Source organism: Xylanibacter brevis P6B11 (genome assembly GCF_000621825.1).
Classification (GTDB): Bacteria; Bacteroidota; Bacteroidia; order Bacteroidales; family Bacteroidaceae; genus Prevotella; species Prevotella brevis.
The window spans coordinates 1-57,671 of sequence record NZ_JHXG01000013.1 but is presented as its reverse complement, the minus strand read 5'-3'; the positions used below and the strand labels follow the sequence as shown (position 1 = coordinate 57,671).

The following is a 57,671-nucleotide window of genomic DNA, read 5'->3' as shown; positions in this document are numbered from 1 at the left end:
CGTTCATAATTTAAGGTTATAAGAAGAGTGAAAAGTGAAAACCTTTTTCCGGAATGCATTCAACCGGGAGTTTTTCCACTTTTCACTCTTTACTATTGTTTAATTACTTGTTGCTTATCATTATTTACTTTGTAAATATGCGTCCATGTTCTGAGCAGCACGACGGCCGTCACCCATAGCAAGAATCACGGTAGCACCACCACGCACGATATCGCCACCCGCAAATATTTCTTTGCGTGAAGACTGCATCTCTTCTGAAACAGCGATAGTGTTCTTTCTTCCCAGTTCAAGTCCTACAATTGATTTCGGTACGAGTGGGTTGGGAGATACACCAACGGCCACAATAACCTGATCGACATCAAGGGTAACCGTCTTGCCCTCAACAGGAACAGGACTACGACGACCTGATGCATCAGGCTCACCCAGTTCCATTACCTGTAGCACAGCCTGCTTAACTGCACCCTGCTCATCGGCAATATATTCGATAGGATTATGCAAAGTAAGGAACTTGATGCCCTCTTCCTTGGCGTGCTTAACCTCCTCAAGGCGGGCAGGCATTTCAACTTCTGAACGGCGATAAACCAATGTGACATCTGCCCCCAGACGCTTGGCTGTACGGCAAGAGTCCATAGCGGTGTTACCACCACCCACTACGAGCACACTCTTGGCAGGATTCAGCGGCGTGTCGGTCTTAGGATTGGCTGCGTCCATCAGGTTTACGCGAGTGAGATACTCGTTGCTTGACATGATGTTGATAGAATTCTCGCCAGGGATATTCATGAAGTTGGGCAGACCAGCACCAGAACCTACAAAGATACCCTTAAAGCCTTGTGTCTCCAGTTGTTCCACGCTGATGGTTTTTCCAACGATGACGTCGGTCTGGAAATGAACACCCATCTTAGCCAGGTTTTCGATTTCCACATCTACAATCTTGTTGGGCAAGCGGAATTCAGGAATACCATATTTCAATACACCACCAATCTCATGAAGCGCTTCAAATACGTAAACATCGTATCCTTTTTTCACCATGTCGCCTGCAAAGCTCAGTCCGGCAGGACCAGAACCTACAACGGCAATCTTTATGCCGTTGGCAGGTGCTATCTCGGGCAAGCTGATGTTGCCGCTTTCGCGTTCGTAGTCGGCAGCAAAGCGCTCCAAATAGCCAATAGCAACAGGCTTTGAGTTCATCTTTAGATGGATACATTTGCTCTCACACTGCTTCTCTTGTGGACAAACGCGTCCGCAGACAGCGGGTAGGGCAGACGTGTTTTTCAGTACTTTGGCGGCTGCTAAGAACTGTCCTCGCTCGATGTTCTTGATAAACGATGGTATGTTGATGTTAACAGGACATCCCTCTACACAACTAGGTTTGGCACAGTCAAGACAGCGTTTAGCCTCCAGCATCGCCATCTCTTTCGTAAGGCCGATGTTCACTTCCTCAGTGCGAGTGGTGGCACGATAAACGGGATCAAGTTCGGGCATCACCACGCGCTCTATCTGTGTGCGTTCTTTTGGTTTCATGCTTTGCTGTAACTCCTTGCGCCAAGAAGCGTTACGATCGGTGAGTACCTCAATGGAATCTGAGCCCCCTAAGTTAGGGGGTTGGGGGTCTGAACCTGCGTCAGACTTTCCCTTGTTCAGACCCCTGTCGTCCCCTAACTTAGGGGACTCAGAGGAATCTAAGTGCTCCTCATAGTGAGCCAGTTCCTCTTGTTCTTCTTTTTTAAAGGTGCCCATACGCTTGAACATCTCGTCCCAATCGACGAGTGCTCCGTCAAACTCGGGACCATCGATGCACACGAACTTAGTCTTGCCACCGATGGTGAGACGGCAGGCACCACACATACCCGTACCGTCAACCATGATGGTGTTGAGCGATACTTCGCAGGGAATGTTATGCTTTTGAGCTGTTAAGTTTGAGAACTTCATCATGATTGGAGGACCAATGGCAAATATCTTGTCCACATGTTCCTGCTCAATGAATTTCTCTATACCAACGGTCACTACGCCTTTCTCGCCATAGCTACCATCGTCGGTCATAATGATGACTTCGTCAGAACTCTCACGTACCTTATCTTCTAATATAATTAAGTCTTTAGAACGTCCGGCCATCACAGAAAGAACGCGATTGCCTGCAGCCTTGAGCGCCTGGATGATTGGGAGCATTGGAGCTACACCGAGACCACCACCAGCACATACCACTGTGCCATAGTTCTCAATCTTGGTAGGATTGCCTAATGGACCAACAACATCCGTTACATAGTCACCCACGTTGAGGGCACAGAGTTTCTTAGATGAAAGACCCACCATCTGAACTACCAGCGTAATGGTACCCTTGTCAATGTTTGCACCTGCGATGGTCAGTGGCATGCGCTCACCATTCTTGCCTACGCGTACGATTACGAAGTTACCGGCTTTGCGGCTCTTCGCAATTAGCGGAGCTTCAATCTCGAAGAGAAAAACTTTCTCTGAGAATTGCTCTTTTCTGACGATTTTGTTCATTGCATTAATTCGTTAGCTTCAATTTGTTTGAATTTTGAATGCAAAGATAACAATTTGTTTTTAATTGGCCACGCTTTTTCGCAAAAAAAGATGCAAACAAATAGTTTTGCTTGCATCTTTCTTTTTGATATGTTGATTATAACTAATCAATTATATCGCATCCCATATAAGGTACGAGTGCAGCAGGAATCTTGATGCCGTTTTCGGTCTGATTGTTCTCAAGCAATGCAGCTACGATGCGTGGCAGAGCCAAGGCCGAGCCGTTCAGCGTGTGACAGAGTTCGGTCTTCTTTGTCTCGCTGTTGCGATAACGGCACTTCAAGCGGTTGGCCTGATAGGTGTCGAAGTTGGAAACAGACGATACCTCGAGCCAGCGGCCCTGAGCCTCAGAGTAAACCTCGAAGTCGTAGCAGATAGACGATGTGAACGACTGGTCGCCACCGCAGAGCAACAAGATACGATAGGGCAGTTCCAATTTCTGGAGCAGACCCTCTACATGAGCCAGCATCTCTTTGTGGCTCTCCTTTGAGTGCTCGGGCTTGTCGATGCGTACAATCTCAATCTTAGAGAACTCGTGCAGACGGTTCAAACCGCGAACGTCCTTACCATAAGAACCTGCCTCGCGACGGAAACACTCGGTGTATGCGCAGTTCTTGATAGGCAGATCTTTCTCGTCGAGAATCACGTCGCGGTAGATGTTTGTGACGGGTACCTCGGCAGTGGGGATGAGATAGAAGTCGTCAACTTCACAGTGGTACATCTGGCCTTCTTTGTCGGGCAGCTGTCCTGTGCCGTAGCCAGAAGCTGCATTTACTACTGTAGGAGGCATAATCTCGGTGTAACCACTCTTGCGAGCCTCATCGAGGAAGAAATTGATGAGTGCACGCTGCAGACGAGCACCTTTGCCGATGTAAACGGGGAAGCCGGCACCTGTAATTTTTACACCCAAATCGAAGTCGATGAGGTTGTATTTCTTAGCCAGTTCCCAGTGGGGCAGGGGATTGGCGATGCCCAGCGATGGGTTGACGTCCCAGTTGCCAACAGTGTCGTTGGCAGTGCACTCCTTGAGGTTGCTCTTTACCACGCGGTTGTCCTCGGCAGCAGCACCCTCAGGTACTTCATCGTAAGGTATGTTAGGAATCTGGCAAAGCAGGCGAGTCATCTCTTCCTGAGCCTGATTCATAGTTTCTTCCAGTTGCTTATTGGTTTCTTTCATCTTAGAAACCTGCTCTTTGATGGTATCAGCTTCAGCTTTCTTGCCTTCCTTCATCAATCCACCAATCTGTGCAGCCATCTTTTTTGCTTCCGACAGATTCTTGTCGAGCTCCTGTTGGGCCTCGCGACGCTGCTTGTCAACAGCCAAAACCTGATCGATAGCTTCTTTGGCTCCCTTGAAATGTTTTTTCTCCAAACCGCGAATCACGCGCTCGGTTTCCTCAGTAATGAGTTTCAGTGTAAGCATAATTATTTTATTTTTGTTTTAGTTCATTGAGACGGGCAATATACTTACCCAAAATATCAAATTCAAGATTGACAACGCTGCCTATCTTAATATCCTGGAAATTGGTATGTTCCAATGTGTAAGGAATGATTGCCACCTGGAATGAATGTGACGTAGGATTGCAAACCGTCAGCGAAACACCGTTGACCGTTACCGAACCCTTATCTACTGTAAAATAGCCATGAAGGGCCATTTCGCGGTTTTCAGGATAGTCGAATGTGAAATAGGTAGAACCATCAGCATCTTCCATGTTGATGCAAGTGGCCGTTTGGTCCACGTGTCCCTGAACGATATGACCGTCAAGTCGGCCATTCATAATCATTGAACGTTCTACGTTTACCTTGTCACCCACCTTCAGTAATCCCAAGTTGGTGCGATCGAGGGTCTCTTTCATGGCAGTAACCACATAGTTGTTGCCATCAATTTTTACTACCGTCAGACATACGCCATTATGAGCTACACTTTGGTCGATGCTCAACTCGTTAGTAAAAGAACAAGTGAGTGTGAAATCAATATTTTCCCTGTCGTGTTCAATGGCTACGACAGTGGCGAATTCTTCGATAATTCCTGAGAACATATTGCTTATTGTCCTTTCTTAAAAATAAAAATGGGGCCGTAAGGGTGATGTGATGAAAACTCCTTTGTTAAAAGATAAGGGCGCTCTCCGTCTTTGTAATCCATCGGCATTTCGAAAAAAGCTTGGTTAATGGCCCGCCATTGACAAGAGAAGACATCCCGAGTTTCAATGTTATTTGATGAGTATCCCGATCGAACCAATACGGCCCCGATGTCTTGTTTCTGGCTGCAAAGTTACTAAATAATTTAGAAATAGTGTACCTTTTCTAAAAAAAATATGTACCTTTGTCTTCGAAATAAATAACTGACTACTTAAAATAAACAATGAGAAAACTTCTTTTCTGCGCAGCAGCTTTATTATTTGCGTTATCATCTGTGGCACAACGTCGTATTTCATCCAGTCTTGATTTCGGTTGGCGCTTTATGGCGGGTGATGTTCCTGGTGCTTCTTCCGCCCAGTTTGATGATAGTCAATGGCGTATTATCAACGTCCCTCATGATTTTCAGATTGAACAGCCTTGGGTGGCACCTTCAGCAGATGAAAAGGCCGATAACGACGATCCTGCAGCCAATATTAAGAGCCGACTGTCGAGTCGCGGCTTCAAGGAGATGGGAACTGCCTGGTATCGCTATCATCTCACGCCTAATGACTCCTTGAAAAATCGCAGGATACTGCTCGATTTTGGCGGTATTATGTATGTTGGTGATGTTTTCTTAAATGGCGAGTATATAGGTGGAACGAACTATGGCTATGTGGGATTTGAAATTGATATCACCAATAAACTGAAGTTTAATCAGGATAATGTGATTGCTGTTAAAGCCGATACACGCGATCCCTTCAGCTCGCGCTGGTACACGGGTGGCGGATTGTTCCGACAAGTGCGCCTGATTAGCACTGCAAAAGAGGCCTTTTTACAACGCAATCCTTTGCGAATCGTAACGCATGACAACCGCTTCTCCACCATCTATGCAGAGGTGGCAATGATGGGTAAGGAGAAGGTACTGCCGATTGATGTTGTTATCAAGGATCCTAAGGGCAACTGCGTATACAGTGGTAAAACGGAAATTAAGCGTAATACACCCACACGTTTTGTAGAACAGAAAATAGCCGAAGTGGAGATTGCCAATGCAGAGTTGTGGGATTGCGAACATCCTAATCTCTATACAGTAGAGGTCGTGTTGCACAATGCCAAGGGAGATGTGCTAGATTCTTATAGCGAACATTTCGGATTTCGTACTATCGAGATTACGCCCGAGCATGGTTTGAAACTAAATGGTAAGAAGGTTCTTCTAAAGGGTTATGCTAACCATCATTCACTAGGCGCTTTGGGCGCTGCCGCCTATCCTCGCGCCATAGAGAAGCGTATTCAACTGATGAAGAAATATGGTATCAATCATATTCGTACTTCTCACAATCCCTATAGTCGCGAGTTTATTGAACTTTGTGACAAGTATGGCATCTTGGTTGTAGATGAGCTCTATGACAAATGGACACGCCAGCATACAGGCGGTCGAGTGGCTTTCGAAGAGCTATGGCAGCATGATGTGCCGGAATGGGTGAAACGTGATCGCAACTCTCCCAGTGTGGTGCTGTGGAGCTTAGGTAATGAGCTTCAGCAAGATCCAAATCAGCCCTTTAATGATTTTGGTGTCACCATGTATCAACTGATGAAGACATTGCTATTGCGCTACGATAGTACTCGTATGGTTACGGTTGCCATGCATCCCCGTTATCGCAATTGGAGTACAGATTCTTTGCCTTGTGAGCTGGCTATGAAAACCGATGTACAGGCATATAATTATAGGTATATGTATTTCCCAGGCGACGGACGTCGCTTTCCTTGGATGAAGTTTTATCAAAGTGAGGCATCTGTCTCTGCTATGGGACAGAACTACTTCGAGATGGATCTTGAGAAAGTTATAGGTTTGGCCTATTGGGGCGCCATTGACTATTTAGGCGAGAGTCAGGGATGGCCTGCAAAAGGTTGGAGTCAGGGTGTCTTTGATTTAGAACTAAACCCCAAACCAAAGGCTTACTACATGAAGAGTTTCTTCTGTCCTGACGAGCCTTTGGTTCATATCGGAGTGATAGAGAAAAAAGGTGATCAGATGTGGAATGGTGTGCAGACGGGTAATGATGGTATGAGCGACCACTGGAACCGTATTGCAGGACAACATCTTTCGCTGGTAACTTATACCAATGCCGATGAGGTAGAACTGCTTTTGAACGGTAAGAGTCTTGGCGTGAAGAAAAATGATGTAAAGAATGCCAAGATGCGTAACCAAATTCGTTGGAACGATATTGTTTATCAGCCTGGTAAGTTGGAAGCCATTGCCCGTACCAAAGGAAAAATTGTTGCTCGACACCAGATAGAAACGACAAAAGTTCTTGTTAGACTAAAGGCTGAATCGGATAATAACAACTGGAAGGCCGATGGCGTAGATCTGCAACATATTCGTATTACTGCTCTTGACGCAAAAGGTCGCCTCGTGCAGACAACAAATGAAGATGTGACTTTTACAGTAGATGGAAATGCGCAGATAGTAGGTGTTGTTAATGGTGACATCAACTCAGATGAACTACATGTTGACAATCATCGTCGTCTGTTCAATGGCTCTTGTACCGTTATACTTCGTTCAACTCGCGAGGCTGGTGTTATTACACTTAAAGCGCAGGCTGCAGGTATGAAACCTGTTGTGCTTAAGCTTTCAACAAAAGAGTGATTGGTCGTTGACCATTGACCATTGGACATTGACTATTGACCATCGGCCATTATCGCGTCCCTTCGGTTGCAAGCGAGCATAGGTGATTGGAATATTCTTGTCATTGCCAAGCGATGAAGTCGATGGGAACATTTAATAGCATTGGTTTTGCATTGCAAAAGCATTGTGATTGATGTTCAATAGTTATTGTTTAATCGCGTAAAACTGGCACTATTGGTTCGCTTCCAGACTCTAGAATTGCGTATTCCAGAGTCTGGAAGTTCTCGTTCTAGAGTCTGGATCTATTTGTTCTAGAGTCTAGAAATATGTTATCTAAAGTCTAGAGCTAAAGCAAGAGTTCTTGTCTTGGTTTCAGAAGGCTCTTCTTTAAGCCTGCAAGACGGCTAGAATTGGGCGACTGTTCAGCTTAAATTGAAGGGGAATACAATCGTTATTTGGGTTCAACGTGCACCGCTATGTGAGTTTCTTGTCCATAGCGATTGCGTAGTAACTCTTCTACTTCCGAAGCTTTATCGTGAGCTTTGCGCAGAGGCATATCTCCATCCATAAGAATATGAAACTCAATGGCATAGTGATTTCCTATGCGTCGCGTTCGCAAATCATGAGGAGAAGATACACCAGGAATAGATTCTGCCAGTTGTATAATTTCGTTTTCTACGGAATCTGGAAGAGAATGCTCCATCAGGTCACCGATGCTATCACGTAACAACTCAATAGATATTTTCAAGATAAACGCGCCAACGATGACAGAAGCCAGAGGATCTAATACCGTCCATTCTTGTCCTAAGTATATAGCTCCCCCGATACCGATGGCTGTTCCAATCGATGATAGAGCATCGCTGCGATGATGCCACGCATTGGCTTCTACTGCTTGTGATTGCAGTTTTCTTGCTTTTATCATGGAATATTGGTAAACGGCTTCCTTCAAAATGATAGAAATGAGTGCTGCCCAAAGCGCTAGCAGGCCAGGCGCTTTCAAGCACGCCCCATTGGTCCACGCTATAATCTTGGTAACACCACTATACATGATGCCAGCTGCCACCATTAGCAAAGCAATTCCTATTATCGTCATTGCCAATGTCTCGTATTTACCGTGCCCATAATCATGCGACTTGTCTTGAGGTAGGCAGCTGATTCTGACGAAAATAAGAACGATGATATCGGTAAGAAAGTCGGATAGAGAATGTACAGCATCGGCTATCATAGCTGCACTATGTCCCAAGATGCCTGCTATAAACTTGAATAGCAGTAGCAGAACATTGACAGCGCTTCCGATGAGTGTGACTCTATAGATTTCCTTACTTCTTTCCATATGTCCTATTGCAACTCTTGTTTCAGGAAAATAGGCGTAAAGCCTTTCTTGCTTTTGGCAACATCCTCGGGCGTACCCTCGCAAAGTAAAGTGCCGCCTTTACGTCCACCTTCTGGTCCCATATCAATAATATAGTCGGCCTGTTTGATAACATCTAGGTTGTGCTCGATGATAACAACCGTATTACCACGATCCACCAATTTATGGATGACCTGCATCAGAATGCGTATGTCTTCAAAATGAAGACCGGTGGTCGGTTCGTCCAGGATGTAAAGCGTCTTTCCAGTGTCTTTCTTCGAAAGCTCTGTAGCCAGTTTTACGCGCTGACTCTCACCGCCAGAGAGGGTAGTGGAGGGCTGTCCAAGTTTGATGTAACCCAGTCCTACGTCCTGAATGGTCTTTATTTTACGAAGGATATCCGGCACATTCTCGAAGAACTCCACGGCTTGATTGATGGTCATATCCAGCACATCGGCAATCGATTTGCCTTTATAGCGAACTTCCAGCGTCTCACGATTATATCGTTTGCCATGACACGCTTCGCATGGTACCTGGATATCAGGCAAGAAGTTCATTTCTATTGTCTTGTATCCATTTCCGCCACAGGTCTCGCATCGTCCGCCCTTGACGTTGAAAGAGAAGCGTCCAGGTTTGTAGCCACGAATCTTTGCTTCAGGCAGATTGACGAACAGAGAGCGAATATCAGAAAAAACGCCCGTATATGTGGCAGGGTTTGAACGAGGAGTACGTCCTAGTGGTGACTGATCAACATTTACCACCTTATCTATATTCTCTACGCCTTCAATTGATTCATATGGCATCGGTTTTTTGACAGAATGGTAGAAGTGCTGTGATAAGATGGGCTGAAGTGTCTCGTTGATAAGTGTTGATTTTCCAGAACCACTGACACCTGTCACTACGATGAGCTTTCCTAATGGGAAACTAACATCTACATGTTTAAGGTTGTTGCCAGTACATCCGCGAATAACAAGACTCTTACCAGAGCCTTTTCGCCTTTCAGTCGTGTCACTACATTGAAGAATACCACTCAGATACTGAGCTGTAATGGTGTTGGTTTTCATCATCTTCTCGGGCGTACCTTGGAAGACCACTTCTCCACCTTTTCTGCCAGCGCGCGGACCGATGTCTATCACATAGTCTGCTGCCAGCATCATGTCTTTATCGTGTTCTACCACAATGACTGTGTTTCCAAGGTCTCGCAGTTCCTTCAAAGAATTAATGAGGCGTTCGTTGTCGCGTTGATGTAAACCGATAGAAGGCTCGTCGAGAATATATAGTACGTTTACAAGCTGTGAGCCAATCTGTGTAGCCAGACGAATACGCTGACTCTCACCTCCCGACAGCGAAGCTGATTGACGATTCAAAGAGAGATAATCAAGACCTACATCCAGCAGGAAATCCAAGCGAGTACGTATCTCTTTTAGTATCTCAGCTGCTATCTGCTTCTGCTGATTGTCCAAGTGCTTTTCAGCCTCATCCAGCCATTGGCGCAGTTCGCTGATGTCCATCGACGATAGTTCGCTGATGTTTTTATCCCATATTTTGTATGATAGTGCTTCGCGGTTCAGACGTTGGCCATGACATTCGGGACATTCACATTCAGCCATAAATTGGTCGGCCCATTTCTGCGCACTCGACGAATCTTCACTTTCCATGATGTCACGAAGATATTTGATGATACCATCGAAACGAACAAAGTAGTCGCTTGATGTTTTGACCACGTCCTTGTCGATGCGTACATCTTCAAGCGAGCCATACAATATCTCGTTCATTGCCTCATCTGGAATATCCTTGATAGGTATTTTGATGTCGCAATCATATTTTTTAAGAATGGCGTCTATCTGCCAGAAAATCAATTGGTTCTTGTATTTTCCTAAAGGAATTATTCCACCGTCATGTATGCTTGCTTTCTTATCGGGAATAATCTTGTTCAGGTCTATCTCGTTAATTTTGCCTAACCCTTTGCATCGCGGACAAGCACCTTGTGGCGAGTTAAACGAGAAGTTGTTGGGAGCAGGGTCACTATATGAGATACCAGTAGTTGGACACATCAATCTTTTAGAGAAGTATTTCACTTCACCAGAATCTTTGTCGAGTATCATGATCAGGCCTTCTCCTTGCTTCATGGCTAAGGCAACCGATTTTCTTAGGCGTTCATCTGCACCACCTTCCGTAGGCGTCTTGGGAAGAGCCATCTTGTCAATGACTACCTCGATGTCGTGGTTCTTGTAACGATCAACCTTCATGCCAAGCTTTATCTCAACGAGTTCTCCATCAATACGCATGTTGAGATATCCCTTACGACGCATAGCCTCGAAGAGTTCGCGATAATGGCCCTTTCTTGAACGGACTAGTGGTGCTAGGATAAAGATGCGTTTGCCAGCGTAATCGTTCAGAATCATCTCTTGCACCTTCTCTTCAGTATATTTCACCATTGGTTCGCCCGTTTCGTAGCTATAGGCTTTGCCAGCACGAGCAAAGAGCAGACGCATATAGTCGTAGATCTCTGTGGTCGTACCTACTGTAGAACGAGGGTTCTTGTTAGTCGTCTTTTGTTCTATGCTTATTACAGGCGATAGGCCAGTAATCTTATCAACGTCAGGACGTTCCATTCCTCCCAAGAAGTTGCGAGCATAAGCAGAGAATGTATCAATGTAACGTCGTTGTCCTTCTGCAAATATCGTGTCAAAGGCCAGTGAGGATTTGCCAGAACCCGATAGACCCGTAATAACGGTCAACGAATTGCGTGGTATCTCCACATCGATATTCTTCAGGTTGTGTACGCGTGCCCCGAATACTTGAATCTTATTGTTTTCTTCCATAAAGTATATTCCTTAGTGTGTCGATGACGAAGCCCCTCCTTCGGTAAATCCTCTCAGCAGGTTAATATCTTTGCGAAACTCATAAATAGCACCATCGGCACCTTTCGCATTGACGTGGAGGAAGTAAACTCCGTCTTTCACAGGTTTTCCTTTGAATGTTCCGTCCCATTCGCCTGAAGGACTGTTCCATTCATATAACTTTTGTCCCCATCGGTTCAGAATGATAGCTTTGAACTTGACAATACTCTTGTATCCTTCTTTTGCTTTAAACGTGTCGTTGATTCCATCTCCATTGGGCGAGAACGCATTGGGGAAATCCAGCTTGCTTTCAACAATCGTAATGACGATCTCTTTCTCTTCAAGTTCTGTCCCCTGATTGTCAAGCTTCGTCTTCAGTATCACACTATATGTTCCCGATTCACGGAAAGTATATTGTGTTTCTTCCTCGTATCTAACAAATAACTCTTCGTAGTTATTATTTGTCTTTTTTCTGAAATGCCATTCGTATGATGGGGTGTAGTTCTCCATTCCTGTAGGGTTAGCCCTGAATGTTACTTCGAGTGGCGCTTGCGCATTGGAAATGTTCGATGATACTTGCGCATTTGTCTCATCATCGACATAATATGCCTGAGGATCAACATCCTGTGCAGTTGCCATCAGGGGTAAAAGCATTAGAGGTAACCAAAGGAAACTTATTAATCTATTTCTCATCGTTTTTATTGTATTAACGTGCAAAGATACTAATTTATTGAAAATAAACCCTCCTTTGTTAGAACATTTTTTGCTTTGCTTGCAATCATTTCATATTTATTTCGTATTTTTGCACTCGAAAAAGCAGTTATAAAGATTATGGCTCGATTGTTACGTAACATTTGCATCGTTCTTTTGTTATGTTGTGTAGGTGTTATCCGTGCACAATATGTGAAGGTGCATAAAGTACAGAAGAAAGAGACCGTTTATGGTATCGCTCGAATGTATGGTATCACTCAGGAACAGTTGAAGCAAGCCAACCCGGTTATGCTCCAGCCAGATTATCAGTTGAAGAAAGGTGACCTGATAAATATTCCTGTGACTACAAATGGTGATAGCCAGAATGACCGCACGATATTTGCCGTTGACGATGTTCGCCAGCGACCTATTCGTATGGGCGTGTTGCTGCCTTTACATCTGCAAAATAACGATGGAAAACGAATGCTAGAGTACTATCGAGGCATTTTGATGGCCTGCGATAGTATGAAACACGAAGGTATTTCTGTAGATATACATGCCTGGAATCTGTCGGAAGACACAAACCTTGGAGCTCTGCTGCCTCAGATTGATGCTGCTAAATGCGATATCTTAATTGGACCTTATTACAACAAGCATGTACCCACTTTGGCAGCTTTTGCCCAGCAGCATCAATGTCTGATGGTTGTTCCATTCTCGCTGGACATCCCAGAGATTGTCAACAATCGGTATATATTCCAAATTTATCAACCCTCTGATGATCTCGATGACATCACGGCTCGTCGTTTCGCTATATGGTTTAAGGATTATCACCCCATTATTATAAATTGCAGCGATGCGAATAGTTCTAAGGGAGGTTTTACCAGTGCCTTAAGAAAGCAGTTTGAGAAAGATGGAAAGATGTATAATCTTACAAGTATCAACTCATCGGATTTACATTTTATGGGCGCATTCTTGAAGGGTATCCCCAATGTGGTTGTACTTAATACGGAAAATACTTCGTATATACCGCAATTGTACAAGAGATTGGATACCATTCTTCAGCAGCATCCTGACGTGCAGATTTCCGTATTCGGTTATACAGAGTGGCTGGGAGGCATCTATGCTCAGCAATCTCATTTCCATCGCTTTGATACATATATTCCTGCACCATTTTACACGAATGTCAATTCTCCCCAGACCATTCGTCTGCTGCAGCGCTATCGTTGGAATTTTCATCAAGACATGATTACTATCATGCCTCGTTTCGCGTTATCAGGATTTGATCATGCGGTCTATTTCCTGCGTGGCCTCCATAAGTACGGAATGCAGTTCGATGGTGCACCTGGTCGATTCAACTATCAGGCAGTTCAAACCCCGCTGAAGTTTGAACGTGTAAGTCATGGAGGATTACAAAACAAAGCATATATGTTTATTCACTATAAGCCAGACTTCACAATCGATGCTCTCAATTATTAATAGAATGGTGAAGCGCTTTTTCTTCTTAACAGTCCTGTTGGCAGTTACTGCTGCTGCTAAGGCTCAAATTGGCGATTATCGTAATGAATTTGCCGTTGGCTTTAATGGCGGCTATGTGTTCAGTAACATTGGTTTCACACCAACTGTGCCGCAAAGTCAGCATACTGGTCTGACTGGAGGACTGACGCTGCGATATACTTCAGAGAAATATTTCAATAGTATCTGTGCTGTTGTTGCTGAGGTCAATTATACTCAGTTGGGATGGAAGGAAGATATCAAGACCCCAGACGATGAGCCAGTGATTAATACGGTAACTGGTTTGGCTGAATCGTATCAGCGAGATATGACATATCTTCAAATTCCTGTTTTTGCCCGTTTAGGGTGGGGACGAGAACGTCGTGGCTTGCAGTTCTTTTTTCAAGCAGGTCCGCAGCTCGGTATATTCCTAAACGAGAAAACAAAGAAGAATTTCGAGTATTCGGATATCAACCTCAGTTCACGTACTTCATCAATAATAGCCCAGGATACGATGTCAGTAGAGCATAAAGTGGACTATGGTATAGCTGCAGGTTTGGGATTAGAGTTCTCTATACCTCATGCAGGCCATTTATTACTTGAAGGTCGCTATTATTATGGTCTTGGCGACATCTATGGCAATTCAAAACAGGACTATTTTGCTCGCTCCAACATTAGTAACATCGTCATCAAAATGACCTATCTCTTTGATTTAGTAAAAAGTAAAAATACCAAAATTAAATAACTATGTTTGAAAACCAACCAAAAGGTCTTTATGCGTTGGCACTTGCCAACACCGGAGAGCGATTCGGCTATTACACTATGTTGGCCGTCTTTGCTTTGTTTTTAAGAGCTAATTACGGCTTGACACCAGGCACAGCCGGTGTTATTTATAGCTCGTTCTTGATGTTTGTTTACTTTTTCCCACTGATTGGCGGCTTTATGGCCGACAAATTCGGATTTGGAAAAATGGTAACCACGGGTATTATCATTATGTTCCTGGGCTATCTGCTGTTGTCTGTTCCTCTTGGTGGCAACACGGTCGCACTTGTTGTGATGCTTGTAGCACTACTGAGCATCGGTTTAGGAACCGGATTGTTCAAGGGTAACCTTCAGGTGATGGTAGGCGACCTCTACAATGATCCCCAATATGTTGATAAGCGCGATGCAGGTTTCTCTATTTTCTATATGGCTATCAATATTGGTGCCTTGTTTGCACCCACGGCGGCCATTCGTATTATGGAGTGGGCTCAGCAGAACCTCGGCGTAAGCGAGAATGACTCTTATCACTTTGCATTTGCAGTAGCTTGTGCTTCACTGATTTTGTCTATCGCCATTTACTATGCTTTCCGTAGTACTTTCCGTCATGTTGAGGGCGGTGTTAAGAAGAATGGTAATCAAGTAGAAGAAGATACACTGTCACCCTCAGAAACTAAAGAGCGTCTCATTGCTCTTCTGTTGGTATTTGGTGTTGTAGCTTTCTTCTGGATGTCTTTCCACCAGAATGGTCTTTCTTTGACATACTTTGCTAACGAATATAATGAGACTTCTGCAGACGGTTTGAAGTCAATGGCTTTCAATGTTTGGAACCTCGTTGCCATCATTATCATGGTTTATTCTGCTTTCTCACTCTTCCAGGGTAAGACTTCAAAGAGTAAGGTCATTGCAGTTGTTGCAGTTGTTGCAGCTTTAGCATTCCTTTACTACAACTATAGTCATATTGATGGTGCTGTAGAGGTGAAAGCTCCTATCTTCCAGCAGTTCAATCCTTTCTATGTAGTAGCGTTGACACCTGTGTCTTTGTCTATCTTTGGTTGGCTGGCATCACGCAATAAGGAACCTAAAGCTCCTCGAAAGATTGCGTATGGTATGATTGTTGCCGCAGTGGCCTTCTGTTTGATGCTTTATGCTTCACTGACATTGCCTTCACCTGTAGAACAGGCAAATCTTGGTGATGCTGCCCCATGTGCTTCTTCATATTGGTTGATCAGCACCTATCTCATCCTTACATTTGGTGAGCTGTTGCTTTCACCAATGGGTATTTCGTTCGTATCAAAAGTAGCACCTCCAAAGTACAAGGGCGCTTGCATGGGTGGTTGGTTCGTATCTACTGCTCTTGGCAACCAGCTTGTAATGGTTGGTGGGCTCCTGTGGGGCGAACTTCCTCTTTGGACGGTATGGGCAGTGTTCGCTGGGCTTTGCCTGTTGGCATCAACCTTCATGTTCTTAATCATGAAACGACTGGAGAAAGTCTGCTAAGATGATCCTATCCCTTCTGCTGTCCTCCTTCCTTACATTCGTTGAGTTAAACTGCGAAAACCTGTTTGACACTTCTCACGACGTAGGGAAGGAGGACAGCGAGTTTCTGCCGGACGGCAAACGTTATTGGACAAGAACCCGTTATTGGGGGAAGTTGAACAGAATTGGGCAGGAGATTTTATCTTGTTCGGATCATCTACCTGATCTCGTTGCATTGGTAGAAGTTGAAAATGATTCTGTCCTTCATCAACTGACGCGACGCTCCTTATTGCGAAATGCTGGGTATGAGTATCTGATGACCACCTCACCCGATGCGAGAGGACTTGACGTGGCCTTACTCTATCAGCCAGCTTCTTTCCGCCCGCTTTGTTATGAGTCGCTCGAAGTACCTGTGTTGCCTGAAATGCGACCCACACGTGATATTCTATATGTGCAAGGGCAGATTATCACGGGTGATACACTACATATCTATGTGGTTCACGCTCCTAGTAGATATGGTGGTGAGAAAGAAACGCGTCCGTACCGCATGAAAGTGGCAGAGATAATTAGTCGCCAGGTAAAGATGTATCATCAGGAGAGGGTGATTGTGACGGGCGACTTTAATGATTATTTCGATGATGCATCGTTGAAATATCTGGAGAAATCCTCGCTTGTCAATGTTACAAAGAATACGGTAGGTATATGTGGAGAGGCAAAAGGTACCTATCGCTTTCAGGGTGAGTGGCGCTCTTTAGATCACTTTTTCTGTTCGAAGCGTGTTGCCGATTGTGTAGAATCAACCTATATCAACGACAACGCTTTCCTCCTTGACGATGATGTTCGTTTCGGAGGAAAGCGTCCTTTACGTTCTTATAATGGCATCAGATTTCAGAAAGGGTTCAGCGACCATCTGCCATTAATTGTAAAATTCAAATTTTAGAGAATGGTCTTGACGGCCTCAAGCATACCCTTGCTCTGGATGAGGTCGAGGAACTCTTTAACCATCTTATTCAGTCCATCCACTTTATTCAGGTCTTCCTGCCAGATGAAATCGGCAGCAAGTACACCGTCTGTCACCTTCTGTGTATCGTTAGTTGCCCACAATTGCTGCAGCAGTTCGATAATCTTTGGATCGTCGTTAGGCGTAATCTCTGCGCCATCCTGACGCTTACCACCTTTATAGTAGGTAATGATAGCCGCCAAACCAAATACCAATCCCTTAGGCAGTTCACCCTTACGCTCCAGGTATGTCTTTACACCGGGCAGGTCGCGAGCCTGGAATTTGGGAAATGAGTTCAGCATGATGCTGGTCACCTGATGATCCACAAATGGGTTGTCAAAGCGTTCCAGTACATCGCTGGCAAATTTCTCCAGTTCCTCCATAGGCAGATCGAGCGTCTGCATCAGCTCTTCAAACTGTACCTTGTGAATGTACTTGCCGATAACTTCATGGTTGCAAGCGTCACGAACGATGTTTACGCCACTGAGATAAGCTACAGGCGAGAGAACAGTGTGAGGACCATTTAGGAGTGTAACCTTACGCTTGTGGTAGGGCTCTTCTGAGGGGACGAACAGAACGTGCAGGCCTGCTTTGTCGGCAGGGAATTCGTTTGCCACCTCTTTTGGCGCTTCGATAACCCACAGGTGGAAGTTCTCGGCCTGAACAACGAGATTGTCGCGATAGCCAATCTTTTCCTGAATCTGTGCAATCTCCTTACGAGGGAAGCCTGGTACGATACGGTCCACCAAAGTTGCATAAACACCGCAAGACTCCTCAAACCACTTGCTGAAGCCCTCGGGCAATTGCCACAGTTCGATATATTTACGGATGCAATCTTTCAGAACGTGACCATTCAGGAAGATAAGTTCGCAGGGGAAGATGATCAGTCCTTTTGTAGGATCACCATTGAACGTCTGATAACGACGATACAACAGCTGAACAAGCTTACCGGGATAGCTGCTGGCGGGTTTGTCATCCAGCTTGCACGATGGGTCGAAAGCAATACCTGCTTCTGTGGTGTTAGAAATCACAAAACGAATCTCGGGCTGGTCGGCTAGTGCCATGAAAGCATCGTTCTGAGAGTAGGGGTTCAGACAGCGGCTAATCACATCAATACGCTCTAGTGTGTTGACAGGTTTGCCGTTTTCGCGTCCCTGCAAATTGACATGATACAGACAGTCCTGTCCGTTCAACCATTCAACCATTCCTTGTGCCAGTGGTTGAACCACCACAACGGATCCATTGAAGTTGGTCTTCTGGTCCATATTCCAGATAATCCAATCTACGAATGCACGAAGGAAGTTTCCTTCGCCAAACTGAATCACCTTCTCGGGCATTACGCTCTTAGGTGCAAAGTGCTTGTTTAATGGTTTCAACATTTTCTTGTTTGTTTTTAGAGATATTTGTTTTTATTGTTTGCAAAATTATATATTATTTTCGATACAACCAAATTTACTTTAGTTTTTCTCTTGAAATGATAATGGTATTTTTGGTGCTATCGGTGACGCAAAAACGATGATCGGGGCGGTGGCCTACCAGCCACACAATCTCACCATTGGCATCGCATATCACCAGTGTTCTGCGCTTATCGAAAATGCTTAGGTGTACATCAGTAAGGAAGTCGCTCACCAGTCGGGTGCCCTTCATTCCAAATGGTTGAAAGCGGTCGCCATTCAATACTGGCCGAATTGTAAGCGGAAAGTGTAGCTTTTCTGCGTCCAAACAGGCACTTTGACAGTCTAAAACAATCTGTTTTCCTTCCTCTTTCTTAATGCGATACTTCTCAGTACCATTATAATGATAGACGCCTGTTTCTGGAATTCGCAGTGATGGCAGTCCTGCATGTAGTGGCTCTAGAACAAGCTGACCGCGATGAACCGTCAATTGATGTGTTGCCGAAGTCCACTCGCGTCCCGCCTGCAATTGGTTCAGCGAGTCACTGATGTTTTCAATTGTTTGTGAAGAGAACCCTTTCCCGCCTAGCCATTCGTAGAGAATGCACTCAACAGAAGGCTCTTGAAGTAATTGTTCTATGGAGATTGCGTCGTTTTTAAGCAGTCGCGCCAGTGCATCCGCCATACTCTTGTCATAGACAGAGGTTGCTTCGGTCATGTAGCGAGCCGTTTTTAAGATGTTTGTCCTGGCACTAGGTGACACCTGATTCAATAATGGTATGACCTGCAAGCGCAATTTGTTGCGCATCACATCAGCCTCCAGATTTGTGCTGTCAGTGACATAAGCTTGTCCCTTGCTTTTAAGCCATGATTCTATGTCACAACGACTGATACATAACAATGGGCGTAGAATATAGCCATTACAAGGTTTGATGCCTGTCAATCCGCGTAATCCAGTACCGCGCAGCAAGTTCATTAAGACGGTTTCTACCGTATCGTCCTCGTGGTGTGCCACACAGATGCCGGCACACCCCAGGTCTTTTCTCAACTGCTCGAAGTAGTTGTAACGCAGTTCGCGCGCAGCCATTTCAATGCTGACCTTATGAAGTGAAGCATAGGTCCTGGTATCGAAATGTATCAAGTGTAGTTCAATGTGTTGCGTGCTGCAAAGCTGTTTCACAAACGCCTCATCTCGATAGCTCTCTTCACCGCGTAGATTGAAGTTGCAATGAACAGCCTCAACTTTGTATCCTAGCTCTTTTAGCATCAGCAGAAGGCAGACGCTGTCTGCGCCACCGCTGAGGGCCACAAGATATTTCTGCGATACGTCGAGCAAATGATGAAGTTCGATAAACTGCCTTACCTTATTCAACATACAGAACAAGTCCTTTCAGATATTCTCCTTCTGGGTGATAAATGTTCACAGGATGGTCTGCTGGCTGATGCAATTGGTGCAGGATGCGCACTTTGCGCTTGGCTTGAGCTGCAGCCGTAAAGACTGCATTGCGGAAATGATCCTTGGTGACCACTTGTGAACAAGAGAACGTGAACAGAATGCCTCCTTTTGCAATCTTTTCGAAAGCCTTGTTGTTCAGACGGGTATAGCCTTTCAAAGCGTTATGTAGTGCACCGCGATGCTTTGCAAAAGCCGGTGGGTCCAGAATAATCAGGTCATACTTACCTGCCATTCCATCCAGATATTTGAATGCATCCTCGCAGAAAGCCTCATGGCGTTTGTCTCCAGGAAAGTTCAGTTCCACGTTGCTACGAGTCAGGTCGATAGCCTTTGCAGAACTGTCAACAGAGTGTACCAGCGCGGCACCGCCGCGCATAGCATAGAAAGAAAAGCCTCCTGTATAGCAGAACATGTTCAGCACCTTCTTGCCTTTTGCATAATGTTCCAGCAGCGAGCGGTTCTCGCGCTGATCTACAAAGAATCCAGTTTTCTGGCCGTGCAGCCAGTCAACATGGAACTTTAGTCCATTTTCAAGGGCCGTATCATCGTTGCATCCACCGTAGATAAAACCATTCTCGGGCTCCATATAGGGTAGGGTGGTCTCACTCTTGTAGTAGATACTCGTGATCTGATCACCCATCACGTTGACCAACTCGCGGGCAATGTCGTGACGACATAAGTGCATGCCGATGCTATGTGCCTGCATTACAGCCGTTGGGCCATAGACATCGATGATAAGTCCTGGCAGATTGTCACCTTCTCCGTGCACCAGTCTGTAGGTGTTGTTACTTGGATTGCCGGCAATACCTATGCTTAGGCGCATCTGATAGGCAGAAGACAGGCGCGACTGCCAGAATTTCTCGTCAATAGCTACGTCGCTAAACGACAGAATACGTACTGCAATAGACCCCTGCTGATAGTGGCCTACGGCAATAAATTCATTGCGCGAAGTCAGCACCTGAACTGTTTCGCCTTCTTCTATACCTTCATCCATTTGTTGGATGGCACCCGAGAAAACCCAAGGGTGAAAACGTAACAAGCTCTCTTCTTTACCTCTTTTGAGATATATCTTCTTATACTTCTGCATATGTATTGTCTTCTTGTTGTATTACGAGTTGATAGTCATTTGTCTCTTTCAGCCTAACCAGTTCCTGGTATATCTTGATGCATGCCCACGCATCGGTTGCTGCATAGGTTTTCTGTTTGTCGCTTAGTATGTCTGCTTCCCAGTTGCTCAATTGTTGGCGCTTGCTGATTTTCTGTCCAAACAGGTTGGCGTATAGCTTCTGCAAACTGAGATCCTCTATGCCAAGCACTTTTGCAAAGTCTTGGATATCAGTAAAACAACCGGCCTTGAAGTCGCTAAGCTTATGTAGCGCATTCAGGTCGTCGTGCCAGGATAATCCAATCTTTTTCACCGTCTTGTCGGTGAGCAGTTGTACTAATGCTGGTGTCAATCCTGTATGGTTCAACCTAAACAGGAAGCAGGTGTCTTCTGTCGATACCTGAAGCAGAGAAACCTTATGATGCTGTCCCTTCTTGAATGAAGGACGTGTCTCTGTGTCAAAACCAAGTATTGGTTGTGACAGCAGGTAGTTGACTGCCTTTTCCGTTTCACCAGCAGTTAGGATGACAATGATTCTGCCCTCAAATGATGCCACTGGCAAAGAGGCGATCCTCTTTTTATCGTATTTGTTGTATATAGTCTTTGACATTATTATCTTCTTTTGCGGTGCAAAAATACAAAAAAAATGCGATTTTTTGACCTAATGTGGATTTTTTCCACTAATTTTGCACTGAATTAACGAATGACCAAATAGAATGGCAAAGAAAACCACAAGAAACAATAGAAACAGCAAGACGCAAGCACCATCATTGATGGAGTCAATAGGGTTAAGTAACTTTAAACAGATATTCCAAAACGAGCGATTACACTTTGTAATTGGTATGTTGCTCTTTGCTGTATCCGTTTTTCTGATTTGGGCCTTTATATCATATTTCACCACCGGACAAGTTGACCAAAGTATTATCGAGGATACCAATCCTGGCGAGATGGCCAATCAAAACGGTGAGTTCCAAAATGCCTGTGGTTCATTGGGAGCCAAGTCGGCATACTATTTCATGAGTCATTGTTTCGGTGTCTCTGCTTTTTGTATTCCTGTATTCCTTTTTCTGGTTTCCTTGAGATTGATGAAGGCTTATCAAGCCAAGCTCATCAAGTGGTTCTTCTGCTTGATGTTACTCATGTTGTGGACATCGGTATCGTTGGCAATGTTTGTATCGCCCATTGTCCCTGACTTGCACTTCAATCTTGGTGGTGGTCATGGTCTGTGGGCAGGTAAGATGATTGAGGGATTTGTAGGTATGCCAGGTTTGGCTGCCATCATGATATGCATAGCCTTGCTTTTCCTGATCTACGTAAGTAGTGAGACTATTATCATTTTAAGAAAGGTGCTCAACCCCCTGAGGTTGATTCCCAAGAATGTGCCTTTTACAATTAGCTCTTCTGCAGAAGCACATGATAACAGCAACGATGAGCCGCTTCATATTGTAGAGGATCCCGAGGTGTTCGACGACCCCATGTCAGAAACTGTGGAGTTCAAAGATGATAGCTTCGTGAGTGTAGAGCCCGACATCCCTGCAACTCCTGTTGTTGCCAACGACGATGAATTTGTTGTTCAGGTTCCTGCTCAGGAAGATGATAATAACAATGATGATATTATTATTGATGTCAATGCAGGCACTGCCGAAGATAAGGCAGAGGGCGCATTGGTGAACATCGAGGAGATGGAGCCTTACGATCCTAAGCGCGACTTGGAAAACTATCATTATCCCACGCTCGACCTGCTGAAAGTTTACGAGTCAGACGGTAAGCCCTACATCGATATGGAAGAGCAAAATCGCAACAAGAACCGTATCGTGGATGTGTTGCGTAGCTTTGGCGTAGAAATCAGCTCTATCAAGGCCACTGTAGGTCCTACCATCACACTCTACGAGATTACCCCAGCTTCGGGCGTGAAGATTTCGCGCATCCGCAACCTTGAGGATGATATCGCGTTGAGCCTGGCAGCTCTTGGCATTCGTATTATTGCGCCTATTCCTGGTAAGGGAACCATCGGTATCGAGGTGCCTAACGCCAAGCAGAATATCGTGTCGATGGAGTCTATCCTGAACTCGAAGAAGTTTCAGGAGTCAACCATGGAGTTGCCCTGCGCTATGGGTAAGACCATCACGAACGAGGTGTTTATGTTCGACCTCGCCAAGGCACCCCACCTGTTGGTGGCAGGTGCTACTGGTCAGGGTAAGTCAGTTGGTTTGAATGCCATCCTTACCTCTCTCCTTTATAAGAAGCATCCTGCCGAGATGAAAATCGTGCTGGTTGACCCCAAGATGGTGGAGTTCAGTATCTACCGCTCCATCTCTAAACATTTCCTGGCTGCATTGCCAGAACAGGCCGACGATCCTATTATTACAGACACCTCAAAGGTGGTTCGTACGCTGCAGTCACTTTGTGTGGAGATGGATGCCCGCTACGAGTTGTTGATGGCTGCTGGCGAGAGAAACATCAAGGACTACAACCGTAAGTTCATTGCTCGCAAGCTTAATCCTGAGAAAGGCCATAAGTTTATGCCCTATATCGTCGTAGTTATCGATGAGTTTGGCGACCTGATCATGACTGCCGGCAAGGAAATTGAGCTGCCTATTGCACGTATCGCACAGAAGGCTCGTGCCGTAGGTATCCACATGATTATTGCCACGCAGCGTCCTACCACAAATATTATTACTGGTACTATCAAGGCAAACTTCCCTGCGCGTATCGCCTTCAAGGTGTCGCAGGGTATCGATTCTAAGACCATTCTCGACCGCATGGGTGCTCAGCAGTTGATTGGTCGTGGTGATATGCTCTATCTGCAGGGCAACGATCCCATCCGCGTGCAGTGTGCTTTTGTGGATACCCCCGAGGTGGATGATATCAACCAGTTCATTGCTAAGCAGCAGGGATATCTTGCTCCTTACGAGCTGCCAGAACCTCCTGTTGGTGATGGTGAAGAGAGTGGGGGAGCCAACGATGCAGATTTGACTCATCTCGATCCGATGTTTGAAGATGCGGCCCGTCTGATTGTAGGCTGCCAGCAAGGCTCTACGAGTCTTATTCAGCGCAAGTTTGCCATCGGCTACAATCGTGCAGGTCGATTGATGGACCAGTTGGAAAAAGCAGGCATTGTAGGTGCAGCTCATGGTTCAAAGCCTCGTGAGGTGCTTATAAAGGATGAAGTAAGTCTCGAGAATTTGCTTAGTCAGATTAGATAACGTATAAAGATAAGGAGAGATATATAATGAAAAGATTGTTTTTTGCGCTGATGCTTTTAGCATTGCAGATGACGTTTACACACACCGCAGCACAGACGGCCAAGCAAGTGCTCGACAAATGTGCCGCTGTGGTTAGTAGCAAGAATGGTGTGTCAGCTCACTTCACGATGACGAGTGCGCAGTATGGCAATACCAGTGGCGATATTGCTGTGAAGGGACGCATGTTTCGTGCCTCAACCAATGTAGCCAAGATGTGGTTCGACGGCAAGACACTGTGGACTTATATGAATAAGAATGACGAGGTCAATGTCACCACTCCTAGCGAGTCGCAGTTGCAGGTGCTGAATCCTTATAATTTTATAAATATGTATAAGACAGGATTCAGTTACACTATGACCAAGTCTTCGGGTAGCTATCGCGTTCATCTCACTGCCAAAGATGCAAAGCGCAGGGTGCAGGAGATGTTTATCACCATAGATCAAAAGAGCTATCATCCCACCGAGGTGAAATTGCTGCAGAAATCAAAGTGGACCACCTTTACCATCAGTCGTCTGAAGAAAGATAAGCTCGCTGATGCACAGTTCCGTTTTAATTCTAAAGATTTCCCCTCTGCCGAGGTTATTGATTTACGCTGATGAATCGCTTATCACTTTTCCTGCTTCTTAGAAAAAATAATCGCCTGAGTTATCGTCGCAGTCCTGCATTTGAGCAAAGCGTCGTAGCTCAGGTGATGCTTTATATTGGTGCTGGCTTCATGATGATCTATCTCATCTTGTTGGGCACTATGCTTGCCATGCCAGCCAATGAGAGCAGCAAACCAGGTCTTCTCATTTCCGTTTTGCCAATCTTTCTGTTGATAGACTTCGGCATGCGTTTCATGATTCAACAGACGCCAGCGATGCTGGTCACCCCTTATCTGTTGCTGCCTTTGCCTCGCCTGTCAGTGATTGAGCATTTTCTTGTCAACTCACTGCTAAGTGGCTACAACATGATGTGGCTTTGTCTCTTCTTGCCCTATTGTGTTGTCATTCTCTTTGGTGGTGCAGGCTTTCTGACTTCGCTCGGCATACTCATGAGCGGAATGCTCTTTGTTCTTTTCAATAGTCAGTGGTATCTTCTAGTACGTACACTCATCCAGCGCTCGCTGTTTTGGTGGGCACTCCCCATCGTGGTTTATGCGAGCTATCTGGTTCCATTGATCTTTAGTGATGACAATGCTGTCTGCGATGCCTTGTTTGATTTCTTTGTAAAAGCAGGCTGTTCTGGTTGGATGGTAGTTGTTTCGTTATCGCTATTGGTTCTGTTGTTTTCTGTCAACAGGAAACTTCAGTTCCGCTACGCTTATGAGGAGGTAGCCAACATGCAAAAGAAAGAGAGCGACTTGAAGCGTGTTTTCAAGTTTTCCTTCCTCGAGCGTTTCGGGCAGATAGGCGAGTACCTGAAACTTGAGATTAAGTCTATCATGCGAAACAAGGCCATACGTTCTCGTTTCATGGGGAGCCTCACTACAATTGTATTGTTTTCGGGAATAGTGGCCTATACCAATGTGTATGATAGCTTTATGATGCGCAACTTCTGGTGCTACTATTGCTTTGCCCTTTATGGAATGACCACATTGGTTAAGATTATGGCGCCCGAGGGCAACTATATGGATCTCCTGTTGGTACATCGGGAAAATATCATTGCTTTACTACGCGCCAAGTACTACTTTCATGTAGCAATCCTCATAGTCCCTCTGCTTATCTTGACTCCAGCCGTCATTGAAGGTAAGTTCACCTGGCTCATGATGCTGGCATATATAACAACCACCAGCGGACTGCTTTATTGCATGCTGTTCCAGTTGGCAGTATATAATAAGCAGACGATTCCTCTGAATCAGAAAATCACGGGTAAGGGAAATGTGGAGAATGGACTTCAGATGATTATTGAGCTGGTGGCTATGTTTCTTCCCATGGTTTTAGTTACAGTGCTGCTACTGTTGTTCGACGAGACCACTGCATATCTCATTATGATAGCCATTGGCACCCTCTGCACGTTGTCTCATCCATGGTGGTTGCGCAACATCTATTTACGCATGATGAAGCGCAAATATGATAATCTGGAGGGTTTTCGTGCCACCAGATAGGGTAAAATTGCAGAAAATAGCATTTTCTCAAAGAAAAAGTCCTAAAAAGTTTGGTCGTATCAGAAAAAGTATGTACCTTTGCACCCGCAAAACGACAAACGATGCACCCGTAGCTCAGTTGGTAGAGCACCTGACTCTTAATCAGGGTGTCCAGGGTTCGAACCCCTGCGGGTGTACTTTTAAAAGGAAAAAAGATTCGTTTTTAGTGATGCACCCGTAGCTCAGTTGGTAGAGCACCTGACTCTTAATCAGGGTGTCCAGGGTTCGAACCCCTGCGGGTGTACAAAGTAAGAAAAGGCGATAGACTCATTCAGTCTGTCGCCTTTTTGTTTTATAGTGCTAAGTAAGAAACTGCTTACTATTCTACCTAGTCGAAGTGTCATGATGCTATCCTCGAAGATTGGACAGTGTCATGCCACCCCATACGGCCAGGATGCCTAAAACAACGCTGACGCCAACATATAGGGCAGTCAGCAGAATGTCGCCCGCCTTCATCATACCAAAGGATTCGTTGGCAAAAGTGCTGAAGGTAGTGAAGCCACCACAAAAACCTGTTACCAGCAGCAGTTTCATCTCTGGAGCCAGAACGCCTTTGCCGACCAAGCCCACCAACAAGCCGATGAGCAAAGAACCAAGAATGTTGACGACAATCGTGCCCCAAGGAAACGAGGCGTTGATGTTTGAGAGCAGATAGCGTAATACAGAGCCTGCTGCTCCACCCAATGCTACCAATAGCAGATTTCGCATCATTTTTTTCTTATTTTGATGCAAAGGTACGAAAAAACAACGAGAATTGTGGATTGGGATGAGGCCTTTTTCAAACTAAAACTAACGTCTTACCAACAAAAAAGCGTTACTCTTCTAATTCACGGCTTAAGTCGAAAGACCTCACGACTTAAGTCAACAGGTCTCACGACTTAAGTCAACAGGTCTCACGACTTAAGTCAATAGGTCTCACGACTTAAGTCAACAGATCTCACGACTTAAGTCAACAGATCTCACGACTTAAGTCGAAAGGTCCGAAAGTGGCACTATTAACACGTTAAAGTGGCACTATTAGCAAACAAAAGTGCCACTATTATGAGGGAATAGTGGCACTTTTGAATGGGTGTTATTTCAGGATCTCTGTCATCTCCTTACGAATCTTTGCCGATGGCTCGTCGGCTGGGTAGCCTAGCGGAATCAGTACTGCAGGCTCTTCGTTTTCGTCCAACTCAAACGATTGCTTGCATTTCTCTGCATCAAAGTTGCAAACCCAGCAGGTGCCCAGCCCTTGTTCTGTGGCTGCCAAGCAAAGATGCTCTACTGCAATAGCGATGTCGATGTCGCCATGATGCTTGCCGTCTCTGCGCACCCATTCCTGGTCGTGCAGGATACTGCAGATGATGTACATGGGGGCAGTGCCAAACCAGTTGCCTCGGTAGCACTCTCTCAGCTTCGTCTTCTCTTCTTCGTTCTTTACGATACGAAACTTCCAGGGCTGCTTGTTGACTGCAGATGGAGCCATACGAACGCATTCCATCACATAATCGAGCTTTTCCTGTTCCACACTTTTCTCTTCATAGCTTCTGCAGCTATACCTTTGTTTCACTAAGTCTAATAATGCCATAATCTTAATCTGTTATTATTTTTTGCAAATATACTAATAATAAAGCATATGTCACCATGTTTTAACAACTAATTTTGAAATGTTTTCTGTGTGATGCTCCTTAATACCTATTTTTTATTAATCAGTTTTTGTTCTTAGAATCGGCTGTGTGAAAAGTGAAACACTATGATTTAGGTATTGCGCATGTTTATATTCTGTCGTACCTTTGCACCGATGAAAACAAGAACGACAATACCCACAGAGATGAAGGTGCTGATGAACCACATCTACGAGCTGAACAAAGGTGTTCGGCAGATGGTTCTGTTTACATGTCATAAGAAGTTTGGCGAGCAGGCGGTGCAGCGACTCGAGAGTCAGGGCATTCCCTATATCTTACAGCCAGCAGGTCGGCAGAATCTGAATATGTATTTTGGGCGCCGCGAGTGTCTTGAGGCCATTCGCCTCATCGTCACGCGTCCGCTCAATCAGCTTTCCCCCGAAGAGGATTTTATCCTCGGTGCTATGCTGGGCTACGACATTTGTGCGCAGTGCCAAAGGTATTGTAAGCGAAAATGTGAGCATTCGTGTGTCAATCAAAATTAACCATAATAAATAGTATAAATAAAGTATGAACACTACGATCGTAATCTATGGTTCCTCTACCGGAACATGCGAGGCTATCGCTGAGAAGATTGCCTCGAAACTGGGTTGCCAGGCCTTGAACGTGCAGGATCTCACTGCTGACGTCGTCGCAGCCAATAACAATTTGATACTCGGCACTTCAACGTGGGGCGCCGGCGAACTGCAAGACGACTGGTATGATGGATTGAAAACGCTGCAGAGTGCCGACCTCAGCGACAAGACCATCGCCCTTTTTGGATGTGGTGACTGCGCTTCTTATAGCGACACCTTCGTGGGTGGCATTGGTCAGTTGTATCATGGAATCAAGGATTGTGGTGCCAAGTTCATAGGCAGTGTAGATACAGACGGCTACGACTTTGACGATTCTGAAGCCGTTGTTGGTGGAAAGTTCATTGGTCTTCCCCTTGACGATATCAATGAGGATGATAAAACTGATGCACGTATAGAAAACTGGTTATCGGCTATTATCCCTGAATTGTAATTTAATAGCATTAATTCATAAAGTATTTGTTTAGTTTAGTTTTTTGTGGTTGGTCAGTGATGATCAACCACTTTTCTTTTCTTTTTCTCCTCATACAATAATAAATTAGGTTCGTGCGTTCTTATTATATACTACGTTATATATAAAAATGATGAAAAAACTATTAGTTATCTGCCTTTTGGTTTCAGTATGCGCGATGAATACTGTTGCGCAACAAATCTACAATTTCAAAGTGAAAAATGAGTCTGGCACCGATGTTTCGTTGGCTGACTATAAGGGTAGGGTGCTGCTCATTGTCAACGCTGCCACCCGTTGTGGCTTCACACCTCAGTACAAGGAACTGGAAGCCCTCTACGAGAAGTTTCATGCTCAGGGTCTCGAGATTCTCGACTTCCCCTGCAATCAGTTCGGCGAACAGGCACCTGGTTCTATCGAGGAGATACATCAGTTCTGTACCGCCAACTTCGATATTCAGTTTCCACAGTTCGACAAGATTGATGTCAACGGCGCCAATGCCCATCCGCTCTTTAGCTATCTGAAGGAGCAGCAGGGGTTCCGTGGCTTCGACGTCAACGATCCCACAGGCAAGATGATGGACGGCATGCTGCGCAAAAAAGATGCCAACTACGACAAGAACAGCGACATCAAGTGGAACTTCACCAAGTTCCTGGTTGATGCTGAAGGCAATGTCGTTCGTCGTTATGAGCCTACCGAGGATATCAGTCGTGTGGAAGCCGACATCCGTCAGTATCTGAATCCTACCATCAGTTCCATCATGACTCGCACCAGTATTCGTCAGTTCACCTCGCAGCCTGTGTCTAAATCACAGATCGAGATGCTGCTTCGTGCCGGTATGGCAGCTCCTACAGCAGTCAATCGCCAGCCTTGGCATTTCGTCGTGGTGAGCGACAAAGCCAAGCTCATCGCACTGGGTGCCGGTCGCAACCGTATGCTCGAGCAGTGTCCTGTGGCAATTGTTGTATGCGGGGATCTTGATAAGGCCCTCAGTGGCAAGGCACAAGAGTATTGGGTACAAGACTGTTCGGCTGCTACCGAGAACATCCTTTTGGCAGCTCACGCACTCGGCTTGGGTGCCGTTTGGACAGGTGTTTACCCCATCGATGGGCGTGTCTCGGCTGTGACCAGTCTTTTGCAGTTGCCTTCCACTATTGTTCCCCTTTGCGTCATCGCTGTAGGCTATCCTGCCGAGCAGCCCACACCCAAGGATAAGTGGAAAACAGAAAACGTGTCGTACGAAGAATACGGCAAATAGTATAAAATAAAGGTGCAAAGGTACTAAAATTCTTATTTTTTTTAGTACCTTTGCACACATGAATCAACCATTATCCATTTTGCGTTCAGCCTTTCTGGCTGGACTTTGCATTTCAATAGGCTGCGTGGTCAACCTCCGAGTTGGGGGCGTTGCCGGTGCCGTACTTTTCTCTTTCGGTCTTCTTGCTGTGCTTCATTATCAGTTGAAACTTTATACTGGTACCGCTGGATTTGTGCGTGCTAAAGGCGACTGGGGCATGTTGGCGCAAGTGTTGATAGGTAATGTGTTGGCCTGCAGTCTGTGTTCGATGGTTTTTGCTTATGCTCAGCCAGACATATTGCCAGCTGCTGAAACGATTGTACTGTCACGCCTGAGCAAAGGACCTTTGGCCTGCTTCCTGCTAGCCATTGGTTGTGGTTTCATTATGACAACTGCTGTTCAGTTTGGTAGAGGCGGCAAGTTCCTGCCTCTGTTGTTTGGTGTGCCGGTGTTTATCCTTTGTGGTTTCACCCATTCCATAGCAGATGCCTTTTATTTTATGGCTACGCCACAGTTTATTGATGGCAATCTGCTCACCATCTATATAGGCGAAGTATTGGGTAATTTTGTTGGTTGTAACCTTTATCGATGGGTCATTAGCCCCGAAAACCAAGTTTAGGGGGCATAAAAAGAACTTTGGCAGCGAAAAAGTAGCAATTATATTTGTTGGAAAACAAAAAAATGATTACCTTTGCAACTGCAAAATCAAAAGGAGCAGGCCGACATGGCTCAGTTGGTAGAGCAACGCATTCGTAATGCGTAGGTCCCCGGTTCGAGTCCGGGTGTCGGCTCCAATTTATTTTCATACATTTCATAAGCGGGACCTACAAGTCCCCTTTTTCTTTGAAATACGTTGCGGAATTAGCTCAGTTGGTAGAGCATTGGCTTCCCAAGCCGAGGGTCGCGGGTTCGAGTCCCGTATTCCGCTCAAAGTCTTTTATGGCATAATCCTTTTTTATGCCGATATTTCATCACCTGCCAAACTTTCTTAACAATTTATTTGCATTATATATTTTTTTATGTATCTTTGCATCATCTATAATGTGATGATATGAAGCTACGAACCTTATTCTTGTTTCTGATACTAGTATTCCCGTTGTGTTCAAATGCAGCGGAAACAGATAGGCAATTTAAGTTTCTAAATGCTGCCAATGACTTGGCGGATAATAGCGCTCAAATAGTGGTCTGCACGAAAACAGGCCGAATGATCATTTCTACTCTGGGCAATCTGAACTTCTTTGATGGCGTAAGTTTCACGCATATTGACACCCGACCAGAGTTTCAATATTTGTTGCCCGCATATCATGGAAATTGCCACCTATACTTTGACAACCGGCATCATGTCTGGTTGAAAAACAAAGGCGTGGTGACTTGTGTGGATATGATGCTGGAACACTTCATTGTGAATGTGGATAGTGTTATTCGCGAAATGGGATGCAGAGAGGCCGTGAATGACTTGTTCGTAGATACGCTGGGAGCGGTATGGATGGTCACAGCGAAAGGTCTTTATTCTGTAGATGAACAGAAATATCATCGTCTCTACTCCAAGAAAAACCTTCAGGATTTGGATGTTATTGGAAATACGCTTCTGACATTCTTTGAAGATGGCGAGGTGGTAGGTCAAAGTTTAAAAACTGGCCGTTTGATGTTTAGAAAGAGAGCATACGACGGTGCTGATATAGATAAATACACGAGAACGTCAGTACTCTTGAGATATGAGAATGGTTTCTTTCAGATACGTCAAGGAATAAAGGATGCTATCTTGCTCTATTTTGATGTGAAAGCCAGGAAGTGGACCACTTTAACAAAGATTTCTTATCATCTGAATAATTTTGCTCTGAAGGACGATAAACTCTATATCCCAAGTGATTATGGCTATTGGATCTACGATATTGCAACGAAAAAGTTTGAGCAGGTAGAGAAGTTTACGCTGATGGATGGCTCATCGTTAGAAACAGACTGCAATATGCTTGCCTTCGACCGCCAGGGGGGAATGTGGATAGGAACAGAAAAAAGGGGTGTGCTTTATTCTGGTCCTATGGCATCACCTTTTCATATCTACCGTATGGAACAGCCCGAATGCATTCCATTTTTTAAGATTCTGGGACGAATACCGCAGCCAAACATAGAGTATCGTGGCATTGCCTCTAACTGCCTGTTCCGTGACAGTCGTGAGTGGCGTTGGCAGGGAACCATGCGTGGTCTTTATCTATATCGCTCTGAGGATGAAAAACCAATCGTTTTTACCAAGCAAACTGGACTCCCCAATAATGTTGTTCATGCTGTTGTAGAAGACAAAAATCATAATATATGGGTTTCTACATCTGCAGGTATCTCTTGCATATTGATAGAGCATGAAGAACCCGTATTTGTGAACAGTTTCACGGCTCTGGATAATATCCCCATCGAGTCCTTTAAAAATAATCGTGCACTTTCGTTGGACGATGGTACTATTATGATGGAGGGATTAGATCATATCGTGACGTTCCATCCTGACTCGTTTGGTGTCATCAACGACAGAAAGCCTCATAAGCTTTATCCAAAGATGACGCGATTGCAGGTGAATGGAAATATTGTTCTGCCAGGAGAGAAACTCGATGGCAACGTGGTGATAGATCAAGCCTTCACACGTGCTACGGATATCAGCCTGAATAGTGATCAGAACTCGCTATCCTTGACATTTTCGGCACTGAACTATTTCCGTCCTTTGCAGACTTATTATCGTGTAAGGGTGATTGGATTGGATAATCAAGGCGAGTGGCAGACATTCTGCTATAATGACGAACATGAGCAGGTTGACATTCAGGGACGATTGCATCTGTCGTTGCTCGGACTGTTGCCTGGTGATTACACGCTGGAAGTTCAGGCTTCGATGTTTCCTGACCTATGGGAAGGTGAACCTTTTAAATGGCAGATTCATGTCAACCAGCCTTGGTGGCAGACGCAGGCAGTGCACATACTTCTAGGCTTACTTGTTTTGACGTTGGTGATCTTTAATTTCGTTATCTACAATAAGAATACGCGTCTGCGTGTACGTAGGGCTAATGCTGAAGGTGAGATGATTAGAAAGATATGCTCGTTTGTAGAGCGCTGTGATTCTTTCTCCACGGAGGTCCTGATGCCCAATCAAGAGGATTTGGCTGGTAACATGCGAAACGAAAGTGCCAAGTTGTCGCCAGAGTTTATTGCCGTCATGTTGAAGATCATTCCCTTTGTGCGTCAACAGGACAGACGTTCTCTTACGATGCAGAAACTGAGTCAGGCATGTGAGATTAGTGTGGTGAAACTGTATGAGTTGATGTCAAGCGAACTCTATAAGAATCCACGAGAGCTGGCTCGAGTCTTTCGTCTGCAGCGTGCTGCAAATTTGTTGCGCACCACCAATTTCTCAATAGAAAATATTGCCAAGGAGTGTGGGTTCTATACACCAAATTATTTCCTTGGAAATTTCTTCCATGAATTTAAGATGACGCCCAAAGAATATAGAGCTAAGAAGAATTAAAGTCGGAATGTCTTTTGTTGGTATCCGACGAGTCGCCAAACGCGTTCGCCTGTGCCGCGATAATAGACAAAAGCTTGATAGGTGTTTTCTGTTTGAAAGAATGAACCTTCCTCAGGAACAAGATGAGTGGTGCCGTCCATGTCCTTCATCAGAAAGTGGTAGTTGTAGTATCCCAGCTTCTGCATGATAGTGGCATGATAGGCTTTCTGTTGTTCATCGTAATTCATGATATAATAATCCTTGTCTTCTGTTGTCCATCGTCCATCGACGATAATATGAGCATTGTCATAGGGACGTTCAGCTCTTAGGATGTAGTGTACAAAGACATATTCTGATGTTCGTGATGCTTCGTAGTTGTCGCTGTTACGTAGTAAAAAGGCACCGTTGGCATCTTCATCGTAGAGGTAGCTGGATTGCATGGAACAAGGAAAGGGAACAGCATGATAGGCCTCGTCTTCTTCGTCCCAGGTAATGGAGGCCAACCCCATAGTAATATGACTTGGGTCTAGAACCTCAAATTTATGGTATTCGTTGCCTGCTTCAAAAATGAGGTGGCGATTGTGCTCCCAGCGCAGACTTTTAGGTGTGATATAGTTGGGCGCAATATTTTCCTTCAGATTGTCCTCACGTCCGTTTTGGAGAACAAAGGTTTGTAGTTGTTCATCAGGGCGAGTGACATTGATCGTGTTAAAGTTGATTGTCATGTTCACTTGCTGATGACTCTTGTTGAGGTCTATATCGGTATTTGTTGTTATGCCGAGGCCAATATTCATCAACGATTCAGACACTCGAAACTCCACGATGGCAACTGTTTCGCCGTCTTGGTCTTCATCGTTAATGTATAGACGATAGTTTCCGCTCTGCTTGATGTTGCATTGAGAATTTGGGAACCTGTAGTTGTAGTGGGTGTAGAGTGTGCGGGTGTTGATGGAGTTCTCGTAGTCTTCAATCGGAGTGTCGTTGAATCCCACTAGCCAGTCGCTTTCAAAAATACCTTCTGCTGGTGTCCAGTCAGGATTGCATGGCTCCAGGTGGCAAACGTAACGGTGGTAGTTGTGTGAAAGTTCGTCGAAGCCTATCTGCAGATAATCGTTGCTACCTAATTGAAGTACGGGTAGGGATGTGAAGTCATCATTGAGAACCACTTCGAGTGATTTGACATTTGGCGAGATGACTTGATGATGTGCGCTTGTCAAAATGGGAACAAGCATCAGCAGATAGAGTAGTCGCTTCATAACTGTCTTTTTCTTAAAATGAAAAAAGGAAGTCTGCTAAAAGTAAACAGCAGACTTCCTTATCGTAAATGATCGATTTTTTACTTCTTGTTCAGTGCGAGGTCGATCTCAACAGCGATAGATACGGTGGCACCTACCATGGGGTTGTTACCAATACCCAGGAAGCCCATCATCTCTACGTGTGCAGGTACTGATGAAGAACCAGCAAACTGAGCATCAGAGTGCATACGACCCAGTGTGTCGGTCATACCGTATGAAGCGGGACCTGCAGCCATGTTATCGGGGTGCAGAGTACGACCGGTACCACCACCTGAAGCTACTGAGAAGTAGGGCTTACCAGCGAGTACGCGCTCCTTCTTGTAGGTACCAGCTACGGGGTGCTGGAAACGGGTTGGGTTGGTTGAGTTACCAGTGATTGATACATCAACGTTCTCCTTCCACAGGATGGCTACACCCTCACGAACATCGTCAGCACCATAGCACTTAACCTTGGCACGAGGACCGTCAGAGTAAGCAACTTCCTTAACGACCTTAACCTCACCGGTGTAGTAGTCGAACTGAGTCTGTACGTATGTGAAACCGTTGATACGGCTGATGATCATAGCAGCGTCCTTACCAAGACCGTTCAAGATAACGCGAAGAGGCTTCTTACGAACTTTGTTTGCCTTCTCTGCAATCTTGATGGCACCCTCGGCAGCAGCGAATGACTCGTGACCAGCCAAGAATGCGAAGCACTCAGTCTCCTCGCGGAGCAGACGGGCAGCCAGATTACCGTGACCAAGACCAACCTTACGGTCGTCGGCAACAGAACCGGGGATACAGAAGCTCTGCAGACCGATACCGATAGCCTCGGCAGCCTCGGCAGCGCTCTTTACACCCTTCTTGATAGCGATGGCAGCACCGCATACATATGCCCATTTTGCGTTCTCGAAGCAGATACGCTGGGTCTCTTCACACATCTGGTAGGGATCAACGCCAGCCTTCTCGCAAATCTCGTTAGCCTCTTCAATGCTATTGATGCCGTTCTCCTTCAGAGCAGCCAGCACCTGATTGATGCGACGCTCGTAGCTCTCGAATGATACTTTTCTAATCATAATTTCTATCCTCCTTACTCTTTACGTGGGTCAATAGCCTTAACAATTCCCTGCTCAGCAGTGGTACGACCATAAGAACCAGTGAACTTCTTCACAGCCTCGTTGGCGTCCATGCCGTCCTTGATGGCTTCCATCATCTTGCCCAGGTGTACGTACTCGTAGCCACAAACCTGATTGTCCTTGTCCAGGAACTGCTTGGTGATGTAACCCTCGGTCAGCTCCAAGTAGCGTGTGCCCTTAGCAACTGTACCGTAGAGAGTACCTGTCTGTGAACGCAGACCCTTACCCAGGTCTTCCAGACCAGCACCAATAACCAGACCGCCCTCAGAGAAAGCACTCTGTGTGCGTCCGTATACGATCTGCAGGAACAACTCGCGCATAGCGGTGTTGATAGCATCGCAAACGAGGTCGGTATTCAGAGCCTCGAGGATAGTCTTACCAGGCAGAATTTCAGAAGCCATAGCTGCAGAGTGAGTCATACCTGTGCAACCGATGGTCTCAACGAGAGCTTCCTGAATAACACCGTCCTTAACGTTCAGGCTCAGTTTGCAGGCACCCTGCTGAGGAGCGCACCAGCCAATACCATGGGTATAGCCCGAAATGTCCTTGATCTCTTTGGCCTGAATCCACTTACCCTCTTCGGGGATGGGGGCAGGACCGTGGTTGGGGCCTTTTGCCACAACGCACATGTTTTCAACTTCCTTAGAATAAATCATTGTAACCTATTTTATAATAAAATATGTGTATCGTGCTGCAAAGGTACTGATATTTTTTGAGATTACCTACATTTAGGTAGTTTTTTTATTGCCAAATTATCATAAAAACGGATAGCATTTGCTTATTACCAATAAAAAAGTAGTATCTTTGCAAAGCAAAATGAAAAAGTAACATGCTGAAACAGTTATACATAAAAAACTATGCGTTAATTGACCAACTTGACATTAACTTTGAGTCGGGCTTCTCGGTCATAACCGGTGAGACTGGTGCAGGTAAGAGTATTGTCCTGGGCGCCATCGGTCTTCTTCTTGGACAGCGTGCAGACTCAAAGTCTATCAAACAAGGAGCCGAAAAATGTGTGATTGAAGCTCATTTCGATTTGTCTCGTTATCAGATGGAGGCTTTTTTCGAACAGAATGACATAGAATATGATGCTGAAGATACGATAGTTCGACGCGAACTGACAGCTGCCGGAAAAAGTCGTGCTTTCATTAATGACGAACCAGTGGCACTCTCCTTGATGAAGGAGTTGGGTGATCAACTCGTGGATGTACATTCTCAGCATCAGAATTTGCTTTTGGGAAAACAGGATTTCCAACTTGAAGTGATTGATATTGTGGCAGATGATGAGGCACTTATGGCTCATTATCGTGAAAGCTACGAGAAGATGCATGCAACCGAGCGTGAACTTGAAGATATGCGTCAGGAGATTGCGCGTAATCAACAACAGGTGGACTTTCTGCGTTTTCAGTTTAATGAACTTGATGCGGCCGGGCTCGTTGATGGTGAGCAAGATGAGTTGGAGCAGAAACAGGAGCGCATGACGCATGCTGAGGATATTAAACAGGCTCTCTATGAGACGGATACCTTGTTGATGAATGAGGCTACGGGTGCTGTCGGTGCCTTGCGTAAGGCTGCGTCTTCTCTGCATTCCATAGAGCATGTGTTGCCGGAGTTAAAAGATTTGGCAGAGCGCTTAAATTCATGTTATATCGAAGCTAAAGATGTTGCATCGGATGTTAGTGGACAACTGGAGGATGTGGATTTCGATCCTGCAGAACTTGATCATGTAAACGCACGTTTGGACAAAATCTATGATTTGGAGAAGAAATATCGTGTGGAGACTATCGGCGAACTGATCTCTCAGCGCGATAAGCTGAAATGTCAGCTGGATGCCATCGATAATAGTGATGATGCGCTGACTTCATTAGAACGGCGCTTGCAGAAAGAGCGCAATGACGCCACAGAAATTGCAGAGAAGTTGACTAAGAAACGATTGGAGGCTTCTCATCTTATCTACAAAAAGATGATTGCAAGTTTGCAATTGTTGGGGATGCCGCGTGTCACGTTTCAAATCCAAATCGATAAGGCAGATTTGGGGCCAAAGGGTCAGGATCGTGTGGCATTTCTCTTTAGCGCCAACTCTTCAACGCCTTTGTTGCCCATCGCGCAGGTTGCTTCAGGTGGTGAGATTGCTCGTGTGATGCTTTCGTTGAAGGCTATGATTAGTGGTGTGGTGAAGTTGCCAACCATTATCTTTGATGAGGTGGATACGGGTGTTAGTGGAAAAATTGCGGAACAGATGGCACAAATAATGTCGGATATGGGACAGAATGGTCGTCAAGTTATCAGCATTACGCACTTGCCACAGATTGCAGCAAAAGGTTGTGCTCATTATAAGGTCTATAAGGAGGAAACCGACAGCGGCACAAAGAGTCACATGCAGCGTCTCACAAATGATGAGCGTATTAATGAAATTGCTCAAATGCTTAGTGGTAGTGATATCAGTTCGGCAGCCATTGAAAATGCTCGTCAGCTACTGAAGATAAGTTAAACTAAATAATCATATATAAAGCACTTAAAAGATGAAGAAGTTTTCATTTTCAATCATATTAATCTTTTGTTTTAGCTTCACTGTATTGGCAGGTCAACCCTCATGGACTAAGAAAATGTCGAAAGCGGTGTTTACGCTTAAGACATTCTCTGCCGATGGAGAACTGCTGGGCAGTACCAGTGGCTTTTTTGTGGGAGAGCATGGCGAGGCTATCAGTAGCTATGCCCCTTTCAAAAATGCAGCTAAGGCAGTGGCTATTGATGAATCAGGAAAAGAATGGGAGGTGGAGAAGATACTTGGAGCCAACGAGACTTATGATGTGATTAAGTTTCGTGTGGCTATTAAGAAGTCGCAATCCGTAGAGCTGGCTACTGCTAATCCCGCACTGAATAGTCCTTGCTGGATATTGCCTTATAAAGGGGCAAAATCGCTGGTGCAGACGAAGATTCTGAAGACTGAGACGTTTAATACGGATTACACATACTTCACGATGTCGCTTCAGTCGCCTTTAGATCTGGTTGGGTGTCCGTTGGTGGATGAAAGTGGTAAGGTCTTAGGATTGATACAACCCAAGAATAGCGAAAGTGATACGCTGGCCTATGCCGTTGGTGCAGCCTTTGCCGAACAATTGAAGTTGACAGGTCTGGGGCTTAATGATCCTGCCTTGCGTGCAGTACATATCAAGAAAGCTATACCGGATGACTTAAACCAGGCGCAGTTGATGTTGCTCATGGCTGGTGCACAGGACTCGTTGACATTTGCTACTGTTATCTCCGACTTCTTGACTCAGTTTCCTAAGGAACCAGATGGTTATGTGAGCAGAGCCCAGCAGTCCTATTCGTATGGTCATTTTGATGAGGCCCTGCAGGATATCAATAGGGCCTATGAATTATCTCCACAGCCGAATTACTTGTATCAGAAGGGTACCATACTATTTGCTCAAGATAAGTATGCCGAGGCTTATGATTTGTATCAGTCTTTGTTTGATTCGTCTGTTCGTTCTGCCGATTTGTTCTTTATGGCTTCTCAGTGTAAGGCGAAGCTGAATGACAGTATTGCACAGCAAGCATTGCTTGATAGTTGTGTGGCACAATTCAGTCGTCCTTTGCTGAAAGAAGCTGCGCCATATCTTTTGGTTCGTGCGCAGGTAAGACTTCAAGCAAATCGTTTTCGTGACGCTGTTGCTGACCTGAACGACTATGAACAGTTGATGAAGAGCCAGCTGAACGACAATTTCTATTATATCCGTTATCAGGCGGAAGTGGGCGGAAGACTGTTTCAACAGGCCTTGAATGATATTGAAAAAGCTATAGAATTGGCACCTCAAAATGAGTTCTATTATGCTGAAAAAGCGTCACTTTTAGTGCGTGTAGGAATGTATGATGACGCGATAACTACGTCGAAAGCACTTATTCAGTTGCAACCCGACTATAGCGATGGCTATCTGTTTCTTGGTTTGTCTCAATGCTTGAAGGGAGAGAAAGCAGAAGGTATTGCAAACTTGCAGAAAGCAAAGGAACTTGGCGATACGCAGGCAGAGGGCTTAATTCAGAAATATAAATAAAAGCGGAGTTCTTTGGGTATTCCATAAATAAGAACGGAGTTCTTTAGGTGTTACACCTATAAGAATTGACGTTCTTATAGGTGTTAGTAAGGAAGAGGATTTACTCTTCCTTATTTTCTTCATCATAGGGATGCTTGAATACTTTATGGTGAATGAAATCGACAGCCTCCAAACAAACAAGTACCATTGCTGTTGCTGTGGCGGCAACGGCATACATGCCTGTACCTGCTGTCATACCAATGGCTGATGTCACCCAAAGACCAGCAGCTGTGGTGAGTCCTTTTACGACGTTCTTTTGAAAGATGATGGTGCCGGCTCCAATAAAGCCAATGCCGCTGACGACCTGAGCTGCAATACGGCTTGGGTCGCGTTGTATGCCTTGTATGCCTACAAAATCATCGAAACCGTGAAGTGAGAGTACCATGAAAAGTCCGCTGCCAAGTCCTACGAGGAAATGGGTACGGAAGCCGGCTTCCTTTGATCTGTATTCGCGTTCGAAACCGATGGCACCGCCTAATAGTGCTGCAATGAAGATGTTTAAAATATAGCCAGTAGTCATGATGTTTATTGTTTTATTTTAGATAAGGATTCATGCTTAGTTCATCACGGATGATTGTCTTTGGGCCGTGTCCTGTATAGACGATGGTGTCTTCAGGAAGTTTGGCAACGATGCGATGCATGCTGTTCATCAGTTCTGTCCATGAACCGCGCTGTAGGTCGGTACGTCCTACGCTCATCCTGAAGAGTGTGTCGCCAGAGAATGCAACCTTTTCCTCTTCGCAGTAGAACAGCACGCCACCTGGCGAGTGGCCCGGCACGTGAAGAACCCTTAGTTGGTGATTGCCAAAACGGATGATGTCGCCATCATTCAGAAATGCTCCTACAGGTGGTACCTGCAGGTTGATGGAGGCGCCCATCATGGCTGTGGTTTGCTCGTTGGTTGCAAGATACAGGAACTCGTCGTCGTGGTGCATCTCGGGTTTTAAGCCAAAGTGCTGATAGATAGTTCCCGCTCCAAACACATGATCGAAATGTGCATGTGTGCAGAGCAGATGGATGGGCTTCAGTTCTTGATGACGGATGTAGTCGACAATAGCATTGCGCTCTTCTTCGAAAAAAGCGCCACAGTCAATGATGACGCACTCCTTGCTTTCATCACTGACAATGTAGCAGTTCTCCTGTAGAGGATTGACGACGAAGGTCTTGATGTCAAACTGGGACATAGATGCAATGCTTTTCTTTGAACCACTCTTCTTGGAAGTACTGGGTCAGTTCCATCGTTTGAACGATTCTGCGGAACGGACGGCTCTCAGCCTGAAGGTCACCTCCTTTGAGGCAGATGACGCCATTGGGCATGGCGTTCCGCTGATTGGTGGAGATGTTCTTCTTCACGATTTTCATCAAGTCGGGTAGGGGCATCACGGCTCTGCTTACCACGAAGTCGTACTTGCCCTTTTCGTCTTCGCCACGCAGATGTTCAGGATGACAGTTTTCCAAACCAATAGCCTGGCAGACTTCCTGTGCCACACGTATTTTCTTACCAGTTCCATCTATCAGTTTAAACTGACATTCAGGAAACAAGATGGCTAGGGGAACACCAGGAAAACCGCCACCTGTGCCAAAGTCGAGAATCTCTGAACCTGGTTTGAAGCCAATGAACTTCGCGATAGCCAGGGAGTGAAGCACATGGTGCTCGTAGAGATTGTCGATGTCTTTGCGCGAGATGACATTAATCTTCTCGTTCCATTCGTGATAAAGAGCATCAAGGGCAGCTAGTTGTTCTAGCTGCCTTGATGTCAGATTAGGGAAATATTTCTCAATGATATTCATATTTATATTACTTCAATGCCTTGTTGTTTGCAGAGTTCCAAACTCATCTCCTTCAACTTGAACTTCTGGATCTTGCCAGAGCCCGTCAGTGGGAACTTGTCAATGAAGAATACGTACTTTGGAATCTTATAGCGGGCAATCTTGCCGCGACAGAACAGCTGGACATCCTCTGCAGTCATCTTTGCACCCTCTTCAAGGATGATAAAGGCACCAACGGCCTCGCCATACTTCTTCGAGGGAACAGCAGCCACCTGCACATCGCGAATGCCTGGCATGTGGTAGAGGAACTCTTCGATTTCGCGTGGGTAGATGTTCTCACCACCGCGGATAATCATATCCTTGATGCGACCAGTGATCTTGTAGAATCCTTGTTCGTCTTTCACGCCCAGGTCGCCAGAATGCAGGTAGCCGTTTTTGTCGATAACCTCGGCTGTGGCTTGTGGGTTCTTGTAGTAGCCCTTCATCACGTTGAAACCCTTACAGCACATCTCTCCCTGTACACCTACGGGGCACTCTTCGCCAGTTTCTGGGTCAAGCACTTTGACGTCAACGAATGGGAAGTCGCGACCTACGGTGGTGCAGCGCTGTTCGAAGGTGTCGTTCAGGCAGGTCTGCGTCATACCTGGCGAAGACTCTGTCAAACCATAAACGCTGGTGATGGTCATATACATCTTTTCGGATACCTGCTTCATCAGTTCGATGGGGCAGAGAGAGCCTGCCATGATGCCTGTGCGCAGACAAGAGAGGTCGAACATGTCGAACATGGGGTGGTTGAGCTCTGCGATAAACATCGTGGGCACGCCATAAACGGCAGTACAACGCTCTTTGTGAATAGAAGCAAGAACCACCAGTGGGTCAAACTTCTCTACCATCACCTCGGTGCAACCGTGGGTTAAGCAGTTCATCGTAGCCAGCACAACGCCGAAACAGTGGAACAAGGGCACGCATACGCAGAGCTTGTCGTCCTGGGTGAATCCCATGTTCTCGCCAGTGAAGTAGCCATCGTTGGCAATGCCATAGTGGGTCAGCATGACACCCTTAGGGAATCCCGTGGTGCCGCTGGTGTACTGCATGTTGCACACGTCGTGGCAGTTCACGTTCTTCTTCATCTCGTTGAGTGTGTCGTCCTCAACGTTTTGTCCCAGCAACAGCAGTTCGGCAGTGTTGTACATACCGCGATATTTCTCCATACCAATATATACCACATTCTTCAGGTAGGGGAAGCGTTCGCTGTTCAGATGGCCGCGTTCGCAGGTCTTCAACTCGGGAAGCATCGTGTAGGTCATGTCCACGTAGTTACAATCCCATGTGCCATCGGTGATGCAAAGCACCTCCATGTCAGAGTCTTTGCAAAGATATTCCAACTCGTTCTGCTTATAGTTCGTGTTCACGGTTACCAGTACGGCACCAATCTTGGCGGTGGCATAAAGGAACGTGAGCCAATCGGGTACGTTGGTAGCCCAGATACCTACGTTCGAACCTTTCTTGACGCCAATAGAGATGAGGCCTTTGGCCAGATTATCGACGCGCTCGTTGAACTGGCTCCAGGTGAAGCGCAGGTCGCGGTCAGAGTAAACGATATACTCCTTGTCGGGGGTAGTCTCGGCCCAGTGCTCGAGCCACTGTCCCAACGTGCGTTCAGAGAGGGTATAACCAGTGCTGCCTGTTTCGGCAGGATATGTTCTGTCTGGCAGGGGTCTGCCTGCCATGTCTATTTTTACGTTGCTCATCCTTTATCTATGTTTAGAAAGGAATATAAACTATAGCCATGATTTTTGCGGCTTTGCCTTCAGCACCGTGGATATGGTGCTTCACGATGGAGTCGTAGTAGATGCTGTCGCCTTCCTTCAGCGTGTATTTCTCTTTGCCGTAGTCAATCTCTATTTCTCCCTGCATGACGAAGATAAACTCCTCGCCCTCGTGGGCAGATGAAATGAATTCTTTCTCCTCGCTAGGTTGAATATCTACAATAAATGGCTCCATGTGGCGGCCAGCCTTCTGCTTGGCCAATGGGTGATATTCCATATGTTTGCGTGCATCAGTCGTTCCGTTAGAGAAGCTAATGCTCGTCTCCTGTTCGCGGTCTTTGGCACGGCATACTACAGGGCCTATTGCGTCGTTGTCATCCATGAAAGTGCCTAGTCTCACACCTAGTGCACGTGCAATCTTGATTAACGGTCCCAGCGATGGTAGGTTTTCATTGTTTTCGATAGCGATAATCTGGTCGTTGCTCAGACCACTACGTTCTGCAATCTCTTCAAGTGAGAGTTTCTTAGTTTCTCGGATGCTTTTGATTTTCGATCCGACAAGGGAATGCTGATTGGACATAATCTTCTTTTTGATATTAGTGTTATCTGTTTAATTTTGGTGCAAAGATACAAAAAAAGCATGAAACGCAAAAAGAAAACTTGTTTTTCTTTCCTTATCATGCCGTGCGTAGAGCTATCCGAAGAGAGCTCTCAGGGCTTCTTCAACCTTGCGTACGGGGTGAAGTTCTATTTTGTATTTCTTGGGATTGATGCCCTGCATGTTGTATTTTGGTATGATCATATGCGAGAATCCCAACTTCTCGGCTTCTGCTATTCGCTGCTCAATTCGGTTTACAGGGCGCACCTCTCCACTCAGTCCTACTTCGCCCGCCATACACCATCCGCTCTCTATCGGCGTGTCAACATTACTGCTCAGTACGGCGGCAATCACTGAAAGGTCCATGGCGAGGTCTGTGACACGAAGTCCACCGGCTATATTAATGAACACGTCCTTCTGCATCAGTTTGAATCCAACGCGCTTTTCGAGCACCGCTAAGAGCATGTTCAGACGGCGCTGGTCGAAGCCCGTGGCAGAGCGCTGAGGCGTGCCGTAGGCAGCAGAAGATACCAGCGCCTGGGTCTCTACGAGGAAAGGTCTGACGCCTTCGATGGCACTGGAAATGGCAATTCCAGAGAGACCTTCGTGGTCTTGCGTGAGGAGAAGTTCTGAGGGATTACTTACCTGTCTGAGTCCTGTTTGCTGCATTTCATAAATACCTAGTTCCGAGGTACTTCCAAATCGATTCTTAATGCTTCGCAAGATGCGGTACATGTAGTGCTGATCACCCTCGAATTGTACGACCGTGTCCACAATGTGTTCCAATATCTTAGGACCAGCCAGTGTTCCCTCTTTGGTGATGTGTCCAATGAGTATCACAGGCACCCCACTGGTCTTTGCAAAGCGGAGCAAAGAAGAGGCGCACTCCCTTACCTGCGCAATGGAACCCGCACTCGATTCCACCTCGTCAGTGGCTATCGTTTGTATAGAGTCAATGATCACCAACTCGGGTTTTTCTTCCTTGATATGCTCAAAAATATGCTCCAGTGAGTTCTCGCAAAGGATAAGGAAATTGTCAATATCTTTGTGTGGAATACGCTCTGCTCTCATCTTTAACTGATGAGCACTTTCTTCACCGCTGACATATAGGATTCGTTTCTCAGGCATGTTCAGGGCCGTCTGTAGCGAAAGGGTAGATTTGCCGATGCCTGGCTCGCCGCCAAGAAGCACGATAGAGCCAGGAACCAAGCCACCTCCCAGCACGCGGTTCAGCTCTTCGTCGTGCATATCGATGCGCGGGTCATCGTGACTACTGATGTCGCGAAGACGCTGCACACGGTTGTTTCTCAGTGCGTGGCCCGCTTGTGCGGCTATTGAGGTGGCCGTAGAACGACTGCTGTCAGACTCTATTTTGATTTCCTTAAACGTGTTCCATTGCCCACATGCAGGACATTTGCCAATCCATTTAGCCGACTCCTGTCCGCAATTGGAACAGACATAAGCAGTTTTTCCTTTACTCATCTGGTTTTTAAGTTTTTTTTATGCTACAAAGTTACACATTTATTTCGTAGTATCAAAGAAAATATTTACTTTTGCGACAAAATCGAAATAAGTGATGAAATACACCTATATATATATACTAGCAATCATGTTGGTTTATGCTTGTTCGTCTTCTACCGAAGAAAAACAACAAATTGAGCAAGAGGCTTTGCTGCAGAAGATGAAGGAGGATTCGCTGGCTTTGAAGATAGCCGTGATGCCAACTCTCGATTGTATGCCGCTGTTTCTTGCTGAGGCTCATGGCATGTTCCAGCGTGAAGGTGTAGATGTTCGATTACTTAGCTATACGGCTCAGATGGATCAAGACACAGCCTTCCAGCGAGGAAGGGTAGAGGGACTTGTCACCGACTTGGTGCGAGCAGAGCATTTGAAGCTGCAAGGCACACCACTTGACTACGTATCATCCACCAACCTCTATTGGAAGCTCATCACCAATCGTACGGCGCGCATTGCCCGCCTGAAGCAGTTGGAAGACAAGATGGTGTCTATGACGCGCTATTCAGGTACGGATTTCCTGATCGACTACCTGGTGGACAGCCTCAAACTCAAGTCAGATTATGTTTTTCGCGTGCAGGTCAACGACGTGACAGTGCGCATGGATATGCTGCGTAATGGCGTGATGGACGCTCTCTTCTTGCCAGAGCCAATGGCAACAGAGGCACACAATAAGAAGCATCGCCAGCTGTTTGACAGTCGCGACCTTGACATACAACTTGGCGTGATGGCCTTTAATCCCATTGTTCAACAAGACACCATGCGTCAGCGCCAGATGAAAGCCTTTGTAAAGGCCTATAATATGGCGTGCGACTCGCTCAATACTAAAGGACTAAAAAACTACAAAACTATAATCACTCAGTATTGTCTTACAGATGAGACAATCTGCGATTCGCTGCCAGCCAACTTGACCTATCATCACATCACGCCTCCTCGCGATGCCGATGTAAAGAAAGCAAAAGACTGGTTGAATCGAAACCTAAACCAACAAACCAAAAACAATGCAACAAAATGAAACTCTAAATGCGATTATCGGACTTATCGAGAATCGACGATTAGGTAAAGCCATTGACGAACTTGAGAATTATCTGCTATCGCACACCGGCATGCGCGATATGGAGATACTGTCTGGCATCAGGTCTGACTATCAGTTGATGGCAGAATACTGGCAACGAGGGTTTGCCGATACCAAACGTGCAGAACTGTACGACAAGTTGCTACGCCGTCTGTATATGCTCACAGTGAATGTGATGATACACCAGCGCATTCGCAATAGCTCTTTCTTGAATTCCCTGTATAATCGCCCACGCCAGATCAGAAAAGATTGGGCTATGTCTAATCTGAAACACGATCTCGAAACGTTTGTTTCTACGATAACTGTACTGGAACTGGAACCCCCACATACGCGTCAGGCAAAGCTCGACCTAATCTATCAGGAGCATCAGGACCTGATGCACGACCTCTTCGACTATATCCTGACTTCACGCCTGTGGAAAGATTGTCTGGCAGACGCTTTCGAAGATATCCTGCTGTCGCCTACGATAGATATCAACGACCAGCAGTTGATCGTGAGTGCCATCACCATATCTGCTATGAATGCATTCGGACCTAACAAGTTCAAGGTCTTGATGCATGTCTATCAGAAGGCCACCGACGAACGACTGCGCCAGCGTGCCCTCGTGGGATGGGTGCTCTCAATGAATGCCGAGCGTGCGTTACTCTATACAGAGATGAAGGATTTGATTCGCGAGGTGTGCAGCGACGAGAAGTGCTGCAAGGAGATCACCGAGTTGCAGATGCAGATGCTGTACTGCATGGATGTGGAGAGCGACAGCAAGAAGATACAAAACGAGATCATGCCCGACCTGATGGCAGGCAATAATCTGCGCATCACGCGTCATGGGGTAGAGCAGAAAGAAGACGACATCCTGGAAGACATCTTGCATCCTGATGCTGCCGAGCAGAATATGGAGCGCATGGAGATGAGCATGCAGAAGATGATAGACATGCAGAAGCAAGGTTCAGACATCTTCTTCAGTGGTTTCTCTCAGATGAAGCGCTTCCCGTTCTTCAATGATGTACTCAACTGGTTCATGCCTTTCTATCCGCAGCATCCCACGATCAGTCAGATATGGAACAACTCAAAGGCCAAGAGTGTGCTGCACAACCTCATCAAGGTGAGTGCCTTCTGCGACAGCGACCTCTATTCCTTCGTGTTGGCTTTCGACCAGGTGTATCAGCGCCTGCCTGGTGACATGCTGAAGATGATCAACGAAGGCGAGGCTTCTGCTGTGATCCTAGGCGGACAAATCGCTGAGGAGGAGAAGCGCAATCCTGCTTTCATTCGCCGACTCTATCTGCAGAATCTCTATCGTTTCTTCATGCTCTTCCCTTATCGCAACGAATTCCAGAATCCATTCTCGTCAGACGCCAGTCTTATAGAGTATGCTTTCTTTGGCAATAAGTTGTTCAGGGACACGCCGCTGGAGAGCCATTTCGTAGAGGTGGCCGCCTTCATGGTGAAGCATCATTACTATAAGGAGGCTCAGAGCGTGTTGGAAAACTGCAGTGAAACGTTGCGCGACTATCAGTTCTATATGTTGAAGGGCAGCATCTTGCGCCACTTTGATCGCATCAACTCCTACCAGTATCAGATGGCGCTCAGCCTGAAGCCACACGATGAAAGGGCGATGGCAGCTCTGGCCAGAGCCTATTTCTCAGAGGGAGCCTATGAGGGCGCGATGAAGATATACGAGGATCTGCTGGTAGAGCATCCTGACAACAAGGGCTATCAGCTCAACGATGCCGTGTGCCTCATTCACGTGAAGCGCTATGAGGAGGCCATGAAACTGCTTTATAAGTTGTCTTATCTTTATCCTGACGACGTCGAGATACAGCGCGTCTTCGCGTGGGGCCTCACCGTCAATCGCAAGTTTGACCAGGCGGAAAAGATATTCTCGCAGTTGCTCACCACAGAGACGCCCAACGTACAAGACACCTTGAACTATGGCTATTGCCTATGGTTCGAGGGAAAGCCACTGGATGCTTCCAGCATTTTCCGTGCTTTGAATGAAAAGCATGTGGACTTCGAGCGAGAGTTTAAGTACGAAGAAGAGCTCATCGCCGCGATGGGCATCGGCGATGCAGAAGTGCACCTGATGCTAGATACCATCTGCGTGGGACACTGATTGTGATTAAAGGAGTGGGCTGAGCAGATAGGCGAACCATCCACGAAACTTTTGCCAGGGGGTGCGGAATTCGTTCCACACCTCCTTTGTCATATAGACGCTTTCCTGCTTGTCTCTGTCAAACATATGGTCCAGCTCACGGGTGGTCTCCTTGTCGATGATCACGGCATTCTCTTCGTAGTCGAAGCGAAGGCTGCGTGCGTCAAGATTGGTGCTGCCTATGGTGCAGAACTTCCCATCTACCATCATGATCTTAGAGTGGTGGAAGCCTGGTTGGTAGAGCCACACATGGGCCCCTTTCTTCATCATGCGATGCATGTTGTAGAAAGCACAGTCGGGCGTCAGGGGGATGTCGCTCTTGGCCGATATCATCAGTTCCACCTTCACGCCGCGCTTGATGGCCCTTTTCAGCGCTTTGGTGATGCAGGGGCGCAGGGTGAAGTAGGGGTTGATGATGCGTATTGAGTCTTGGGCGTCGTCGATGGCGTTGACGTAGAAATAGCGCATCACGTCGTTGGTGGTGCGAGGCTCACGGTTCACTATTCCAATACATTTGTTGCCAGCATCCTCGCCACGAAAGTATTCCGCCTTCTGGCTGATATCCTCCTGGGTAGTCTTCTTCCAAATCTTGGCAAAGATATGCTGCAGGTCGTTGACGGTGTTGCCCTCTATGCGGCAGTGCATATCGCGCCAGGCCCCCACCTGCTCTGTGCCTTTGATGTAGTAGTCGGCCACGTTCATGCCACCAGTGTATGCTATCTTGCCGTCGATGACTACTATTTTCCTATGATCACGCGGCCAGATGTGGTTCACCCAGGGGAACCTGATGGGGTCAAACTCCCAGATATCTATTGAGTCGCTGCGCAGCGCTTCTACGTGCTTTTTCAGCAGGGGCTGATTGTTGGAGTCGTTGCCAAAGGCATCAAACAGTGCACGCACCTCCACACCCTCGCGTCGTTTCTCTTTCAGGATGTCGAAGAGCAGCATTGCTATCGAGTCGTTTCTGAAGTTGAAATACTCCAGATGGATGCTGTGGCGCGCCTGGCGTATGTCCTGAAACAAGCAGTCGAACTTCTCCTGCCCAGACATAATCACCTTGATGCTGTTGTCGTGAGAGAAGCGGATGCCGTAGTCCTTCAGCTGCTGGTAGATGAGAGAGTCTGAAGACGTGCCGCTCTGCTGTGCTTGTGCTGTAGAAAAGCAAAAGGCGAGTGCCACCATGATGAGGCCTCTCGTCTTTATGCCTGTGAGTCTGTTTGTCATTGTCTGTATTTCATGCGGTACTCTGATGGCGAGATACCGAATCGTTCTTTAAACATATTAATAAAGTGCTCGGCAGTGGGAATACCGATGTTGGATGCCAGCTCACTCATGTTGATATTGGTGCGCTGCAGCAGTACGCAGGCACTCTTCAGTCGCAGGTCGCGCACCACCTCGGCAGGCGTCTTTCCAGTGATGTCGCGCACCTTCTGGAAGAAGGGCTTCATGCCCATTCCCATTGCGGCAGCCATTTCCTCAAGATTGATCGTGCCGCGACTCATGTTCTGTTGCACATACTGCTCGATGCTTCTGATCAGCTGTCGGTCAATGTTGTAGGTCATGCTGTCGTCTTCCTGCTCGTTGCCCATGATGAAGGCATCGTCGCTGCCTTCCACGTGGTGATTGCGCACGGCAATAGACACCGTCTTCAGCTCGTCGTCTATGTCCACATGCTTGCTAGCCGTCTCGTAGTCGGCACTCTCGGTGGCGGTGGTCATACTAGAGTTGCGCCCCTCCAGCATGCGCGTCTCGGCACCCTCGATGAGGTTAGAGTCGAGCTCGATAGGTCCGATGCCCAGCAACTTGTTGATGCGCATCACGGCCTCATTCAGATTGAAGGGCTTAGGCAGATAGTCGTCGGCAGCCATCGTGATGTTTTGGTTCATCATCTCGTTGTACGACAACTTCATGTCTGTCATCAGTATGAACTTGATCTTGTTCATCGTGTGGTGCATCTTGATCTGATTACAGAGTTCGCTGCCGCTCATCTCAGGCATATCCTGCTTGCACACAATCAGGTCTGGTTGCACCACCTCGATGTCGGCCAGAGCCTTCTTCACGTTGTCGTAGGGGTGGAAGTCGTAGATGTAGCGCAGGCGGTTGTTGATGAACTTGATAAACTCAGGATTGTCGTCCACGAAAGAGATGCGGAACTTAGACGTGGGCAGATCCTGCGTGGGTCTGATCTCAGAGGTCAGTTCCTCTTCTACCATTTCAGGCAGCGAAAGCTGATCGGAGATGGTGCCCAGCTCGAAGTTCTTGTTCACCACCTGCTGTGCCTTCTCCTCAGGATGCTCCAGTGCCAGCTGCATGTCGCTGACGCGCGTGATGACGGTCAGCATCTGCGAGTGCAGGGCGTTGAGCTGTTCGCGCTCCTCGGGCGTGCTGTCCAGTTCGGCCAGATTCATGATGATAGAGGTCATGCGCGACATGGGTTGACGCAGGTCGTCGCTGGCAGCCTTAATCTCGTCGCGCTGCACGGCCAGCTCTCTGAGGATGGCGTGCTTCTTCACCCACAAGGCCCTCAGCACGTTCCAGCCCTTGCGCCAGATGAAGACGATGCTCGCCAGCAAGAGTGCGTAGATGATGAGCATCCACCACTGCAGGTACCAGGGGCGCTCGATGGTGATCTTCAGCACGCGTTCCTGGTCGCTGATCTGTCCGTCGGCATTCATGGCCTTCACGTGCAGGATGTATGTCTTGCTGGGCAGGTCGGTGAAGGTGACGCCATGTTTCAGTGCGTCGCCGTTTTTCCAGTCGTGATCCAGTCCTTCCATCCAGTACATGAACTGCAGGCGCTCACTCTGGTTGTAGTTGCCGCCGGCAAACTTGATGGTGAATGTGTTCTGACTGCTTTTCAGTGAGAGTCGGCTTATCTCGTTGAGCGCACTGGTCAGTGGCACGTTGCCGTCGTACTCATGTCCTGTGAGTATCTCCTCGTCGCCGATAAACAGCTGTGTCAGCATGACCTGTGGCAGCGATTCAGTGTCGCCCTTAGTCTTTGGTCGCACCATGTTGATGCCGTAGAGTCCGCCCATCACCACTTCGCCATCGGTGCGCGTCAGTATGGCACCAGGGTTGAACTCGTCGCTCTGCAATCCGTCGTTGTGGTCGTAGTTATAGAGACCGTAGTTGAACGTGCCCTCTTCGTGATCTCGCTGTATGACGATGCGGCAGACGCCATTGCTGGTGGTGATCCAGATGTTGTGGTGCTTGTCTTCGGTGATGCCGCAGATGTTGTTGTTGCAGAGACCTATCTTCTCTGTGATCTGCGTCAGATTGTCGTTTTCCATATCCAGCACGTTCACGCCCTCGCGTGTGCCTATCCACAACAGCTTTCTGGAGTCCTCGAAGATGTCCGTGATATAGTTGTTGGTGAACTTCACGATGCTGCTCTGATTGCCCACCAGGTGGGTCATCTCGCCTGTAGAGATGTTCATGATGAAGACGCCCTCCGAGGAGCCTATCAGCAGGCGGTTTCTCGAGGCGTAGAAGAGCGAGGTGATGGAGTTGGTCTTCAGTTTTCCGTTCTCCTTGGTGTAGTTAGAGAACTGGTTCATGCGTGGGTTGTACATCTGCAAACCGCCGTCGGTGGCTATCCAGAGGTTGGCGCTCTTATCCGTGCACAGGTCGTTGATGTGATCATCAATCAGCGTTTTGCGGATGCTGTCGTTGGCCGTAGAGTAGATGATGGCCGTGTTGTTGAAGATGCGTGTCAGTCCGTTTTGCTTCGAGCCCACCCACAGGCTTCCGTCGTTGGTGTAGGCCATTGCCGACACCTTCATGCTGGCCAGACGTCCGTCGTAGTCAATCAGGCCGTTGTCGCTGGTGCCATACCACACCTTTCCGTTGGCATCCTGCGCCATGGCGGTGACGTCGCCGATGAGCTCCGACTGGAACTTATAGATTTTCTCGCCGATATAGGCCACACCAGCCTTGGCGGTGCCTATCCAGAGCAGTCCTGTGTTGTCTATATAGACGCTCTTCACGCCCATGTTGTCGTTGATGCGTCGCATGGGCGACATGCTCTTCAGCTGTACGGGCTCTATGGTGTGGCTCACGGCGTCGATGTGCACCAAGCCGTGACGATTGGTGCCCACCCACACGTTTTTGTTCTTGTCGCTGTAAACGGAGCTCACGGCATAGTCGGCATTGCCGCCTGTCAGTCCCAGCTGGTCGCCGATGTGCGTGTCCCAGATGTTCAGCTTGCGGTCGTAGCAGAACAGGGTGCCCTGTCCGTAGAGCCAGATGATGTTTTTCTTGTCGGTATATACGCGCAGCGTGTTCGAGTGGCGCAGTCGCTGCAGGGCGATGTCCTGGTTCTTCCACACCACGCGCTGCTTCACCATGACGTCGCAGCACACCAATCGGCCGTCGGTATAGACGAGGATGACGCCCTCGTTGCATTCGCCGATGGAGCAGATGTCGCCCTGGGGGATGCCAGTGGCGTCGTTGGTGTAGCCAAACTCATAGAGCAGCTGCTGCTGCATGTCGTAGCAGAACACGCCCTTGCCAGGCTGATAGCCCCACAGGTTCTTGTGGCGGTCGATGTAGATGATGTTGGGAGTGCTCTTCATGCCCAGCTTGCTGAACACTTGTCGCATGTCGCGCTCGAAGTTCTCCGTCTGGGGGTGATAGATGCAGTAGCCTGCCGAGGTCTTCACCCACAGGTCGCCCGAGAGTGCCGCCTGGATGCTCTCCACGTAGCTGTCGGGCAGCGACGATCCGTCTTGCGAGTCGCTCTGGAAGTGGCGAAACGTGTAGCCGTCGTATCGGTAGAGGCCGGCAGGCGTGCCAAACCACATGTATCCTCTGTCGTCCTTCAGGATGCAGTTGATCTGGCTCGAGGTCAGTCCGTCTCTTGCCTCCAGTTTCTTATAGAGGTATTCTGCAGCTGCGGCCGTCTGCAGGAGTGCAGACAGCAGCAACAGGGTGGTGCAGATTTTTCTTATTCCTTTCATATAGTAGTAATAGAGTTCTAATCGAAATTAGGTGTGTGTGTTATAGCATGCAGGAGTAGTGATCCACGACGCCCAGCAGGTGGCGCTCCTCGCTGACCACCAGCACCGAGTGTATCTTGTAGCGCTGCATGATGCTCTGTATCTCAGAGATCTTCGTCTCTGCCGATACCGTCTTCGGCTCGCGTGTCATGATGTCGCTCACGGTATGGTCTATAAAGCCTGCCTGCCAGCGCTCCATGGCGCGACGTATGTCGCCGTCGGTAATGAGGCCCACGATCTTGTCGTCCACTGTGGCCACACCCAGCCCCAGCTTGCCTTTGCTCACCAGAATGATGGCTTCGCCCAGATGCATATCAGGGCTGATGATGGGCAGGTCGTCCTCGCGCATCACGTCTTGCGCCGTGGTGAGCAGACGCTTACCCAGTTCGCCGCCAGGGTGGAAGTGGGCAAAGTCCTGCGGACGGAAGTTGCGCTTCTGCATCAGTGCGATGGCCAGCGCGTCGCCCATGGCCAGTGTGGCGGTGGTAGAGCTTGTGGGTGCCAGGTTCAGCGGGCACGCCTCTTTCTTCACGCCCACGTTCAGGTGGCACGTAGAGTATTTGGCCAGCAGCGACTGCGGGTTGCCGCTCATGCCGATGATGGGTATCTGCATGTGCAGCACCATGGGGATGAAGCGCAGCAGCTCGTCTGTCTGTCCAGAGTTGGAGATAGCCACCACCACATCTTCATGTGTCATCACGCCCAGGTCGCCATGATAGACGTCGAGCGGGTTGATGAAGAAAGCCGGTGTGCCTGTCGATGACAGCGTGGCGGCAATCTTTGCGCCGATGTGTCCGCTTTTGCCCACACCCGTCACGATCACCTTTCCCTTGCAGTCGTACATCAGGTTCACAGCCTTCTCGAAGTTGATGTCTATCTTCGGTATCAGTTCCAATAGTGCTTCGGCCTCGTCTTTGATGGCCTGTATTCCATATTCTATAGTTGTCATGCCAGTATGTCCTTGATAAGTCCCTCCAATTTGTTCAGCTCAAGCATGTTGGCTGCATCGCTCAGTCCTTGGTCTGGGGTGGGGTGCACCTCGAAGAAATAGCCTGTGGCGCCAAAGGCCTTGGCAGCCAGCGCCATGGCGGGCACGAAGCGGCGGTCGCCACCCGTCTTGCCCCCTGCAGCATCAGGGCGCTGCACACTGTGCGTGCAGTCCATCACCACCGTGGGCACTATCTCTTTCATGTCGGCAATGTTGCGGAAGTCCACCACCAGGTTGCCATAACCCATCATGTTGCCGCGCTCCGTCAGCCACACCTCCTCGGCGCCTGCCTCGCGCGCCTTTTCCACGGGGTAGCGCATGTCGCGCCCGGCCAGAAACTGCGCCTTCTTGATGTTCACCGTCTTGCCCGTCTTTGCCGCTGCCACCAGCAGATCCGTCTGCCTGCACAGAAAGGCGGGTATCTGAATGACGTCGCACACCTCGCCAGCAGGGGCTGCCTGCCACGCCTCGTGTATGTCCGTCAGTATCTTCAGCCCGTATTTCGACTTCACGTCGCTCAGCATCTGCAGCCCCTTGTCTATGCCAGGGCCGCGAAAAGAGCGTATCGAAGTGCGGTTGGCCTTGTCAAACGAGGCCTTGAATATGATGTCCGTGTCCAGACGCTTGTTGATGTCCACCAGTTTCGCTGCCACTACATCCAGCAGCTCGGCCGACTCAATCACGCAGGGACCTGCAATGAATTTTATTTGTTTGCTCATTATTACAATAATGTTTATTAGACGTGCAAAGATACGTATTTCCACCGAAACTGCCAAGAATTCTACAAAGAATTGATAGAAAAAGCGAAAAAAACGATAAAAACTTTGCGGCGTACAAAGTTTTTTTATACTTTTGCAGCCGAAAACATAATCAATCAGCCTTTCTGCCTAGGCAGGGGCCCATTAAGTTTAATTAAAAAATTATCTAACAATGAAAAAGATTGTAATGACACTGGTTGCTATTTTCGCAACTGTAACTATGAATGCACAAGACATGTATGTTGGAGGTACCGCAGGTCTTTCTACCGATGGTAACAACAATCGCGAACTTTACATCGCTCCTGAGTGGGGTATGAAGCTGGACGACAAGCTGGGCTTCGGTCTGCGTCTGAACTACGGCTATGATAAAGAAGAGAATCCCTTAGGCACAACTAGCACAACAGATATCACCGTTAATCCTTATCTGCGCTACGACTTTGCCCAGATCGGCAAGCTCAAGGTCTTCGTAGATGGTGGTGTTTACTTTGGCACTTCTAAGACAGACGACTTTGATGCCAACAACAACTTTGGTTTGAATGTTGTTCCTGGTGTTGCCTACAACATCACCGACAACTGGAGCATCGTGGCTCTGGCCAACAACGTATTCTCTTGGAACATTGCCGCACCTGCTCACAGCCACTGTCGTCACGACATCAGTCTGCTTGAGGACTTCGGCATCAACACCTTCCGTTTCGGTTTCTTCTACAATTTCTAAGCCGCCGTTTCGGAAACAAAAATAATCCCCACCTAAACAACAAGCAGCGCACCTATTCAGGGTGCGCTGCTTTGTTGTTTAAAGTGAGAAGTGAGAGGTGGTGCGCCTATGGCGCAAACCGACCCCCTCTAAATCTCCCCAAGGGGAGACTTTCTTATTTCTGACCCCTCCCCTTGGGAGGGTCGGGGAGGGATCGCTTTTTTTTCTCCCCTCCCATGAAGGGGAGGGGTTGGGGGTGGGGTCAGTGTTGTTCTAACTGCCAATGGAGATACAGACCCCACCCCTTGAAGGGAGGGGAGTGCCTACGTAGAAATCAGCGGAATATTGTTTAGTTACAGACCCCACCCCCCAGCCACTCCCCTTCTTGCGTCCCTTCGGTAGCAAGCGAGCAGAGCTCGAGCGGAAGGGAGGGGCTAATTCATACAACTTGCCACGCCGAGGCTAGTAGCGATTGCCGTGAGCACGGCGATGATGGTCTGCACGATAAACTTCCAAGTTTCAATTTTGTTTTTCATAGTATTATTCGGTTAATTTTGTTGTTTTTAAAGGCCTACGGATTATACGGATTTTACATGCGGTTGTTTTTTTAGCTTGAACCTTGCGCAGCCATTCCCCTCCCATGTAGGGGAGGGGGCGGGGTGGGGTCAGTGTTGTTCTAACTGCCAATGGAGTTACAGACCCCACCCCCAGCCCCTCCCCTTGAAGGGAGGGGAGTGGGTTTGTCGGGGAGGGGTCTGTTAGTCCTCATTCTCCCCCTGACTCGCGGTCTCAATTCCCGCCAACTCCTTCACGTTAAGGAGCGAGGCACGCTTCTTCAGCGACTTCGACGTCAGGTCGTTCAAGTCCATGCGACTGGGCTGGAAACGCAGGTATATTCCGTGTATGTTGGACGCCAGGTTGAACTCCTCCTCAGAGTCGGCACCCGTGGTGTGCGTAGAGAGATAGAACGTACCCAGGTCGCCAAACTGCACCTTCTTGCCCTCCATCAGCTGCTCCAGGATACAGGACTGCAACTTGTTGGCAACGCCCAGGCAGACATCGGTGCCATACACCGAGTTGTGTTCCGCCATGTGCTTGCACAGCTCAGGGTAGGTCATGGTCTTCAGCGATACGATGCGGGCATAGACCTTGCCGAACATCTT

At 47.1% G+C, this 57,671-nt stretch carries 45 protein-coding genes, 4 tRNA genes and 1 pseudogene (1 of these 50 running past the window's edge); 22 read left to right on the top strand and 28 right to left on the bottom strand.

Annotation, left to right across the window (positions count from 1 at the left end):
• The 4 genes from T496_RS0108610 to T496_RS0108595 all read right to left on the bottom strand — a co-directional run.
• Positions 1-7: the 5' portion of a DMT family protein gene (locus T496_RS0108610; RefSeq protein WP_027450401.1), read on the bottom strand. The gene continues 362 nt to the left of window position 1, outside the view; 7 of the gene's 369 nt are visible here — the first part of the coding sequence; its start codon is at positions 5-7; the stop codon falls past the left edge of the window.
• 113 nt (positions 8-120) lie between these two features.
• The gene (locus T496_RS0108605; protein WP_027450400.1) at positions 121-2,502 is read right to left on the bottom strand and encodes a bifunctional dihydroorotate dehydrogenase B NAD binding subunit/NADPH-dependent glutamate synthase; all 2,382 of its coding nucleotides are present in this window, start codon (positions 2,500-2,502) and stop codon (positions 121-123) included.
• 142 nt (positions 2,503-2,644) lie between these two features.
• Positions 2,645-3,964 (bottom strand): serine--tRNA ligase, encoded by a 1,320-nt coding sequence (gene serS, locus T496_RS0108600; RefSeq protein WP_027450399.1) that lies wholly within the window; start codon positions 3,962-3,964, stop codon positions 2,645-2,647.
• A 7-nt stretch (positions 3,965-3,971) separates the two neighbouring features.
• On the bottom strand, positions 3,972-4,580 hold the full coding sequence (locus tag T496_RS0108595) for a riboflavin synthase (protein WP_027450398.1): 609 nt from the start codon (positions 4,578-4,580) through the stop codon (positions 3,972-3,974).
• A gap of 323 nt (positions 4,581-4,903) precedes the next feature.
• On the opposite strand from T496_RS0108595, the gene T496_RS0108590 reads away from it, so the two are divergent.
• Positions 4,904-7,303, top strand: coding sequence for a glycoside hydrolase family 2 TIM barrel-domain containing protein (locus T496_RS0108590; RefSeq protein WP_027450397.1), 2,400 nt, complete (start codon positions 4,904-4,906; stop codon positions 7,301-7,303).
• A 430-nt stretch (positions 7,304-7,733) separates the two neighbouring features.
• Here the strand turns inward: T496_RS0108590 and T496_RS0108585 are convergent, their stop codons facing one another.
• The 3 genes from T496_RS0108585 to T496_RS0108575 are packed head-to-tail and all read right to left on the bottom strand — an operon-like array spanning position 7,734 to position 12,115.
• A complete protein-coding gene (locus T496_RS0108585) occupies positions 7,734-8,615 on the bottom strand; it encodes a cation diffusion facilitator family transporter (protein WP_044109292.1) in 882 nt (293 codons plus the stop codon).
• 5 nt (positions 8,616-8,620) lie between these two features.
• A complete protein-coding gene (gene uvrA / locus T496_RS0108580) occupies positions 8,621-11,458 on the bottom strand; it encodes an excinuclease ABC subunit UvrA (RefSeq protein WP_027450396.1) in 2,838 nt (945 codons plus the stop codon).
• Positions 11,459-11,470: 12 nt separating this feature from the next.
• Positions 11,471-12,115, bottom strand: a complete 645-nt coding sequence (locus tag T496_RS0108575; protein ID WP_231478029.1) for a T9SS type B sorting domain-containing protein — start codon at positions 12,113-12,115, stop codon at positions 11,471-11,473.
• Between the two features lie 192 nt (positions 12,116-12,307).
• On the opposite strand from T496_RS0108575, the gene T496_RS0108570 reads away from it, so the two are divergent.
• The 4 genes from T496_RS0108570 to T496_RS0108555 are packed head-to-tail and all read left to right on the top strand — an operon-like array spanning position 12,308 to position 16,835.
• Complete coding sequence (locus T496_RS0108570) at positions 12,308-13,642, top strand: PBP1 and LysM peptidoglycan-binding domain-containing protein (protein ID WP_027450394.1); 1,335 nt, start codon at positions 12,308-12,310, stop codon at positions 13,640-13,642.
• Positions 13,643-13,646: 4 nt separating this feature from the next.
• Positions 13,647-14,402, top strand: a complete 756-nt coding sequence (locus tag T496_RS0108565) for a porin family protein (protein WP_044110946.1) — start codon at positions 13,647-13,649, stop codon at positions 14,400-14,402.
• Between the two features lie 2 nt (positions 14,403-14,404).
• Positions 14,405-15,916 (top strand): peptide MFS transporter, encoded by a 1,512-nt coding sequence (locus tag T496_RS0108560; RefSeq protein ID WP_027450392.1) that lies wholly within the window; start codon positions 14,405-14,407, stop codon positions 15,914-15,916.
• 1 nt (position 15,917) lies between these two features.
• Complete coding sequence (locus T496_RS0108555; protein WP_027450391.1) at positions 15,918-16,835, top strand: endonuclease/exonuclease/phosphatase family protein; 918 nt, start codon at positions 15,918-15,920, stop codon at positions 16,833-16,835.
• Here T496_RS0108555 and T496_RS0108550 read toward each other — a convergent pair.
• From T496_RS0108550 to T496_RS0108535, 4 genes are all read right to left on the bottom strand, one after another.
• On the bottom strand, positions 16,832-18,271 hold the full coding sequence (locus T496_RS0108550; protein WP_027450390.1) for a tagaturonate reductase: 1,440 nt from the start codon (positions 18,269-18,271) through the stop codon (positions 16,832-16,834). The genes T496_RS0108555 and T496_RS0108550 overlap by 4 nt on opposite strands.
• A 76-nt stretch (positions 18,272-18,347) precedes the next feature.
• Positions 18,348-19,664, bottom strand: a complete 1,317-nt coding sequence (gene tilS, locus T496_RS0108545; RefSeq protein ID WP_027450439.1) for a tRNA lysidine(34) synthetase TilS — start codon at positions 19,662-19,664, stop codon at positions 18,348-18,350.
• Positions 19,654-20,832: a class I SAM-dependent rRNA methyltransferase gene (locus tag T496_RS0108540; protein WP_044110927.1), complete on the bottom strand. Its 1,179-nt coding sequence runs from the start codon at positions 20,830-20,832 to the stop codon at positions 19,654-19,656. The genes tilS and T496_RS0108540 overlap by 11 nt, the downstream gene beginning before the upstream one ends.
• Positions 20,819-21,460, bottom strand: coding sequence for a 3'-5' exonuclease (locus T496_RS0108535; RefSeq protein WP_027450388.1), 642 nt, complete (start codon positions 21,458-21,460; stop codon positions 20,819-20,821). The genes T496_RS0108540 and T496_RS0108535 overlap by 14 nt, the downstream gene beginning before the upstream one ends.
• 106 nt (positions 21,461-21,566) lie before the next feature.
• Here T496_RS0108535 and T496_RS0108530 point away from each other — a divergent pair, with 106 nt between their 5' ends.
• The 5 genes from T496_RS0108530 (at position 21,567) to T496_RS0108510 (ending at position 26,464) form a co-directional block, all read left to right on the top strand.
• Positions 21,567-24,056 carry an FtsK/SpoIIIE family DNA translocase gene (locus T496_RS0108530; RefSeq protein ID WP_027450387.1) on the top strand — a complete coding sequence of 830 codons (2,490 nt, stop codon included), beginning with the start codon at positions 21,567-21,569 and terminating at the stop codon, positions 24,054-24,056.
• 26 nt (positions 24,057-24,082) lie between these two features.
• Entirely contained in the window at positions 24,083-24,691 is a 609-nt protein-coding gene (locus T496_RS0108525; RefSeq protein WP_027450386.1) for a LolA-like putative outer membrane lipoprotein chaperone, read from the top strand.
• Positions 24,691-26,181: a DUF5687 family protein gene (locus T496_RS0108520; protein WP_027450385.1), complete on the top strand. Its 1,491-nt coding sequence runs from the start codon at positions 24,691-24,693 to the stop codon at positions 26,179-26,181. The genes T496_RS0108525 and T496_RS0108520 overlap by 1 nt, the downstream gene beginning before the upstream one ends.
• 103 nt (positions 26,182-26,284) lie before the next feature.
• Positions 26,285-26,357, top strand: a tRNA-Lys gene (locus T496_RS0108515).
• Between the two features lie 34 nt (positions 26,358-26,391).
• Positions 26,392-26,464: transfer RNA gene (locus tag T496_RS0108510), tRNA-Lys, on the top strand.
• Between the two features lie 104 nt (positions 26,465-26,568).
• On the opposite strand, the gene crcB is transcribed toward T496_RS0108510, so the two are convergent.
• Together crcB and T496_RS0108500 are read right to left on the bottom strand one after the other, a co-directional pair.
• Positions 26,569-26,931, bottom strand: coding sequence for a fluoride efflux transporter CrcB (crcB, locus tag T496_RS0108505; RefSeq protein WP_027450384.1), 363 nt, complete (start codon positions 26,929-26,931; stop codon positions 26,569-26,571).
• 361 nt (positions 26,932-27,292) lie between these two features.
• Positions 27,293-27,790, bottom strand: coding sequence for a nitroreductase family protein (locus T496_RS0108500; protein ID WP_027450383.1), 498 nt, complete (start codon positions 27,788-27,790; stop codon positions 27,293-27,295).
• 213 nt (positions 27,791-28,003) lie between these two features.
• On the opposite strand from T496_RS0108500, the gene T496_RS0108495 reads away from it, so the two are divergent.
• The 7 genes from T496_RS0108495 to T496_RS0108465 all read left to right on the top strand — a co-directional run bounded on the left by T496_RS0108495 (position 28,004) and on the right by T496_RS0108465 (position 33,706).
• On the top strand, positions 28,004-28,372 hold the full coding sequence (locus T496_RS0108495; RefSeq protein ID WP_027450382.1) for a DUF2023 family protein: 369 nt from the start codon (positions 28,004-28,006) through the stop codon (positions 28,370-28,372).
• A 25-nt stretch (positions 28,373-28,397) separates the two neighbouring features.
• A complete protein-coding gene (fldA, locus tag T496_RS0108490; protein ID WP_027450381.1) occupies positions 28,398-28,892 on the top strand; it encodes a flavodoxin FldA in 495 nt (164 codons plus the stop codon).
• A 196-nt stretch (positions 28,893-29,088) separates the two neighbouring features.
• The gene (locus T496_RS15345) at positions 29,089-30,165 is read left to right on the top strand and encodes a nitroreductase family protein (protein ID WP_316928898.1); all 1,077 of its coding nucleotides are present in this window, start codon (positions 29,089-29,091) and stop codon (positions 30,163-30,165) included.
• A 58-nt stretch (positions 30,166-30,223) separates the two neighbouring features.
• Positions 30,224-30,823: a formate/nitrite transporter family protein gene (locus tag T496_RS0108480; protein ID WP_081783596.1), complete on the top strand. Its 600-nt coding sequence runs from the start codon at positions 30,224-30,226 to the stop codon at positions 30,821-30,823.
• Positions 30,824-30,922: 99 nt separating this feature from the next.
• Positions 30,923-30,998, top strand: a tRNA-Thr gene (locus tag T496_RS0108475).
• Between the two features lie 61 nt (positions 30,999-31,059).
• Positions 31,060-31,132 (top strand) — tRNA-Gly (locus T496_RS0108470).
• 276 nt (positions 31,133-31,408) lie between these two features.
• Positions 31,409-33,706 (top strand): AraC family transcriptional regulator, encoded by a 2,298-nt coding sequence (locus T496_RS0108465; protein WP_197018943.1) that lies wholly within the window; start codon positions 31,409-31,411, stop codon positions 33,704-33,706.
• Here T496_RS0108465 and T496_RS0108460 read toward each other — a convergent pair.
• The 3 genes from T496_RS0108460 to T496_RS0108450 form a co-directional block, all read right to left on the bottom strand.
• Positions 33,703-34,941, bottom strand: coding sequence for a type IX secretion system plug protein (locus T496_RS0108460; protein WP_027450378.1), 1,239 nt, complete (start codon positions 34,939-34,941; stop codon positions 33,703-33,705). The two genes, T496_RS0108465 and T496_RS0108460, sit on opposite strands and share 4 nt — an antisense overlap.
• Positions 34,942-35,021: 80 nt before the next feature.
• Entirely contained in the window at positions 35,022-36,035 is a 1,014-nt protein-coding gene (locus T496_RS0108455; protein WP_027450377.1) for a GGGtGRT protein, read from the bottom strand.
• 14 nt (positions 36,036-36,049) lie between these two features.
• The gene (locus T496_RS0108450; RefSeq protein ID WP_027450376.1) at positions 36,050-36,751 is read right to left on the bottom strand and encodes an iron-sulfur cluster assembly scaffold protein; all 702 of its coding nucleotides are present in this window, start codon (positions 36,749-36,751) and stop codon (positions 36,050-36,052) included.
• 173 nt (positions 36,752-36,924) lie between these two features.
• Here T496_RS0108450 and recN point away from each other — a divergent pair, with 173 nt between their 5' ends.
• Complete coding sequence (recN, locus tag T496_RS0108445; protein WP_027450375.1) at positions 36,925-38,586, top strand: DNA repair protein RecN; 1,662 nt, start codon at positions 36,925-36,927, stop codon at positions 38,584-38,586.
• Between the two features lie 31 nt (positions 38,587-38,617).
• Complete coding sequence (locus T496_RS0108440; protein WP_155808781.1) at positions 38,618-40,150, top strand: serine protease; 1,533 nt, start codon at positions 38,618-38,620, stop codon at positions 40,148-40,150.
• 151 nt (positions 40,151-40,301) lie between these two features.
• Here T496_RS0108440 and T496_RS13750 read toward each other — a convergent pair.
• The 6 genes and pseudogenes from T496_RS13750 to radA all read right to left on the bottom strand — a co-directional run.
• Positions 40,302-40,718 (bottom strand): annotated as a pseudogene (locus T496_RS13750) (MgtC/SapB family protein); the annotation flags it as partial.
• 4 nt (positions 40,719-40,722) lie between these two features.
• Positions 40,723-41,373, bottom strand: a complete 651-nt coding sequence (locus T496_RS0108430) for an MBL fold metallo-hydrolase (protein ID WP_044110925.1) — start codon at positions 41,371-41,373, stop codon at positions 40,723-40,725.
• A complete protein-coding gene (gene rsmG, locus T496_RS0108425; protein WP_044110924.1) occupies positions 41,360-41,980 on the bottom strand; it encodes a 16S rRNA (guanine(527)-N(7))-methyltransferase RsmG in 621 nt (206 codons plus the stop codon). Before rsmG ends, T496_RS0108430 begins: the two co-directional genes overlap by 14 nt.
• A 2-nt stretch (positions 41,981-41,982) precedes the next feature.
• Positions 41,983-43,710: an AMP-binding protein gene (locus T496_RS0108420; RefSeq protein ID WP_231478028.1), complete on the bottom strand. Its 1,728-nt coding sequence runs from the start codon at positions 43,708-43,710 to the stop codon at positions 41,983-41,985.
• Positions 43,711-43,723: 13 nt separating this feature from the next.
• A complete protein-coding gene (locus T496_RS0108415) occupies positions 43,724-44,308 on the bottom strand; it encodes a helix-turn-helix domain-containing protein (RefSeq protein ID WP_027450370.1) in 585 nt (194 codons plus the stop codon).
• 114 nt (positions 44,309-44,422) lie between these two features.
• The gene (radA, locus tag T496_RS0108410; protein WP_027450369.1) at positions 44,423-45,808 is read right to left on the bottom strand and encodes a DNA repair protein RadA; all 1,386 of its coding nucleotides are present in this window, start codon (positions 45,806-45,808) and stop codon (positions 44,423-44,425) included.
• A 94-nt stretch (positions 45,809-45,902) separates the two neighbouring features.
• Here radA and T496_RS0108405 point away from each other — a divergent pair, with 94 nt between their 5' ends.
• Positions 45,903-46,856: an ABC transporter substrate-binding protein gene (locus T496_RS0108405; protein ID WP_027450368.1), complete on the top strand. Its 954-nt coding sequence runs from the start codon at positions 45,903-45,905 to the stop codon at positions 46,854-46,856.
• Positions 46,843-49,029, top strand: a complete 2,187-nt coding sequence (locus T496_RS13745; protein ID WP_155808779.1) for a tetratricopeptide repeat protein — start codon at positions 46,843-46,845, stop codon at positions 49,027-49,029. Before T496_RS0108405 ends, T496_RS13745 begins: the two co-directional genes overlap by 14 nt.
• A gap of 6 nt (positions 49,030-49,035) precedes the next feature.
• Here T496_RS13745 and cls read toward each other — a convergent pair whose 3' ends face one another.
• The 4 genes from cls to kdsA are packed head-to-tail and all read right to left on the bottom strand — an operon-like array spanning position 49,036 to position 55,787.
• Positions 49,036-50,292, bottom strand: coding sequence for a cardiolipin synthase (gene cls, locus T496_RS0108395; protein WP_052342141.1), 1,257 nt, complete (start codon positions 50,290-50,292; stop codon positions 49,036-49,038).
• Positions 50,289-54,029, bottom strand: a complete 3,741-nt coding sequence (locus T496_RS0108390; RefSeq protein ID WP_027450366.1) for a two-component regulator propeller domain-containing protein — start codon at positions 54,027-54,029, stop codon at positions 50,289-50,291. Before T496_RS0108390 ends, cls begins: the two co-directional genes overlap by 4 nt.
• A gap of 40 nt (positions 54,030-54,069) precedes the next feature.
• Positions 54,070-55,017 (bottom strand): KpsF/GutQ family sugar-phosphate isomerase, encoded by a 948-nt coding sequence (locus T496_RS0108385; protein WP_027450365.1) that lies wholly within the window; start codon positions 55,015-55,017, stop codon positions 54,070-54,072.
• Complete coding sequence (kdsA, locus tag T496_RS0108380; RefSeq protein WP_262499103.1) at positions 55,014-55,787, bottom strand: 3-deoxy-8-phosphooctulonate synthase; 774 nt, start codon at positions 55,785-55,787, stop codon at positions 55,014-55,016. Before kdsA ends, T496_RS0108385 begins: the two co-directional genes overlap by 4 nt.
• Positions 55,788-55,986: 199 nt before the next feature.
• Here kdsA and T496_RS13740 point away from each other — a divergent pair, with 199 nt between their 5' ends.
• On the top strand, positions 55,987-56,529 hold the full coding sequence (locus tag T496_RS13740; RefSeq protein WP_081783594.1) for an outer membrane beta-barrel protein: 543 nt from the start codon (positions 55,987-55,989) through the stop codon (positions 56,527-56,529).
• Positions 56,530-56,942: 413 nt separating this feature from the next.
• Here T496_RS13740 and T496_RS14945 read toward each other — a convergent pair whose 3' ends face one another.
• Positions 56,943-57,044 (bottom strand): smalltalk protein, encoded by a 102-nt coding sequence (locus T496_RS14945; RefSeq protein WP_155808454.1) that lies wholly within the window; start codon positions 57,042-57,044, stop codon positions 56,943-56,945.
• Between the two features lie 222 nt (positions 57,045-57,266).
• Positions 57,267-57,671 (bottom strand): HU family DNA-binding protein (locus T496_RS15140; protein ID WP_449487846.1); only part of this gene is annotated, 405 nt, incomplete at its 5' end.

Excerpts from the sequence above, each read along its gene's own strand:
- T496_RS0108535 (WP_027450388.1), bottom strand. The coding sequence starts at position 21,460 with ATGTCAAAGACTATATACAACAAATACGATAAAAAGAGGATCGCCTCT.
- T496_RS0108520 (WP_027450385.1), top strand. The coding sequence starts at position 24,691 with ATGAATCGCTTATCACTTTTCCTGCTTCTTAGAAAAAATAATCGCCTG.
- T496_RS0108560 (WP_027450392.1), top strand. The coding sequence starts at position 14,405 with ATGTTTGAAAACCAACCAAAAGGTCTTTATGCGTTGGCACTTGCCAAC.
- T496_RS13740 (WP_081783594.1), top strand. The coding sequence starts at position 55,987 with ATGAAAAAGATTGTAATGACACTGGTTGCTATTTTCGCAACTGTAACT.
- T496_RS0108530 (WP_027450387.1), top strand. The coding sequence starts at position 21,567 with ATGGCAAAGAAAACCACAAGAAACAATAGAAACAGCAAGACGCAAGCA.
- cls (WP_052342141.1), bottom strand. The coding sequence starts at position 50,292 with ATGACAAACAGACTCACAGGCATAAAGACGAGAGGCCTCATCATGGTG.
- radA (WP_027450369.1), bottom strand. The coding sequence starts at position 45,808 with ATGAGTAAAGGAAAAACTGCTTATGTCTGTTCCAATTGCGGACAGGAG.
- T496_RS0108450 (WP_027450376.1), bottom strand. The coding sequence starts at position 36,751 with ATGATTTATTCTAAGGAAGTTGAAAACATGTGCGTTGTGGCAAAAGGC.
- T496_RS0108390 (WP_027450366.1), bottom strand. The coding sequence starts at position 54,029 with ATGAAAGGAATAAGAAAAATCTGCACCACCCTGTTGCTGCTGTCTGCA.
- T496_RS0108495 (WP_027450382.1), top strand. The coding sequence starts at position 28,004 with ATGAAAACAAGAACGACAATACCCACAGAGATGAAGGTGCTGATGAAC.
- T496_RS15345 (WP_316928898.1), top strand. The coding sequence starts at position 29,089 with ATGAATACTGTTGCGCAACAAATCTACAATTTCAAAGTGAAAAATGAG.
- T496_RS0108555 (WP_027450391.1), top strand. The coding sequence starts at position 15,918 with ATGATCCTATCCCTTCTGCTGTCCTCCTTCCTTACATTCGTTGAGTTA.
- T496_RS0108440 (WP_155808781.1), top strand. The coding sequence starts at position 38,618 with ATGAAGAAGTTTTCATTTTCAATCATATTAATCTTTTGTTTTAGCTTC.
- uvrA (WP_027450396.1), bottom strand. The coding sequence starts at position 11,458 with ATGGAAGAAAACAATAAGATTCAAGTATTCGGGGCACGCGTACACAAC.
- T496_RS0108430 (WP_044110925.1), bottom strand. The coding sequence starts at position 41,373 with ATGTCCCAGTTTGACATCAAGACCTTCGTCGTCAATCCTCTACAGGAG.
- fldA (WP_027450381.1), top strand. The coding sequence starts at position 28,398 with ATGAACACTACGATCGTAATCTATGGTTCCTCTACCGGAACATGCGAG.
- T496_RS0108480 (WP_081783596.1), top strand. The coding sequence starts at position 30,224 with ATGAATCAACCATTATCCATTTTGCGTTCAGCCTTTCTGGCTGGACTT.
- T496_RS0108540 (WP_044110927.1), bottom strand. The coding sequence starts at position 20,832 with ATGCAGAAGTATAAGAAGATATATCTCAAAAGAGGTAAAGAAGAGAGC.
- T496_RS0108405 (WP_027450368.1), top strand. The coding sequence starts at position 45,903 with ATGAAATACACCTATATATATATACTAGCAATCATGTTGGTTTATGCT.
- T496_RS0108465 (WP_197018943.1), top strand. The coding sequence starts at position 31,409 with ATGATCATTTCTACTCTGGGCAATCTGAACTTCTTTGATGGCGTAAGT.
- rsmG (WP_044110924.1), bottom strand. The coding sequence starts at position 41,980 with ATGAATATCATTGAGAAATATTTCCCTAATCTGACATCAAGGCAGCTA.
- T496_RS0108575 (WP_231478029.1), bottom strand. The coding sequence starts at position 12,115 with ATGGCAACTGCACAGGATGTTGATCCTCAGGCATATTATGTCGATGAT.
- T496_RS0108565 (WP_044110946.1), top strand. The coding sequence starts at position 13,647 with ATGGTGAAGCGCTTTTTCTTCTTAACAGTCCTGTTGGCAGTTACTGCT.
- T496_RS0108420 (WP_231478028.1), bottom strand. The coding sequence starts at position 43,710 with ATGAGCAACGTAAAAATAGACATGGCAGGCAGACCCCTGCCAGACAGA.
- T496_RS0108585 (WP_044109292.1), bottom strand. The coding sequence starts at position 8,615 with ATGGAAAGAAGTAAGGAAATCTATAGAGTCACACTCATCGGAAGCGCT.
- T496_RS0108415 (WP_027450370.1), bottom strand. The coding sequence starts at position 44,308 with ATGTCCAATCAGCATTCCCTTGTCGGATCGAAAATCAAAAGCATCCGA.
- T496_RS0108525 (WP_027450386.1), top strand. The coding sequence starts at position 24,083 with ATGAAAAGATTGTTTTTTGCGCTGATGCTTTTAGCATTGCAGATGACG.
- crcB (WP_027450384.1), bottom strand. The coding sequence starts at position 26,931 with ATGATGCGAAATCTGCTATTGGTAGCATTGGGTGGAGCAGCAGGCTCT.
- T496_RS0108455 (WP_027450377.1), bottom strand. The coding sequence starts at position 36,035 with ATGATTAGAAAAGTATCATTCGAGAGCTACGAGCGTCGCATCAATCAG.
- T496_RS0108590 (WP_027450397.1), top strand. The coding sequence starts at position 4,904 with ATGAGAAAACTTCTTTTCTGCGCAGCAGCTTTATTATTTGCGTTATCA.
- T496_RS0108570 (WP_027450394.1), top strand. The coding sequence starts at position 12,308 with ATGGCTCGATTGTTACGTAACATTTGCATCGTTCTTTTGTTATGTTGT.
- T496_RS0108605 (WP_027450400.1), bottom strand. The coding sequence starts at position 2,502 with ATGAACAAAATCGTCAGAAAAGAGCAATTCTCAGAGAAAGTTTTTCTC.
- tilS (WP_027450439.1), bottom strand. The coding sequence starts at position 19,664 with ATGTTGAATAAGGTAAGGCAGTTTATCGAACTTCATCATTTGCTCGAC.
- T496_RS14945 (WP_155808454.1), bottom strand. The coding sequence starts at position 57,044 with ATGAAAAACAAAATTGAAACTTGGAAGTTTATCGTGCAGACCATCATC.
- T496_RS0108385 (WP_027450365.1), bottom strand. The coding sequence starts at position 55,017 with ATGACAACTATAGAATATGGAATACAGGCCATCAAAGACGAGGCCGAA.
- serS (WP_027450399.1), bottom strand. The coding sequence starts at position 3,964 with ATGCTTACACTGAAACTCATTACTGAGGAAACCGAGCGCGTGATTCGC.
- T496_RS0108460 (WP_027450378.1), bottom strand. The coding sequence starts at position 34,941 with ATGAAGCGACTACTCTATCTGCTGATGCTTGTTCCCATTTTGACAAGC.
- T496_RS0108500 (WP_027450383.1), bottom strand. The coding sequence starts at position 27,790 with ATGGCATTATTAGACTTAGTGAAACAAAGGTATAGCTGCAGAAGCTAT.
- T496_RS0108595 (WP_027450398.1), bottom strand. The coding sequence starts at position 4,580 with ATGTTCTCAGGAATTATCGAAGAATTCGCCACTGTCGTAGCCATTGAA.
- T496_RS13745 (WP_155808779.1), top strand. The coding sequence starts at position 46,843 with ATGCAACAAAATGAAACTCTAAATGCGATTATCGGACTTATCGAGAAT.
- recN (WP_027450375.1), top strand. The coding sequence starts at position 36,925 with ATGCTGAAACAGTTATACATAAAAAACTATGCGTTAATTGACCAACTT.